We start from the raw sequence: 57,671 nt of genomic DNA on the forward strand, positions 1-57,671 counted from the left end.
CACTGATTATTACTACCGTGATCAATTTCATCGAGTTAAAGCGTAAACTTTGTATCTCCACCGAACAACAATAATTACTTAATAATATAGCATGCCTTCGAAAAAAAAGGAAGGAATAAACAGAAATAATCGTTAACTTTTGTTAAAAAACTTGAAATGACTTCAGATGTACTTAAATTTTAAAGGGTTCGGCGTCGACCTAACGAATAAAAGTGGCAAGGTCTGTTTGTAATCAATGGACAGGCTGATGAGGGTGTCGGACGTGCTTAATTGCTGCCATGACATAACCGTGAATGGAAGCATGCCGGCGTGGCTCCGTCCAAACGGCTTTAAAAATATGTGTCAACGTCCGTTGAATCCGTGTTTCATCCGTTGTCACGCGTCTAAGTAGAAGGTAAAGAGAAGTTTCATACCGATCGTAAAGTAACTCGAGGGCATGACTATTTTTTAATTCGATTTGTTCGAATAGTTCTTGGTCTGTCTTCATGCTCTCCTCCTTAATGTCATGTCGTTAAATGATTGTCATTGAATTGTCATCTGTTCTGCTTAGGTTGTTTTCCCCAAGACATAATAATCAAACGTTTAAACTGTTTAACTTCAAGATATTTATAGGGCGTGTTACTTAAAAAGGAGCTGTTTAAGGATGAGTCGTGTTTTTATTAGACCTTATATAGAAGAAGATGCATTAGAATTGCTGGAACTGAACGTACGAAACCGGGGGCACTTTGAATTTTGGATGCCACTTAAGCCGAAAGAAGATCAATATTCACTTGGAGCCCACCAAGAACGGATTCGTCAAACATTACAAAAGATGCAAGATGATCGTTACTATGCGTTTGGTGTTTTCCTGAAGGAGAACAATGCATTAATCGGCGAAGTATCTGCTTCGTTCATTGAACGGTTTCCGGCTGAAACATGTATGATCGGCTATCAACTTGATCGAAATTACAATGGTCAAGGATTGATGGCTGAAGCGGTCAGTCAAGCAGTTGCACTGCTCTTTGACAAGTATGCATTTCATCGGTTACGAGCGGAAGTGATGCCTGAGAACATTGGATCGAGCCGTGTTCTCGAAAAAGTAGGCTTTCGAAGAGAGGGACTTGCTAGGAAAAGTCTATATATTAATGGAAACTGGGAAGACTTCACGATGTTCGCACTATTAAAAGAAGAATTTTTAGTGTGAGGAGAAAATGATTGTTGTCGATGTCGACGTAGTATAGTGCATGGTGCAAAAAACTAAAACGCCATTACTTTTTAGTCTTTTGTCGTCGCGATCATCCGCGGGTACAATCGAATAAGGTGAACCTTCTGTGTATGCAGTCATTCGCACATTATATGAAGAAACTGGATTATTCATTCGACTAACACGCCTGATTGGCTGTTTTAATGGTGAATCGCTTGAATGGACGTACTTTCATTTTGAAGAACGACTATCATTCGCTAGACTGTAGACAACGTGCTATCGGGAGATACAGCGTCTTTTTTCGTTGCTTTCCTCGGACGAGGCGCGCCATTGCTCCTTGGATCCTAGCGGACGACGAGCAGGGTCTTGCCTGCCTCTGAAAGTGCGTTAAAAACGTACTTTGCCCCGTAGGAGTCAACGAAACATGACGATTTTCAGGCAATACCGTGACAGAAATCCAGTCATGCAGACAGTTTAGAGCGCAATCCGTCTCGAATCGCTTTAGACCGTGAAAAGCAATCGGTCGCGACCCTTCAGCTTTGCTGTAGCGGCGCGATCAGTTGCCGCTTTGAAGACGAGGCGAGACAGGGAAGCGCGAACGGATTGCCTCTCGTTATAGCCTGTTCACGCTTCATAAGATTTTGTCTACACGCTCATTCGCGTTGCATGATCTAACATCGATTTTCATCCGAAATTCAAAATTAAGATATTTTGACTGGTGAAAAGACTGATTAGAGCGATTAAGACATAAAATCGAATGAAAAAACGAACGATAACTCATTTATAAGATAAAAACATTTGTTTTTAGATGACAAATTACTCTAAATCCTTTGACATGACATTCTGCATTCGATATAGTGTTCAAGTACGAACGATTATAAACGATAGTTTAAAAAATATTCGTTATTTGGAGTGTTGAAAATGGATGTAGTATTTGATTATGAAGATATTCAATTGATTCCCGCAAAGTCAATCGTTGGCAGTCGATCTGAGTGTGATACGACGGTCGAGTTTGGTGGAAGACGATTCAAACTGCCGGTCGTCCCGGCGAACATGCAAACCATCATCGATGAATCGATTGCGACGTACTTAGCCGAAAATGGTTATTTCTATATTATGCATCGCTTTGAACCAGAAAAACGGCGGACGTTCGTTGAGACGATGCAAGCAAAAAACTTAATCGCGTCGATTAGTGTCGGCGTCAAGATCGAAGAATACGTGTTCATCGAAGAACTCGCACAGGCAGGGCTCGTGCCGGAGTATATTACGATTGACATCGCGCATGGTCATTCAGACGCAGTCATTCAAATGATTCAGCACATTAAACGATTTTTACCGAACAGTTTCGTCATCGCTGGAAATGTCGGAACGCCGGAAGCTGTCCGTGAACTTGAGAATGCAGGTGCGGATGCGACGAAAGTCGGAATCGGACCCGGGAAAGTCTGCATCACGAAGATTAAAACAGGATTCGGAACAGGCGGTTGGCAACTGGCAGCACTTCGCTGGTGCGCTAAAGCTGCGAGCAAGCCGATCATCGCGGATGGAGGAATTCGGACACACGGTGATATTGCGAAATCCGTCCGTTTTGGTGCGACGATGGTCATGATCGGTTCATTGTTTGCCGGGCACGAAGAATCGCCTGGTGAAACGCATGAAGTCGATGGTGTCCGCGTCAAAGAATACTTTGGTTCGGCATCAGAGTTCCAAAAAGGTGAAAAAAAGAACGTCGAGGGGAAAAAGATGTTTGTTGAGCATAAAGGGAGCTTAGCCGATACATTGACGGAGATGGAGCAAGATTTGCAATCGTCGATCTCGTACGCCGGAGGAAATAAACTGCAAGCGATTCGGACGGTCGACTATGTCGTCGTCAAGAACTCAATCTTTAATGGGGATAAAGTATTTTAAGGCAATTAAAAGTAGAAAAAGCAGACGGTCTTGACGACGTCTGCTTTTTTTTTGCATACTTCCCATAAAAACAGGGTAATAGTTAAATGGTTATTTTTTCAGAAAATTACATTAAAAGGGGTGGCATAGCATATGAACACAGAAACGACAACGTACTTAATCGAAAAGTTTACGCGAGTCCGTGATAAGACAATTGAATTGATTGATCCACTTGAACCGGAAGATTTCGTAATCCAAGCAAGTGCTGATGTAAGTCCGGCTAAATGGCATATCGCGCATACGACATGGTTTTTCGAACGGATGATTTTACAGGAATACGATGCAGCGTATCAAGTGTTTAATCCACAGTTCAATTATCTGTTCAATTCGTATTACAACTCAATCGGTCCGTATCAACCGCGCCATCAAAGAGGTGTCTTGTCGCGGCCGACTGTAAGTGAAATCATCGCCTACCGCTCGTACGTCGATGCGGCAATCGATACGTTCTTGAGACAAGATCGCGACGCGGCGAGTCAAAAGAAAATTGAAGGTTTGATTGAGATGGGATTACAACATGAACAGCAACATCAGGAACTTATTTTGATGGATATGAAATTTAACTTGTTCGTCAATCCCTTGTTACCGGCCTATCAAAATAAAGCGGTCGTGCCGACTGCTGAAACCAATGTCAGTCCTGCTTACAAAACATTCGATGGAGGATTGATTGAAATCGGCCATGATGGGACCGGCTTTGCGTTTGACAACGAAAGTCCTGTCCATAAAGTATGGTTGAATCCATTTGAACTGGCAACTGCGCCCGTGACGAACGGGGAATACTTAGCTTTCATCGAAGCTGGGGGTTATGAGACGTCTGAATATTGGCTTTCTGACGGGTACCAAGTCATCAAGCAACTCGGCTGGAAAGCACCGCTCTACTGGATGAAGGATGAGTCGGGGGACTGGTCTGTCTTCACATTAAGTGGTGTCGAACCACTCGCACTCGACGAACCGGTTTGTCACGTCAGCTTTTATGAGGCGGATGCTTATAGTCGCTGGAAAGGAAAACGTCTCCCGACGGAAGCGGAGTGGGAGCATGCGGCAAAAACGGTCGCAAGACAAGGGAACATGATGGGACGAGGAACGTATCATCCGGCATCGGTTGTACGGGCCGAGCACGAATTGACAGGAATGTTTGGTGACGTTTGGGAATGGACGGCCAGTGCCTATTCATCATACCCGGGCAGTCGACCGCTTGAAGGAGCACTAGGTGAATACAATGCAAAGTTCATGTCTAACCAGATGGTGTTACGGGGTGGCGCGTGTGTGACGCCGGACGATCACATCCGTGAGACGTACCGTAATTTCTTCCCGCCGGATAAACGGTGGCAATTCAGTGGGTTCCGTTTGGCAGGTGACCTGTAAGATGAGTCAGCAGGTAAAAAGCTTTGATTTATATACGACGCAGCAAAATATGTTAGAAGAAGTCATAGCTGGTTTATCGAAACCGGCTAAAACGCTTCACGCCAAGTATTTTTACGATCAAACGGGGTCGGAACTGTTCGAGCAGATTACGCAACAACCGGAATATTATCCGACGCGCACTGAACTCGAGATTTTGACGACGCACCAAACGACGATTGCAGATAAGATTGGTCCTGTCCATACATTGATTGAGTATGGGAGTGGCAGTAGTCGGAAAATCAAAAGTCTGCTCAGTTCGCTGCACGGGTTGGAAGAATATGTCCCAATCGATATCTCGAAGGACTATTTACTACAGTCGGCGGCGGAGTTGTCTAAAGATTATCCAAATCTCTCGATTAAAGCGGTTTGTGGCGACTATTCGACACCGATCACACTACCGGTCGACCGCGCACTGAAAAAAGTTATCTTCTTCCCGGGATCGACGATTGGTAACTTTGATCCGGCGGAGGCGATGGAGTTCTTGCGCCATTCATCTCATTTACTCGAAGTGGGAGACGGCTTTTTAATCGGTGTCGATACGAAAAAAAATCCGGACATTCTTCATCGGGCGTATAACGATATGGCCGGCGTCACGGAAGCGTTCAACTTAAACATCCTGACCCACATCAATCGTGTCTTAGATGGAACATTTGATCAAACAAGGTTTGAGCATGTAGCATTTTATAATGAGGCGCAAGGTCGAATCGAGATGCACATCCGCAGTCGGATTGACCAGATCGTACAAATCAACGGTCAGCCGTTTACGTTCCAGGAAGGTGAAACGATTCATACAGAAAATTCTTACAAATATAGCATCGAAGAATTTCAGCAGTTGGCAGGTAAAAGTGGCTTTCGGGCCGTCACTTACTGGACGGACGCCAATCATCACTTCAGCGTCCATTACCTTGAGAAGACGAACGGCTAACGCGATCATGACGATGGAAGAAAGGCTGGCACACCGCTAACTGACGATAAAATAGAAGGGATTGCCATCTTAAAGTTGATGGGCGATCCCTTCTATTTGCGTGTAGATAAAGTTGCATTGGATTTTCCGCTTGAAACTGTTTAACCGAAAAGACGCGGCATGCAGAACTATCAGGCGAAGTCTCAGCTGACGCGACTTCCGTCCGGAATTGGATGTTCCGGACATACGAGGACGGGCATCAGTTGATCGAGCGGACCGAGTTCAAGGATACGACCTGTGAAACCGGCGCGTACGCCCTCGACGTTCAGGATCGCGATGGCTTGTTTCCCTAAAATTTCTTCATAGTCGAACCGGGTTTCGACCCAGTCGAGTAAAAAAGAGTGATCGTGTCCATCGAAGTCGACCGTCACGTTGAGAAGGTGTGTTTCATTCTCGTCACGGATGAGAGAACGAATCGTCCCGACACGAATATCTAACGCGGTAAAGGTTTCGACGGGTACAAATGGTTTAATCGGATCCATGGGTCATCTCCTATCGTCAAACAAATTAGTTGTGATAAGTCGGAACGTAATCACTTAACGGAATCTCGATCGGTTGATTTAACGCCAGTTCTGCGAGCTCGCGTCCGAGATAAGGGCCGATCGTCAATCCGGATGCACCGAGGCCGTTCGCGATGAAAACGTTCGGGTGAGCATCGAGTGAGGCGATGACCGGTAACGAATTACTCGTGTAGGGACGTAGACCAACCCGCATTTCATAGATGTTCGTTTCTTCGAGTCGTGGTGCGACAGGGAGGGCACGCGTTAAGAGCGCATGCATCCCTTTGACGGTCGGTTGTAAGTTGTAATCAAGTTGTTTTTCATGGGTCGAACCTAAAGCAAGGCGACCATCTTCCGTCGACACGAGATAGAGTCCACGTTGCCCCATGATGACGGGCCAATGTTTCGTTTTCATTTCCTCTAAATCAAGATGAAGGATTTGTCCTTTTTCCGTCCGGATATCGAGTTCGAGCTTGAGCGGACGTAACAATTCATTGATCCAGACCCCAGCCGTCAAAATCACGTGCTTCGCGTAATGCGGTTGTCCATCGATTGAAATACCTTTCACTTGTCCTGTTTCGATGAGTAATTCAGCATCCGCATCAATAACGGTCGCCCCGTAATGGATTGCCGCCCGCTCGAGTGCGCCACGCAAGGCACGACCATCGACGCGAGCCCCGCCGGAGACGAACAACGCGTCTTCGACAGTATCGATCAATGGAAATAGAGATTTGACCTGAGAAGCGTCGAGTCGTTCGATGCGTCCGATGCCTGGGGCTTCCGGGAATCGATTTTCAGCAATCGTATTCATCTTCTCGATTTTTGATGATTCATGTAGCGCGATCGTGCCCACTTTTCGGTACCCGGTCGCGGTTTCGCCAAGCGCTTCCAGTTCTTCGATTAACGTATCGTAATAGTGAGCGCCATTATTTGCTAAGCGGTACCAGGCTTTATTGCGACGTTGTGTCATCCAGGGGCAGATGATGCCGGCTGCTGCATCGGTTGCGCGTCCGCTCTCTTTTCGGTCAATCAAAAGCACGGTCGCCCCTTGTTTTGATAGGTGATAGGCTGTCGAAGCACCGAGAATACCGGCGCCGACGATGATGTGTGTGTACATGTCAATTCAACTCTTTTCTAATGACGGTCTTTCTTTAGTCTAAAGAAAAAAGGGCAAAGCGACAAATCTAAATTCAAATGTGTCATTGAAGTGTGGGGAATGATGGGAAATCGAATCTTTTTTTCGGAATATTTCGTATACTTTACATACGGACGCGTATAATTGCAAAATAGACGATTAGAAACCGTCCAATCAGGAAAGATACCCTTATAGGCATCACGTCCCGACATCAATGGCTTAGCACTCAGTCACTTTTGAAGGAGGGGAAGGCAATGAACATTAGTCAAACCATCGTACGCAAACGCTACACGGACCACACTTTGTTTTATTCCGCCATCCTGATCTGGAAGTTGCTCTTCTTCTTACCCTTATTGATGTTCATGAATAGTGGCTCCGACAATGTATTCCAACTTTATTTCGTACCGTACTTGACCGTGATCATTTTGTTCCGGGTCATGACATATTACGCGACGTATAAAGCTTCCTTCATGGAGATGACGGAGATGGGGCTGTCTGTTTTCCTCATCATCGCCGATCTTTATATCATCGCGCTCTTCCAAATCCCGCTTCCATTCGGAATGATCATCATGTTATTGTCGATTCTCCACTTTAGCGCCGCATTTAGCCGTTTTCGTTGGTTTCGGCGCCGTATGTGGTTGAACCGCCATCTTGAAATACTCAATTACTTGACGGATCATGGTGAAACGCCGATCAAGATTGCTGTCGTCTCGGAAGATGAGATGCTCGTGACAACGAAAAGTGGGAAAGAATTCACATATCGCCAAGTCTATTGGAGTGGCTTTTATTTTGAACGCGGGTGAACGATTAAGGACTGTGTTGCTAATTGGCGCAAGTCCTTTTTTTGATGATGGCTATTTAAGGTCGGTTTTGCCATACTAAAGTGAGAAAATAGCAAGGAAGGTGTTCATTGGTGATTCGTGCCCTCATTGTCACACAGGACAATCATGTTTTCGTCGATACGAATCTCGATCGCTTAACGCGGTCGGACATTAAGTGGTATTTCGTTGATTTCGACCAACCGACAGAACAGGAGAAACAGTTACTCGTCTCCTCGTTTACGTTTCATCCGCTCGCGATAGAAGATTGTTTTCAATACTTACAGCGACCGAAACTCGAATATTATGACGGCTACAGTTTTTTTGTATTGCATGCGGTTGAAGAACCTTCGTTAAAAGGGAAAGAAATCAATCTATTTGCGAGTGAACAATACGTCATTTCGTATCATGAGCAGGCGTCACGGGAAGTGGACTTCGTGTTTCGGGCATTTCAAAAATTGACAGGGCATGAAGAACATCTAACGGTCGAAGTTGTCCATAAAATCATGGATAAAATCGTCGACGGGTATTTCCCGATCGTTCATAACCTGGAAGACCGCATTTTTTCACTCGAAGGTCGATATGAACAAGCAGGCAATGACAAACAAATCATGGAAGATATCTTTGACATCCGCTCAGACTTGCTTGAACTCGCACGGACGGTCTTACCGATGCGGGATTTACTGTATCGGGTCATCGAATCGAAACGACTGGCGATTCATCCGAACAAACAAGCATTTTTCCGTGACATCTACGACCATTTGCTGAAGTTAAACGACATGATTGAATACAATCGGGCGATGACGTCGGAATTCCGGGAAAACTTCATATCTTTGAACTCCTACCGCATGAATAACATCATGAAAACGTTGACGATCTTTACGACGATTTTCATGCCGTTGACGTTCATCGCCGGCATCTACGGGATGAACTTTCAATATATGCCCGAGCTGACGGTCCGCTATGGTTACTTCATTACGCTTGGCGTGATGGTGCTCGTCGCAATCGGGATGACGGTTTATTTTATCCGAAATCACTGGTTTGAAGAGTAGGCGTGAGAAATCGTTGTTCCTTTCCCGCCGCTCATACAAAAAAACGCCGATGTTTCCGTTTTACACACGGGGGACAGCGGCGTTTTCCATTGTATAGTCTTCTCATTCATGACAGATACCTGAACAAATCTTAAAGCGTCAGCCCACTGTTTTAGTGAACCGACTGCTCAAATACGTCATGCAGTTCCGCTTGGGCACCCTTGAATGAGTCCAGTGGATGCGCATCCGTCAAAGTCGAACGTTCCGTCTCAATTTGGCTCAATAATGTCTCTGTCCATTCGGCATAGAGTGTCGCGAAGACCTCGTCGAGATGTTGCTCCGTTAGATGACGAAGGCGCGACTCTTCGCCTTCGAGATAACTAACGGCATCCGGTTTCGTCAACGCGACCAGCGCGTCTTTTAAGTGCTCCTTCTCGTTCCGTTCGAAGAAAGCCTTTGCGTTCCGGAAGTAGCTTTTGACGGAACGGTATTTCGTGTCATCTTGGAACGGACCGCTGAACGTCATTGGAGGTAGCGTTGGCGGATCGAGTGGTGATAGTTGGAACGACGGGTTCAGTTTCGCAGCATACATCGCCTCTTCGTCAAGACGCTTTGCGATGGCACGTTGGACCCAGCTATCGATCCGGAAATGGGTGACACGTAATTCTTGTTCAAAATCATACCGCAAAAATCCGAGTAATTCGATGAGTGCTTGTTGCAAAGCGACTGCTTTCGTCGCGTTCGCAAACCGGACCGGATGATAGGCTTCCTTGAAAAAGTCTGGGAAGCGGTAATAGATGCGTTGATTGACGTGATGTAACAATTCATGAATCTCAGCAAATAGCTCATGGTGAACGAGTTCGACCCGACCGTTCGAGAAGTGTGCCGTGATCTCTTGTTCGAGCGCATCGAGTTCCGTCAATCGGGCATCTTTTCTGGCGATGTTCCGTTCTGTCTGATCAATCAATTGATTAAGGCGGTAAATTGTCTTGTCCGTCTCTTCCGTCAAGGATTGAAGCGCGAGCCCTTTCAAATCATGGTTCAAGAAGCGATGGAAGGCTTGTTCGAACGAATCGATGCCGGATTGTTCATCAATCCCTTGTTGTTTCTCGGCAAGGGCGTTGAGGCTCGAGACGCCGAACAGGCGTGGTGCACGGATGCCGAACCGTTTTAGTTCCGTGCCGACATAGTGTAGGACATCTTGCTGTTCCGCTGTCGAAGTTGCGAGATCAATCGCATTGACGACGAAAAACATTTTGTCGAGCTCGAATGCATCCTTAACCCGGCCGAGTTGAATCAAAAATTCACGATCGGCTCGGGCGAAGGCGTGATTGTAGTAGGTGACGAACAGAATCGCATCCGCATTTTTAATGTATTCAAATGCGACGTCCGTATGCCGGGCATTGATGGAATCGGCACCCGGTGTATCGACGAGCGTGATTCCGAGACGTGTCAACGGGCTGTCGAAATACAGGTCGATTACATCGACGAAACAACTGAGGTGTTCCTGTGCGACATACTCCTCGAATGCCGATTGATCGACTGTCTGTTCTGTACCGATGAAAGGTTCGACCGTCGGATATCCTTTTAGGAACGCGCGTAAGAAAGAGGCATCGTTCAAGTCGCTTGTCGTCCGTTCGCGCAACCATGTGACGACGGCAGTGACTGACGGCATCGTTGCGTCAAACGTTTGCAGGGCTTCGTTCAAGTCGTTGAGAAGGTCAGTCTCCGATTTAAACCGGATCGTTGCGGTCCCGTGGACATGCGTCGCCGTGACCGGTTTAATCCGATTGATGGATGCCGTCGTCGGGTTCGGTGAGACCGGTAGGACACGATGACCGAGCAAAGCATTACAAAACGAAGATTTGCCGGCGCTGAAAGCACCGAATAAGGCAATCGTAAAGTCGCTTGTCGTCACGCGCGCAAGCTTTTGTTGCAAATACTTCGTAGCGTCCTCGAACCCGCGAACACCGGAGAGAATGGTCTGGATTTGCTGCATCTCTTCTAATGTATAACGGGATGGGACAGCTTGAAGCGTTTCTTCATGCGTAGTCTCCATCTCTTGTGTCACGACTGGATTGATCCCTGTAAACGTCTCAATGTCGAGCGTCGCCTGCGTAAGCTGCGTACGCCACTGTTCTAGTTGCTCACGTGCCGCTGTCATATCGTCAGTGGTCGGTTCGTTCGCTCGTGCGAGGTAGCTTATTAACACCTGTTCCGCATTCTTGAACGTTGTCATCACGTCACATTTTTGTTCGAGCGTTTCAAATTCAGCTTGAAGCGTCGCTTTCGCAGGAATGTTTTCATGCGTCAACTCCTGGCGGACCGCTTCTCGCCAATGGTTCGTTTCCTTGACGTACCAAGCACTGACCGATGCAACGACCCGATTCGTGAATTGCAAGACCGATTCCCCGGTAATCGTGATGCCGTCTTGAAGTGCTTCCTCAATGACGGCTAACGGTGGATCAAGTGGGAGTTGATCGATTCGTAACGAGTGCTCGTCAGACAGCAAATCAATTTCCGCTAGCGATTGTTTCATAAGTTTTCGAAGGTGAAGCGCAATTTCAGAAGCAGTGACAGACTGGAGAGCGCGCAGGACATCGTCAGCGATGACTTGTTGCGCCGCCTGTGTTTTTTTAGCGCTCCGGAACAATCCGACCTTGAATGCAGGTTGCCGAGATTCGAGGAACGTTTTCATCTTTTCGCGCAATTCAAACGGCATCAGCGTCGCATTGCGAAGTAAACTTTCCCGGTGTGCCGAAAAACGGCTGCTCCATTGTTCAGGAGCAAACAGGGTCAATTGATGTTTGACTTGTGCATGCCGGTCAAACACACGCTCCGCTTCTGCGCGTTCGGTCGCCGAGACCGTATCCCGCATGGCGTCAGATGCTTCTTCAATCATGTCTTCTAAATAGTTGATGTGTTCCTGGTGTAAGACCTCGAGCGTCGTTTGAGCGGATTCGATCAATTTCGGCTGGGCGTCACGAATACTTTGGTCGACCAATCGCTTGACGGCAGAAAAGTCGTTCCCCGCGAATTCCGGCTCACGCAGGCTCGTGAAGAAAATGCCTTTCGGCTGAACACCATGCTCAGTAAACGATTTTTCGACGGATCGTTTAAAGGCATCGAATGACAGCTCGGATGTTTGGTGTTTGTCGATTTGATTGACGATTAAATAGAGTTCAGGAACAGAAGCGAGCAAGTCTTTTGTGACGCTGAAGTTCAGTTCAGATTGGACATGATTATAGTCCATGACATAAAAGATTAAGTCGGCGACATGTAACGCCGATTCAGTCGAAATCCGGTGGGCGTCATCAACGGAGTCGACGCCTGGCGTATCCATCAGGACGAGACCAGGTGGTAAAGTGGATGTCGCATGGGTGATGTCGATTTGTTGGACGGTGCCGTCACGGCCGAAATGGCGTAAGTGTTGCAAATCATCTTCCGAGGCTAGACGGACTGCTTTTCGATCATGGAAGGAAACAATCGCTTCGTCGGTCTCGCCTTGACGAAGCGTGACGATATTTGCACTCGTCGGAATGGGACTCGTCGGGAGAATGGATTCGCCCGTCAAGGCATTGATCATACTGGATTTACCGGCAGAAAAATGACCGGCGAAGGCAATCGTATAGTCGCGTCGTAATAACTTCTTTGAAAATGTATCTAATTTATCGAGTCGGAGCTGATCGCGTGAAGGTTGAATCAGTGTCGCGAGAAGCGCCGTCGCTTCCAGGTGGTTCGTCAATCGTTCTTCAAATGAGCGCATGCAAATTGTAACCCCTTTCTTACAGTCAATTGTAAGTGTATCATGTTTATTTTGCTTTCGTCATCTTACGGTTGCACACGAAAAAAGAGGCGCTCACGAATCGTGAGAAGCCTCTAAAAACAGTGCTGATTCAGTTCGGTTCCGGAACGATCATGTCTGATTCGTCGGGCTGTTCTTCTGTCGTCTGCATCAAGCGTAGCAGGTGCAGTTTAAAGAGATACATGACGATGAGATGGACATTCGCCTGGGTCGTTTTATAGAGCAACCATGGTAATGCGGGAACATATTCATGAATCGCGATGATACACTCTTGCGAACCCGGGATTTGCCGGAACTCGATGCGTCCATTGCTATCTTCTTTAACTTGAGCAAACAAGCCGCCCGTAATTCGGTACGTTGCCTGTTGATCGTCTTCGAATGGTTCTTTCGTCAGTTCAAGCAACGGGGCGTCAAGCAACGGAACATGAATCCGAACGACTGTTTCTTCCGCTGTCTTCGATGTAAGAAAAGGTTTCGCGAACGTCGATAACCAATCGACATAATTGTCGGCAGCCCAGTTCGCGTTCCGGTCGTCTGGAAGACGGACACGTTGGACGGACCGGACATCAAGCGTTTGTGATTTCTGGTGCGATGAAGAGCTTCCTGATTTTTTTGATTTCGACTCTTCTTCTTCTTCTTCCATCGCCATCCGTACGGATTGCTCGAATGAAATTTTTCCGTCACTGATGCCCTCGACCATCTTGTCGGGATCCGCCACCATCTCATGGACCATACTTTCGACGAGCGGATAAACGGTTTCTTTCGGTTCTCCAGAGATGAGTGTCACCCAAAGCCGCGACAATTTGACGGTCATCAACGGTAAGTCGAAGGTCGGTTGTTTTTTGTCCATTACTTCCGCCGTCTTCAAAATCATTTCCTTGTACGTCATCGCTTCCGGACCGCCGATATCGATGGCACGATCCTTGAGGTCCTCGCGGTCGACGCTAGATCCGAGCGCATGAATGACGTCCGGTAGCGCGACGGGATGTGTTTTGTTACGCGTCCAGCGCGGGAGAAGCATGACGGGAAGTCGTTTGACGAGTTTTGACAGAATCGGGAACGAAGACCCTTTCGGACCGACGATGAGCGCAGCGCGGATCGTCGTGACCGGTGTACCGTATGCACCGAGGACGCGCTCGACCTCAAGGCGACTTTTAAGATGACGTGATAAATTTTCCGTCTCGTCCGGAATGATGCCACTTAAGTAAACAATCTGCTGGATGCCGTTTGCTTTTGCAGCGCGTGCGTAATTGTCGGCTAAAATCAAGTCCATGTCTTCAAATGAGCCTTGCGTCAACTTTGCTGACGGCATCATCGAGTGGACGAGGTAGATTGCGATGTCTGCTCCTTTTAATCCGGCTGTCGTATCCGCTAACGAAAAAAGGTCACACGAACGCCATTCGACATTCGCTTCATCTTCCTTATCGTCACCATTGCGTGACAAGGCAATGACGTCGTACTTTTTCTTCAACTCATTTAGTAGGTTATGTCCGATATAGCCTGTCGCACCGGCAAGTGCCAGGCGTTTACGTGGTTGCGTCATGTCAATTCCTCCTCATTAGCTGCTTACTACAAAGATTTACCCAAACGACCTGCGATTTAATCAAACGAATGTTATAGTTAAAAACAAATGCTTCATCTTTTTAAAACAGGGAAAACAAATAAAGAAGATTTGCGCACTGTTTTGGAGGGATGGACAGTATCATTTTTTAGGGGAGGGAGACGGATATGAATGCTGTCTGTTTTTTGGACGAACGTCATCATACACGTTACCAAATGATATTGAAGCGATTGAATGCACGAAACCGTAAAAAGTATTCTTTTCAATCAATCTTATTTTTAGCGACGGGTAATCTAGCGCTTATGCAATTGTTCAGTGACTATTTTTTTCCGGAGACGGGTGAATTTTTTTACCAAGAATTATTAGCGGAACCTGTCGAAGATTTAACCGTCGATGTCGAACGTCAATTACTCGTTCAGTTGTATAACGGCAGGACGACATTGACGATCATGGAGATCATCGATCAGTTAGATGAAACGGAGTTAGAGCTCGTCCTCGGAGCCATCCAAATCCGGTCATTCGGAAATCAAAACATGCAAGTACACTAAAGAAGGTAGCCGTTGTCAGATGGACTTCGGTTATCTTTTTTTGTCATTTCAAGGACCGTTAACTTACATTTGTGAACTGAAGTTATTAATGTAAAACAGCATCTAAATAAAAGCTAAGCTTATGCCTTAAGATTTGGTTGTCTAGCGGCAGGACTGGAAATAAGATGTAAGTAACAGGGAAGGTGTGGCGACTGCTGACAGGTCGCGCGTCGAATGATGAGGAAGGGGAGTGAACATATGCAACTCAAAGAATCGATTTATTTCCATTCACCGATTTTCATTCAGAATATCCTAACGACGCTTTACGGACGGGTCTTGTACCAGGAACGTTACGGGTCCGCCTACCGTAATCGGTTAGAAGAATTGAAGCGGAAAGAACGGCAATCGATTGATCCCGAGCAGGAGCAATTATCCCGCCTGAATCAGTTTTTACTGTTTTGTCAGGCCTATAGCCCGTACTACAAAGAGTTGTTCGATAAGAAGCGGATTGAGCTTCCGCTTGCGCAGTTGTCAGAGTTAAAACAAATTCCCTTGCTCGATAAGGAGACGCTACGGACAAGGAATGCCGACGTCCATGCGCGGATTCATGCGCCGATTCTTGGAAAGACGGGCGGGACGACCGGGAAATCGATCCAAGTCCATTATACGAGAGAGGACATGCAAATCCGCATGGCGCACCTCGACTATTTCAAATGGACGCATGGAATTGAACAGGGAATGCGCCGGGCGAGTTTTACGGGACAGACATTAGCGGCAGAACAACAAAAGTCACCCGTCTATTGGCGGATGAATAAGGCGATCAATCAAATGCTTTTTTCAATTAAGAATATTAACCCGTTGACAATTCCCGCTTACATCGAACAATTGAACCGATTTAATCCAGTGTCGATTGATGGTTTACCGTCGGGAATGATTGAAGTTGCACGATACGCCAAAAAACATGCTGTCGACTGTACATTCCGTCCGAAGGCGATTTTTCCGACGGCTGAAATGTTGACACGGGACGAACGTGCTTTAATCGAGGAAGTATTTCATGCACCGATCTTTGATCAGTACGCCTCCTCGGAAGGGGCACCGATTGTCGCCGAATGCCGCTACGGTAAAAAACATCTCCATTATGAGATGGGTATCATCGAAGTCGAAGCAGACGGTCAAATTCTCGTGACGAGTTTTGATACACATGGTACGCCCCTTGTCCGTTACCGGATTGGTGACCGGATGACGCTTAGTCACGAGACGTGTCCATGTGGGCATGGTGGTCCGATCATCGCATCGATTGACGGACGCGGACGAAGTTATATCCAGTTGAAAAATGGGCATCGAATCTTTGAAGGGGAACTCGCTGGAATCGTGCGGCGGTTCCCGAATTGTATCGAACGAGTCCAGTACATCCAAGAAGAAGCGGATGAAGTTGTGATGTTGTACGTACCGGACGAACGTTGGTTTAAACAAGAGCATGAAAAGGAGTTATACTTCGTGTTAGAGCGTTTGTTCGGTGGACAAATGGATGTCCTTTTAAAAGCGGTTCCGGAAATTCCGAAAGAAATCAGTGGGAAGACGTTGTTGATTAAACAATTGATTCCAGACAACGAACGAGCCAATTGATTGGACTAGCCGAAATCAGAGCTAGTCTTTTTTTTTGTATAAAACTTCAAGAGGAAACTGTTGAATGGGAGTTTTTATCATGTTCCTGTCAGAAATGCCGGGTAAAAACAACCTATCAAGAAATCGTGCAGAAGGGCTCGACGCATCGTGGTGAATCGTTATCAGAAAGGACGTGTAAGGATGGGAATCAAGGAACAGGTTTATATGCACGCACCAATCTTCTTACAAAACGGATTGACGACACTTCATGGGTATCACTTGCAACGGGAGCGGTACGGTGCGTTTTATCAAGAGCGCTTTCAGGAACTGATTGCAAAAGAGCACCAAACAATTGATGTGGCGGCAGATCAGCTAAGACGGCTGAATGCTTTTTTGGCGTTTTGTGTGATGCACAGTGACTATTACCAAGAGCTTTTTAAGCGGCACGGCGTCACCTTACCCTTGACGGATCTCAATCAATTAAAACAAATTCCTGTGTTACGAAAAGATACGTTACGGCACCAAATCGAACGAATTCGCACCGATGTCGCAGCCCCGATTCTTGGAAAAACGGGTGGGACGACGGGACAATCGATTCAAGTCCACTATACGAAAGCAGACATGCAGCGGCGGATGGCACATTTAGATTATTTTAAATATACGCACGGCGTCAAAAAAGGGATGCGGCGGATTAGTTTCACGGCGCAAGTGTTGGTTGCTGAACACCAACAAACACCGGTCTATTGGCGGATGAACCGGGCGTTGAATCAATTACTGTTTACGGTCAAAAAGATTAATCCGGCGACGATGACGGCGTATTTGGCAGCAATCAATACGTTTCAACCGGACTCGATCGATGGTCTGCCATCGGCGATGATTGAACTGGCACGGCACGCGAAACGCAGCGGCATGGAGATGACGTGTCGTCCGCTGGCGATTTTCCCGACGGCTGAGATGATGACGGAAGCGGAGCGTCAATTACTGGAGGGCGTGTTCCATGCGCCCGTCTTCGATCAGTATGCCTCGTCGGAAGGGGCACCAATCATCTCCGAGTGTCGGCTCGGTCAAAAACATTTGCATCATGAGATGGGCATCGTCGAACTCGACACCGATGGCGAGGTCCTCGTCACGAGTTTTGATACACACGGGACCCCGCTCGTCCGTTACCGGGTCGGCGACCGGATGACGATCAGCGGCAAGACGTGTTCCTGTGGTCACAAGGGACCGGTCATCGATTCGATTGACGGCCGCGGGAAAAGTTATCTTGTCCGACCGGACGGACAAAAAGTGTTCGAGGGACAGCTCGCGAGTGTCGTCAAAGTGTTGCCGAACAGTGTCGAACGGATTCAGTATGTCCAAAAAAATAACCGGGAAATCATCTTGTTATACATTGCGGATGCCGCACGTTTTTCAACAAACGATGAAAAACAACTCGGTCATTATTTGAAGCGGCTACTCGGAAGTGACATGCTGATTTCGCTGCAGGCGGTCAGTGAGATTCCGCGTGAACGTAGCGGGAAGACGTTACTGATTAAGCAGATGCTGACTGGGTGAATGCATTTGAGCTACCTCCACCTCTAAGCGAAGTATAGGTGGAGGTGTTTCAAATGTCTTGAGACAACCGAATCATGTCTGTGCACCGGATACCGTTTTCTACAATCTCCTCTTCGTAGTGCCTCAAGAAGAAATTCAAGTCGACTCCGACGATCCGAAATCCACATTTTTGATAAAGCGCCAACTGACCGATGCTTGAGTTTCCTGTTCCGATTTCGATGGTTGTATAGTCCATCGCTTGTGCAGTTTGGATGGCATGTCTTAAAAGACGTTTTCCTATGCCGTTACCTTGATGTCTCGCCTCTACTGCAAGATTTACAATTTCAATCGTTTGCGGTCTTGTCGGGAGAAGCACATACACGCCAATCCGTTGATTCCTAGATTCAGCTATGAAACATCGACCGCTCTTCAAGTATTCATCAACTATTTTCTGAGAAGGGTCTGCTGATAACAAAAGTTCCATCGGAGGGTTCTCATGAACGGACAGTTGACGGATGTTCATATTCATAGACGGATACTCCTCGCGGACTAATTTTGACGTGCTTCCTTTTTTTAATTCCTTTAAATTCACTGAGCTGACATGAATCGGTTCGGTTTTTCTGCCGGATTGAATCTTTCGGCAAGTGTATAGATTCTGCATCGCAGTTCGTCTTCTCCTTCTACTTGGAGGGAAGTCAGGTCGAGTCGCCTCTTGCAATCAGCGAGAGGGCTATTTTAACGAAACGGACTAGGATTAGCCTGCTGTTTACAGTAAAATGGAAATAGCAGTAGAAAGGAGAGGTGTCGATGGTACAACGCGCGACCGTATTACTCGTCGGGACCGTTCATTTGGACCGTCCTGATAACGGAGACTTGTTTCGTCCGCGCATCTTTGATGTGTTTTCAGACGAACGGCAGCGGGAGATTCAACAGGTCGCCGAGGTCCTGCAAACATTTCGTCCGACAGAAGTCGCGCTAGAGACTTTGCCTGAGCAGGCGGGTGCACTGAATGCCGACTATTCCGCTTACCTCAAGCAAAGCTTTACGCTGACGGCGAATGAACGCCATCAACTCGGGTTTCGAGTAGCGCGCTTGGCAGGTCTGGCCGGTCTGCAGGCGGTGGACTGGAATCAGACGGTGGAAGGTGTCCCGAATCTTGCGGAACTCGAACAGCTCGACCCGGTCGCGTTTGACCGCTTGATGTGTGCCGAACAACAAAAATCCGAGGCACTCGAAGCGGGATTACTTGGGCAGACCTACCTCTCGTTCCTTGAACAACTAAATGACAAACAGGCGGTCGAAGCAAGTCACCGGACGTACCGGCAACTCGCCCGGCTAGATCCGGCGACGCACGTCGGGGCGAGGTGGGTCATCCAGTACTGGTACTACCGCAATCTGTTAATCGCGAACCGGATTCTTGATTTGGCGGAGCCGGGGGAACGGATTCTCGTCCTCTATGGTGCCGCTCATTTACCGTTAATACAACAATTTTTAGACGACAGTGGGGGCGTCGATGTGATGACGTTCCCTGAACTAATTGCGAAGGGGAGTAACGCCGATGTTGTTTCATTATCATCTTTGGACGCCGAACGTTGAGGCGACGGAGCAGTTTTATGAAAAATTAGGGTTTGCGGTCACGCAACGGATTGGAAAAACCGACGGCGCGTTTACCGCGTTTGATCCGCCATTGACATGGGATGACTTTCGGGACGACGGGATTCGCTTTCGAATCATCGAGATGAAACGCGGCGCCATCAACGTCACGTTCGGTCACGGGAAAGCCGTTCGCTTCGACCATCTCGGTTTTCTCGTGACACCCGAACAACGGACACTGCTTCTCGAACGTGCACAACAGATGGGCTGGACCATCCAAGCGAATGACCGGCGGACGTTCATCCAGACCCCGTACGCCTGTCGGATTGAACTGCAGACGCATCACGATGCGATTTTATCGAACGGTCCTCATCTGAAACGGCTTGAACTGGCGACGAAACAAGTCGGCTTTGAACAGGAGTTGAAGCGGTTGTTCGGCCATGCAATCGATGAAGTGACGACGGTGCCTGGTGATCATACCGTCTTACAGCAAGTCGTCTTTACGGGGGAAAACATCGAAGCCGTCGATCCGAACGGCGTGTCTGTCAGACAAACACGGTCACCAGTCGTAGCTGACAAACACTTTTAACGGTTTTGCACCTGCCTGTAAAGCCTCGAAACATGGAATCAAGTCCGACCAATCGACCGACTGCTCAAACAGCTTGAACAAGGCAGGCGTCTTTCGGGCGGCCGGCAAAAACCAGTCCGCATGGGCGCGGTAATCGAGCCCGTCACTCGATCCGACGATCCGTAACTCTTTTGCATAGAAGCTTGGGCAGAGCGACAAGACGTCGTAATTGCCGTCAGAGAGAATGCAGAGCTGACCATGGGGGACGAGTGCCTCCTGAAGATGCGCAAACGCGGTTTGCCGTCCCGAACATTCGAGGGCAGCGGCATAGGTATTCAGCTCGAGGTCGTTTCCGGACGTAACCGTGCGGGTTGCCCCGAGCTGTTTTGCGAGTGCATGTCGCCTTTCGTCCGGGTCGACGGCGTCAATGCGCGAGAGACCGAAGTAGTGACGTAGGTAAAAGACGGTCAATAACCCGATCGTCCCGAGCCCGGTCACGGCGACGGCATCCGACGGACGGGGATTAAGTTTATGGACGCCTTTTGCGGCGTCACACGATAAAATCGTCAACAAGGCGAGTTGCGGCGGCAGGTCGCGCGGGACGGGAATGACTTTTGCTGCGCGGACGGTGGCGATGTCGTGATGACCGTAAAAAGCGACGACGCGGTCACCGACACGGATGTCTGAGACATCCTCTCCGATTGCCAGCACTTCCCCGTAACTCTCGTATCCCGTTTCCTTCGGATAGGTCGGGGCGAGGTCTGACCGGTCAGTCGCCATGACTTGCGGCAATTCCGCGCCGATGCTGATTGCTCCATGTAATGTCTGGATGAGTAGTTCATCTGCTTGCAAGGGCGCTAGGGGTTGCTCGACCCACTGGAGCGTCTGGGGGGCCGTCAATTGCAGTCTGTGTGGCATGCGTTCAGTTCCTCCGTTTTCTTAACATGAATATCCTGATAATGGAATTATAACATGAAGGTAAATCAGTATATGACAATTTTGTAAGGTTGAAAGAAACATCGATTGCCCGATTTTCAAAGTGTTTTCTGCTATGCTGAAAAGGTAGAGCGGAGCTCACGAGTATCTAAAAAGGAAGTGGCGAACATCGAGCAGATTGAGATGTCGATCCATCGTGGATTAGTGGAATTAAAAATGTTAGATAAACGGATTAAAAAAGGTCAGCTTGGTCACTTTATCGGATTGCATACGGGAGACAAACCGCCTGTCGGTTTTCCGAACGTCGAACAGTTCGCGACGGAAGCGGCGGCAAATCTCCAGTCGATTCGCGCATTGATTGAGCGTCGAAATCAAATCAAAGCAGCGATTACCGCATCGAATGCCGTGACGCGTGTCCGAATCGCCGGGACCGAGATGACGGTCGCGGAAGCGATTGATCGTCGCGATACGGGTCTTGACTACGATCGCCAATTGTTACAAACGCTCAAAACACAACTGCATGAAGTGGAGCAGACGATTGAACAGGAACGTATCGAGATCGAGCGGCGTGCAGAAAATCATATCGAAGCGACATACGGTGCGCGTGAAAAAGGGGACGCGGAAGAAATTGAAAAAACGCGTCGTCTGTTCATCCAACGATTAGAACCGAAATTGATTGATCCCTCCGGTCTTCGGCAAGTCATTCAACAGTTAGACGAGTCAATCGACGCATTTGATGCCGAAGTCGATTTCAGTCTATCTGAAAGTAATACACTTACGAAAATATTAATCTAAACCTACCGTCCTGTTTGTCTGATGATTTCATAACCGAACACGCGTCGTCCGTGCGATAACGGACATCTTCTAATCGGTTGACCGATTAGCATCCAAGATGGTCCTTGCGACCGTCCGGTCAAAGCTGAATGTTCAACGATCAAAGGACAACGCTGACGCTTCAACACTCAGACAGATTACTGTTCAAACATCAACGGTCACCGTTCGATTAAATCCATGAGAAAACGGGAAAAGAGAGGGGATGTTCGTTGCCTCTGAAGTCACCGCATGGCTGGGCAGACAGGACGTTTCATCGTTTTGCATGACGCCCCTTCTTTCTTCAGAAAAAGAAGGGGCATTTTTTTAAATTCAAATCGAGAAAGGATGATTTAAATGGAATCCCTCACAAAACGAAGAATCGGAGCGGCTGTCGTTAACTTGATGGTGAACGCTGTCATTGTAAATGTCCTTGAAGAAACAGTTCTCAAACGGGTCAAACGTCCCGTCATCCGTGGCATCGTCACCCAGTCCGTCGTCGATGTCGTCACGGAAACGGTTCAATTACGCTTGACGGATGGCCGAACGGTCGGCAGTCGTGTTATGGGACTTCGTGTCGTCAGTCAAGACGACCAACCGTTGAAAACGACACAAATCCTTAAACGGATTGCTTACCGTGAAGTATTCACAGCAGGGAAATTCTTTAAGGACCGTCAGCGTTATCTGAAGGATGCCTCCGTTTTACCGGAAGATGAGTTTGCGAAAACACGTGTCATTCGTGAAGGACGGTAAAATCGCTTGTTTCATTGATCCATGTACGCTATAACCCGTATCGCGCTTAGTCTGTTGAAGCGATGCGGGATTTGTTCGTGTCTTGAGCAGACTGTAGAGATCACAAGAACGCAGAGGAGGTGAATGGCCAATGAATCCTTTCATGACGATCGAAGACATTAAGGACGCGAATCTGGCCGCGGTTCTCGGATTAAAAGTCGCAGCCGCGCAGCGCGTATATATCGAAACGAACGCGCAGTCGCTTCAGGAAGCGATGAACGATCACGACCACGGTTGGCGTTGTTATGCCTTATGCGAAAACAGGCAGCCGGTCGGGTTCATGATGATTGGTGCTGAAAACTGGACGGACAAGTACATCTGGCTTGACCGGTTCATGATCGGTCAGCAGTATCAAGGACGAGGCTTAGGAACGCAGTTTTTAAAACGAGCAATCGGTTTCATCGAAGACCATTTCGAAGTCGATGAAATCGTGTTGAGCTTACACACAGAAAATACGCATGCCAAGTATTTTTACGGGCAAGCGGGCTTTACTGATATCAAACGGATCGATGAAACGAACGGCGAAGAAATCTGGGTCTATCGTCTGACGTGATGTCCGCGATTCGTTCATCTGTATGGTGTAAGCCTTGTGCATCTGTCGAACCTTCTCGCTGTCCGCGCGGCAACCGTCCCTGCTACACTAGAAAAAACGACCAAAAAGGTGAGGTGGAGTGGTGTGGCAGTCATTGAATTTAAGGATGTCCAGTACAAATCGATACTCAAAGGGATCTCCGGGACGTTTCGGGAAGGAAAAATCACGACGCTCGTCGGACCGAGCGGCGCCGGGAAAACGACGTGTCTGAAACAAATCAACGGATTACTTTCACCGGACGCCGGGACGCTTTATTTTAAGGGAACCGATTTAAAAGACATCGATATGATGGAGCTTCGAAAAAAGATTGGCATGGCCTTTCAAAGTGCCCCGATGATTGCGGGGACTGTGTACGACAATTTGAATCTTCCGAAAGCGATCTTCAATCAGACATTGGAACAGGAAGAGGCAAAACGACTGTTGGAGCGGGTCGACTTGAAAGAGGTCCCGTTGACACAAAACGTCAAGGAACTGTCGGGTGGCGAAAAAAGCCGCATCGCGATCGCGCGGACACTCGTCAACCGACCGGATGTCCTGTTGCTCGACGAGATCACGGCCAGTCTCGATTACCGGATGGTCAAGGAAATCGAGGCGCTCGTCCGAAAAGTTCAACGGGAATTCAACGTGACGGTGATCTGGATTACGCATGATCTCGAACAGGCGCGCCGTGTCAGTGATGACATGTGGTTCTTAAAAGACGGGCAATTGATTGAACAGGGAACGATTGAATTGATTGAGGGCTCGGATAATCCCGCCATCGAAGCGTTCGTCAAGGGGGTCGACCAATGAGTTACGTGCAACTCGCTTCCGCCTTAGTCTTTATCTTGATTCCGTTAGTGCTGACATATACGTTAAAGCTTGGACTTGGCAACGATATTTTGATAGCGACGGTCCGGTCGATCGTCCAGTTGTTGATTGTCGGTTATCTCTTGACGTTCGTTTTCGAAAGTGACAGTAAAATTTACATCGGGTTGATGATTCTGTTGATGATTGTCGCGGCAACGCTCAACATCATCAAAAAGGGTGACGGAATTCCCGGGATTACGGGCATTATTTTACTGACGTTAGTCAGTGTCGAAGTCTTGACGATGGGCATCATGCTCGGTCTTCGAATCATTCCGTTCGAAGCGCAGGAAGTCATTCCGATCAGCGGGATGGTGATTGGCAACTGTATGATTTTGTCGCTTTTGTTCCTGAATAAGTTCAAGGATGAGGTCGAACGGGGCGATGAAGTCATTGAGCTGATTTTAGCGCTCGGAGGTACTCCGAAAACAGCGATTGACCGAAGTTTGAAAAGCGCCATCAAGACGAGTATGATTCCGACGATCGAGGCGCAGAAAACGATGGGACTCGTCCAGCTTCCCGGCATGATGAGCGGTTTGATCATCGGTGGGGCCGATCCGATGGAAGCTGTCATGTACCAGTTATTAATCCTGTTCCTGATTTTGACGAATGCTGCCGTGTCTTCCGTCATGGTCGGCTACCTGTCCTACCGGAAACTGTTTAATCAAAAAGCCCAATTCCTTGGGTTGACCAATCGAAACGACTGAGCTACCCTAGAAAAATACGTCATGACGCTAACAGATTTCGGAAGTATCCGAAGTCTGTTTTTGTTTACTAACATAAAGAAGCATCAAACTGAAGATGAAACAGCGACGTGCTACTAAAAGGGATGTGAAGAAGAAGTGATGACGATTGAACAAGTAATGGCGATGTTACCGGTTGAGGAAGAAGAAATACGATTGACAGATGTCGATGGATTGCCACGTTATGCATGTGTTCATCCGGTTGATCTGTTTGAGGAATCACAAGCGATTTTTCGGAGTATCATTGAAGTCGAACACCATCAAGCGGATCGATTAAAATCATGGTACATTATCGGATACGAAGACATGGATGGGGACCTGTTATGTGTGGATCTCGTAACGAGCGAAGTGATGGTCGTCGGTCATGAAACACTGGAACGCGAAGAAGTCGTCGCTCCGTCCTTGACTCAATTTTTGCAGGGATGACGTCTGATTCGTATGCAACATAAGAAAACGAAAAAGGTCACCGGACGTCATCGTCCAGTGACCTTTTCGTTCGCCGACTAACGGATTATGCCATTATTGACGGATAAAGCCACCTTCCGAATGCAGAACTTGCCCGGTGATCCAGGCACCTTCGTCACTGACGAGAAACGAAATCAGGCGGGCGACGTCGTTTGGTGCCCCGATGCGGCCAAAGGGAAATTTCGGTAGCAGGGCGGAGCGGATCTCATCCGTCATCCAAGTCGAGTCGGTCGGACCGGGGTTGACGGCGTTGACCGTCACGCCGAACGGGGCAACTTCCTGGGCGAACGTCTGAGTAAAAGCAGAAATCGCACCTTTCGTCGCGACATAAGCAAGTTCACCCGGCATCGGTCCGCGTTCCTGGCCGGATGTCATGTTGATGATCCGTCCTGAGGATAACGGTGACGCTTGCAGGTGGCGGGCGAACTCGACCGATAACAGTAACGTCGAGCGGATATTGACCGCATAATGAGTGTCGAGCGCTGCGGCGTCGAGCGACAAATAGTCGGTCTGCGTCGAGTGAGCGGCGTTGTTGATTAAAATCGACGGTTGGCCGAGCGTCCCAACGACGGTTTGATGGACAGTTGCCGCCGCCGCCGGATTGGCTAAGTCAATCCGGAATCCTCTTGCCCGGACACCGAATGTTGCTAACTCCGCTTCAAATGATGGGATCCAGTCGGCTTCCGCTTGCCAGGCGGTGAAAAAAATCTCGATGCCTCGTGCGGCAAGCGTCCGACAGATCGCTGCCCCGATATCCCGTTCGTGACTGGCACCGGTCACGAGTGCGATTTGTCGTTGTTCAGTCATGCTGCATCTCCTCCTTGAATTCCATCCATTAACATATTTTAACTCATTTAGATAATCCTTACTATCGTAATCGTGCTAGTGTACACTAAAACCAGGATTAACGAGCGGGTATTAAAAGGAGGCAAGAATGACGATGGGTGAAATGTTGTTATTGTATGGATTATTGACGATTGGAATGGTCATCCGCTTCCTCTTAACCGGCATGTTCAGTTGGCTGGAATTTGGTCTGATTTCGCTGCTTCTGCTCGCAGCACTTGGTGGCGCGCTTCTCGATTACTGGCAAATCAGACGCGACATGCGGTACGTGGGACGCACGAAGACGATAGCGACACGTTGCGTCGAACGGACGACACGGCGACCGAAATACGTGCTGGAAGGTGCACAGCAGATTGGATCCTATCGACGGAGCTATCCAAAAGGATGGCAATTTTTGTTTGTTCAGCTCTCGGCAAAGCTGCGGGGGTGGTTCTTGAATCTGAACTTCAGTTTTTCCGACCGTACGTTTTCTTACGTCGAACAACGGAGTTCTCTTCTAGCGCGGAATCAAAAGTGGCTCGTCTACGAAAACGGTGAAGTCGTAGGCACGGTCCGGACCGACGCGTCACTGAAACGGATGAGTACGTTTAAAGAAGTCATGCTCCTGTCCTATCAAGACGTCGAGTACGAAGTCACGTCCTCGACGTTATCCTCGAAGATTAAAGTCTGGCGAGGGACTGAGGTGATTGCGACGAGTAAAGCGAACTTGCGGTCCGACGTAACGTTTAAAGTCAAGGAGCAGCAAAATCAGTCCCTGATCTTGTCGGTGCTCGTATTGTTCCATTATCATTTTCAATCGTAAGTCGAAAGAAATGAGTGTTCATGAAGCGCGTAATCATTCATTGGTGTATGATTTAGAAACACTTCAGTGAAAGACGGGAGGCATCGAGATGGATAAAACAGATGGCTGGATCATCGTCAGCGTATTGGTCGGATTGTATTTCGGGTTATTCGCTAAACCGAAACGCGTGACTGGAAAAAAAGCAAAGTGACAAAAAACCATGGAGGTCGTCCTCCATGGTTTTTTGTCAGGTGCACATCAGGGCTCACGTTGCTACGTTCTTTTTATATAGCAGAGGTCCATTATCGTGCTTTTTTTGAAACACTGCCGTCCACAGTCCAGTACGACCGAAAGTCGTCGCGGACGCCGGCATCATCGGCATCGGTCTGATTTCAATCACGTCGAAGTCAGCAAAAATCAACCGTAACTTCTCTTCCGTGAATCCTAATCCACCGTTTAAGCTGCGTGTCCGGTACACTTCCCAGTCGGAGATGTCGGATCCGCCGAGCTCACCGCCTTCGATAAAACAAGTCAGGGCGAAATGTCCGCCATGCTTTAAGGAATCGGTGACGAGCGTAAGATAATCGCGTCGGCGGTGCGGAGCGATATGGTGGAAGCAACCGGAATCGTAAACGATGTCATACGCCTCTTTAGCAAGGGGGAAATCAAAGATGTTCCGTTCGATGAAGTCGACGTCGAGCTGCTCCTCCTGCGCCCGTTCGCGCGCCCAGGCAAGCGACTGACGTGATAAATCGACAGCGGTCACGGTACATCCCTGTCTTGCAAAATACAGCGCGTTACGCCCCGGGCCGCAACCGAGCTCCAAAACGTGACCCGGTGCGATGATACCGCGTTCAAAATAACGGACGAGATTTTCGTCCGGCTTGTTGACGAAAAAAGGAATCCGTTTGTCACGGTCGGCGTAAAAATCATTCCAAAATGCGGTCGGTTCACGCAGTAAATCGTCAAGCATGTCAAGTAAATCATCGTGCGTTTGAATCATTTCTTTCATCTGTCGACCTACTTTCAAACAGGGTATGAATTGCTTTTCATCTATCCTGATTATACCAAAAAATGTATGACGAAAACGGATGAATTCTCCTGTTTCAGTAGTCGAGTTATGAAGTGAATCAGGAAAAACGTTACCGTATCTCATCGTTCATAAGATACGTTACCGCTTCATCTATCTGCGTCACCCGGTATTACGGTGTGACTCGAACATTCGGCGTTTATAAATATCGGCGACTGTGTTCAGAAAAGCCTCCGGCAGCTTTTTCGGAAAATACGATTTGCAATAAAAGTAATCATACCCGCGCTTTAAGTCGTCCCACTGTGAGCACGGTTCTGTCTGACGGAACCGTGCGACGTCGATGATCCGTGTCCCGTCTTTCGTCAGCATGATGTTGCGCAAGTGGATGTCGGACGGGTTTAAGCCGACGGAGCGTGCGTCCGCTAAAGCTTGATCGACAGAGCGGATGACGTCCCGGGGAATCAACGTCCCGTTGACGAGACAGTCGAACAACGTCTGTCCCTCGATGTATTCGATGACGAGGTAATCCGCCCCGTAGGCGTATTGTTTGGCGTACGTCGAAAACGACGACAATTGCTCATAAATCGCTCCTTCAAGGACGGCAAGATGACGATGGCTAGGGAAAAATTTTTTGATGACGCGGTCCGTTCCTTGAATCCGAAAGACGAAGGCACTTCGTCCCGTACCAATCCAGTCTAACTCAGGTGGTTGACCGGTAATCAGTTGCGTTTGTCCGTTTGACTCGATGGTGATGGCTGTCGCCAGTTCTTGATCTGTTTTCACGTGTGGTCCATCCTTTCTCCGTTACATTGATTATATAATTTATACGTTCAAATGACCACAAAGGTTTCAGGAGATGTTCCTGTATGAATGTTTTGAACATTTTGTGATATGCTAAAAAACGTAGACCATTACATATTTTAAGGGGGATTTTAGAATGAATACGTTACAACAGTGGCGCGACCATTTTGACGCACTTGGTGCCTATGAGGAAGCAGTCGCTTTACTCTACTGGGACATGCGGACATACATGCCGGAACAATCAGCGCCGAACCGCTCGAAATCACTCGGTTTCTTATCGACAGAAAGTTTCCGTCGCCGGACAGGGGAACAGTACCAGTCCTTGTTAGGCGCGATGGGGCAAGAATCGTTGACGGGACTCGATGCGATCTCGTACGAGAAAGCGAAACAGGCATTTGATCGGGACTCAAAAATTCCGGAAGCGGAATATCAAGCCTTTGTGACATTGATTTCGGAAGCGGAAAGTGTTTGGGAAAAAGCGAAGGATGCGAATGACTGGGCGATGTTCGAACCATTCTTAGAAAAAATCGTCGCGACAGAACGTAAATTCGTCGAGTACTGGGGATACGAAAATCACCCATACGACGCATTGCTCCATGACTATGAGCCAGGAATGACGGTCGCTCAGCTCGATCCATTGTTCGCGGAGCTCCGTCAAGCAATCATCACGTTGCTCACCGATCTTGATGGGAAAACATTCCCGAAACTCGATTGGTCAGCAGACCGGGAGACACAAATTAAGCTCAATCACGAGTGGTTGAACGATATCGGTTATGATTTTACAGCCGGTCGCTTGGACGAGACGGTCCACCCGTTCCAAACGACAATCAATCGCAAAGATGCCCGTGTCACGACGAAATATGATGAAGCGGATTACCGGAACTCTGTTTTCGGGACGATGCACGAAGCCGGTCACGCGACGTACGAACAGGGCATCGATCCGGAACTCGACTCCCTTGGTCTCGGTGAAGGGGCATCGATGGGGATTCATGAATCACAATCATTGTTTTTTGAGAACTTCATCGGACGCAACCGTGGTTTCCTCGAAGCACGTTATACAGGGTTGCAAGCTGCGATTCCTTCATTGACGGACGTTCCATTCGAAACATTTTATGCTGCCGTTAACGAAGTCAAACCATCGTTGATCCGGATTGAGGCGGATGAACTGACATACGCGATGCATATCATTATCCGCTACGAACTTGAAAAACGTCTCATCACGGGTGAACTCGAAGTCAAGGCACTGCCAAAGGAATGGAACCGCCTTTATAAAGAATACCTTGGAGTCGATGTCCCATCGAACGCACAAGGTGTCTTACAAGACGTTCACTGGTCAGGTGGTTCGTTCGGTTACTTCCCGAGCTATGCGCTCGGACTCGTCTACAGTGCCCAGTTGAACGAAGCGATGCGTCGGGATGTTAAAGACATCGACGAACTGATTGCAAGCGGTTCGTTTACACCGATCAAAAATTGGTTAAAGGAAAATATCCACCAACACGGAAAAGCGAAGACGCCGGCCGAATTGATTGAAGCAGCGACCGGGCAATCGATTACGGTCCAACCGTTGATTGATTACTTGACGAAGAAATATACACGCGTCGTCGAAACGCTGTGATGCAATGGTTTGCCCACCGCGGCGCAAGTGACGCGTTTCCGGAAAATACGCTCGAGGCGTTCGAAGCAGCCTTACCGGACGTCGATGGCATCGAATTCGATGTCCATTTCTCAAAAGACGGCGTCGGAATCGTCATTCATGACGAAACGGTCGACCGGACGACGGACGGAACAGGGCGTGTCGTTGATCTTACGCTTGCAGAACTCAAACAATTGAATGCGGGAGCGCGCTTTAAAGGTACGGGACCGCAGCGTGCGATGATTCCGACACTTGACGAAGTCTTAGAGCTCGTGGCGCCAACGCAAATCGTCCTCAACATCGAACTGAAGACGGATACGATCCGTTATGAAGGTCTCGAGGCCTACGTCGTCGAACGGTGCCGTGCCCATCAGCTTGCACCAGATCGATTAATCTTCAGTTCCTTCAATCATTACTCGATTGATACGATTCGTCAGCTTGATCCGTCGCTCGAGACAGCACTGCTCTATCCGTATCCCTTGTTTCACCCGGAGCAACAAGCGAAGCAGCTCGGGGCGAAGGGCATTCATCCGGATTATCGTCGCGTGACGGCAGAAGACGTCGCACTGGCTCACGCAGCAGGAATCTCCGTCCGCGTCTATACTCCGAAATCGGCAGAGGATGTCAGACGGATGGAGGCAATCGGCATTGATGCCGTCATCGTCAATGATCCAAAAGGATTCAAAGCGCGCCTGTCGATCGACTAAGGAGGAAGCGTCATGCGGAAGGGGTATGTGTTGACTATCATAGCTTCACTGATTGCGCTTGGCATCGGTCTCGAGATTGGTTTTCAAAAAATACCACAACCGCAACCGAAACAAGTTGCACAGTCAGCGACACGACCGGATGACTTCCAAGCAGGACTTCAAGACGCAAAAACCGAATTAGAGACCGTACAACGTTTTTCTTTAAAAAGTACGATTGAACATGACCTGAAAAGCGAGACGTGGATTTATGCGACACCGACACCGGAACGTATTGCCGTCGACTGGTACTACGTCGCAAGCTATCCGGAAAAACGTGTCCAGATGACCCGAAATGATGTCGCGCGCATCATTGAATACGATCGGTATCTCGTCGTCATCCGTTCGATTTACGGGGTCGTCGACGATAGCGAACTCGAACAATTCGCGCTGCGTGTTTCGGGGTATTTCATGACTAGGCAACAACAAAAGGAGGATGACGATGTCAGGTAAAATCATTCTATTGATTGGTGGATCGGGCAGCGGGAAGTCGTCCTTAATCAAACGATTACGACACGAGTATGAACATGTCCGGTTCATTCCCTCCGTGACGACACGACCGAAACGCCCGACCGAACAAGATGGGGAAAGTTATCATTTCGTCGACGTAAAAACGTTCCAGCAATTGATTCAAGAGACGGGGTTCATCGAGTACGCCCATGTCCACCGGGCGTGGTACGGAACACCCCGACAAGCGTATGAGGACGTCCTGACGACGAACGGCATCGTCATCAAAGACATCGATCCGAAAGGTGCGGCAGCATTCAAGGAATTGTTCGAAGACCGTGTCATCACGATTTTCGTGTCCGTTCCACCTGATCTGATGAAAGAACGTCTGTTGATGCGCGGGGATACACCTGAGTTCGAAGCACGGCTCATCGATTACTCGGAAGCTTGGAAAGACCGGGACCACTATGATTATATGATTGAAAACATTGATTTTGAACAGGCCTACGTGGAGTTACTTGGGATCATCTCGGAGTATATCCCAGGACAGCCATCATCGTAAAAAAAAGCAGGGAAGACACATTCTTCCCTGCTTTTGTTTTGAGGTAAAGATAAAAATGTCAACACCAAAATTAATAGACGAGCGATGGATTGGATTAACCATCTACATCGATCGTCTTTTTTGTGTCATTATTTTACAGTTGGTGGAAATTAGTGATTCCCGTGAAAAGCGAAGGGGAGCACGTAAGATGAATCGAGAAGCGCTTGAATCAGTTGACGCGATGCGCTAGCCGGAACAGATGCTGTTGAAGAAACCCGTCGAACGGAAACCGTCCCTCGGTCACGTGTTTAATCAAGTCCGTCAAGGCAGCTTCCGCTTGTTCAATCAGTCGGGCAGGATAGGCGAACGTCCGTTGATTGACGAGGAACTCGTCTCGGTCGACGACCTGCCAGGTACCTGCTTGATTGCGGACATAATCGAGGTCGAGGTCGAAAGGAAAGGGTATCCCCGTCGAGCCGTGGGGGCAGGCAGACGTTGCAGTGATAGGAGGCACCGTGTGCATCGAAGTCGATATTGACCGTAAACGGCGCATTCAGGGGATAAAACTCAAGCGACTGTGTCGCGTAGGTAAAGGTCTGTCCCCGTGTGTGATGGACCAGTCTTCTGCCTGCTTGTCCATGGACGAGCACGTAGTCGTCTGTTTTTATCAGCATGTTGCCAGTCCACTCGTAATGGGGGCGGTCGGGATACTTATAGGCAATGATCGTCAGGACTGACGGTTGTGCCTCTGCTGGTCGTTTCATGAACAAGCTCCTTTCGCGCTAAAAGAGGAAGAGAAGGAATCATTGAACGGTTAAGCGGGCAGTCGGTTACGTCTTTGAGACGTCATGTAAATGGTCGCGGTAATAACGGAGGGCTTGTCTGTAAGTATGGACGTCGGAGTCCGGCGTCATCGTCGTGATGACGTCAAGTAACTGTTGCATCGCTTCCTCATGCTGCTTGAGATTAAACAGCGTCAAGGCTAAAAACGTCTTCAGTCCCGTGCTGTCGGGGAAACGTACTAAGCCTTCCGTAAAGGTGTCATGCGCAGCAGCGTATTGTCCGAGCGCCCGGTATGTACTGCCGAGCCCGATGAAGGCGTCCGTCAAAAACCGTGTGTCGAGGCCGTTTGCGATCGCAAACTCATAATGCGGAACGGCAGCCTGCTCCTCGCCGAGGTTATCGAAGCACCAGGCCATCTGGAAATGGTAGTAAGGGTTCGTACGATCGGTCTCTAACAGCTCGCGCATCATCTGTTTTGCTTGCTCGTACTGTTTCGACTGACGGAGCGTCGTCACCTGCTCTAAAGTAGCATGCGTCATCTCATCATCCTCCAATTCGGTTGCTAGTACAAAAACCCCTCCAGCTCGGTCAGCTAGAGGGGGAAATGTTAATCCTGTTGCTCGAGTTTCGTCAAGAGTGTCCGGAACGTATCAAGTTCTGCATCTGAAAACGCGGAGAAAACGTCCGACAGGTACTCCATCTTCATTGCTTCAAGTTTCCCGTACAGTTCAATTCCGTCCGGTGTTGCCCGGAGCTCGACGACACGGCGGTCGAGTTCACTGCGTTCGCGTGAAATCAAGCCTTTTTTTGTCAATTCGTCAGCAAGTGCAGTAATCATACTTGCAGAGAACTGGAATTCATTCGACAGGGCGGATGCGATTTGTGGACTTTGCCCGCAAAGCGACTTCAAAATGAAGAATTCATTCCGTGTCAAATAGGTCGTGAACATGCTGCGAACATCTTTTTTGATGGCGCGGTAGTTCATGCGGAGTCCTTTTTCTGTATCGACGATCAATTGATCGCGTTGTGCTACTTCGATTGTCGTTGCCATGTTTAGCTTCACTCTTTCCATACGATAGTTTCGTTACCCGCCATTTAGTATAGTGAAAAATTTTAGTTTAATCAATATTTTTCTCTTGAATCATCTCATCATGCGACGGCTGAACTTTTGTAATGATTTCCGTGACGTTCCGAAGTTCCGGATAGAATCGACGGAAAAAGTAATCGATCCGGTGTGTGTCGTTCCCGGCAATCGTCACGGCCATGCAGATGTAGGCGATACCGATGCCTTGGCGCGGCAAAAAAGGATTCGGCATGACTTGAGCGCATTTTAAGGCGAGTGTGCTATGACTCGAGACGGCATCGATCAGTTCACCGTAATTGCGGATGTCGACGTAATGGAACATCCGGATCAACTCATTAATCAGTTGCTGGTCGGAATCGAGCATCATTTGTGACGTGACGAGTCGCTTGTCGAGCTCACTGATGACAGGGGAGTGGTCAATGAAATAGTTTAAGTTATCGGACGTGATCCGGACTTTATACGGGTCCGATAAAATCTGTTGGACGGTCTCATCCTCGAATTGTTTGAGTTGCTTTTTGATGTTGACGAATTCTTGATCGGCAATCTCAAGCAGTCCGGCGACGCGGCTGAAACTGCGCCGGACTTCTGCCGGGACGCTGTTCGGATTTTTATACCCTAAGTCATGTTCAATCTCTGCCCAGGCGTGTTGCAAAATCGAACGGATTTGAATTTCTGCCGTATGTGACTTGAAGCGACCGTATTCACTTAAGGCCAGGCGTTGTTCACTCAGGGCGGCAACAAAGTGGACAGACAAGTAGCCGAACTCCGTCGTATCGAGCAACGTCGATTTATCGACGGATTGATCGCGGTCGATCGAAAATTCATTTTCAATGATACGGGCAGCTTCCCGGACGTCGTCGTGGAAATAGGTGACGATCCGGATTCCCGTCAAATCGTGGACGTCCTTGAGCGATCGGTATTTGTTCGGTTGCCGTAAGACTTTTTGGTAGAGGCTTTCCGAATCTTTCGTCCGTGAGACGATCGAATGGTATTTGATTCCGGCCGCGTCGAGCAGCTCGGATAATAGAATTTTTAGTTTATCTGCGAATGCGTCATAATCTTCCTTATCATTGACGTATTCGAGCATCATCGTATTCAAGTCTTGTGCGTGCAAGCGAATCACCTTCCTCATCGTGGTATTATCTAGCTGTATTGTATCATTCGTATTCCGTAGACGCACGAAATGACCTTGTTTCAAGCGGGACCAATCGTGGGAAAAGAACTGTAGAACATGCTTAGGAGGGGTGCACAAGATGGAAATACTAGACGCGCGTGCGTTACCAGCGGATCACTCGGACATACTTCATGTCACACCATCTTCGATTTACTTCAGACGAAAAGTCAACGCCGAACAGTACCATATCAGCCGGTTCGACCTCGAAGATCAAGAACAAGTTGATTTGTCGCAAGACGTTTTGACGGATCACGGACCGACCCGTCCGTTCGTCAAACACCAGAAAGTCTATTGCTTGAACGAACACGACCGGGCGAACGGGGGAGCGACGGAGTTATTGACGATTGATCTCTTATCCGGGAAGACGGAACAGGTCGCGACGTTCAACGTCCCGGGTGATTTGTCACTGTACTGGGTCCTCAATGAACGCTACATGGTACTGCTCCACGTCGACCGTGTGACGTCTGCCTTTTTATATGACACGAAGACGAAGCAGCAACACTTGATCCATGATCAACGGCTGTACGGGATGACGGAAAATTACCGGGAACTGTACTTTTTCCTCGTCACACTCCAAGACGTCGATTATATCGTCTGCAACACGCGCCTCGACGAATTTTCCTTTTATGATGCCCTCGAAAGCGGCTTGATTTCTCCGGAAGATCCAATTGATCACTCGGAAGGGTTATTAATCGCTTCACTTGAGACGATCGTTTCGGAAATCGAACTAGGGACAGAAGTCCTGTCCTTCAAGACACTCTTACGCCTTGACGGGGAAGGGGATACGGTGCAGTACCTCGGGGAACAAGCCGGATTTTTGATTTTCAGTGCCTATACGGACCGTTTGAACGAAGAAGTGTTTTATCAAATCCGTGACGAAACGGACGTGACGGAACTTGGACGGATCCGCTGGAGTGATTATGAAGCATTTGATTTTACGTATGATGACGTCGAATCGACGATCTTTATCGTCAACGACCGGTCGGAGCAACACCATGAAGTGATTAATTTACGAACGGGAGCCCGTTTTTTAGACCGGGATCCGTTCGAACGCGTCTTGCGTGATCGCTTTTATGTACATGAAACGATCGGAGAAGATGCCGAGCCGATGGTGACGATTTTTGACGCCGAGCGGTATGTCCGGCACCGGTTCGATGATGCCTATTACATGATTGTCTCCGGCGAGTTGGTCATTTTATCCGTCAACCAACTGTAAAGCGAACAGCGAACAAACGAAGAAAACACACTGTTAATAGAAGTGTGTTTTCTAAAATAACGGACTATTTATTTCATTTACCGTAATTACTTATTAAATTTTTGATACAAAAAACGAACGATACCTCAAAATACGTCGCATTGACAATAAAAAAATACCCCTTTCTAGTAGATATCACTAGAAAAGGGCAGACAATGTTATGCTTATGCTGCGTCAGTCGTACGTGTGAAAACATCGACTTGGATGTTTCCAGCTGTCGCGCGTGAGTAAGGGCAAACTGTGTGTGCGATTTTTGCAAGTTCGGCAGCTTGTTCTTCCGATACACCACGGACGAGAACATCAAGTTCAACAGATAAAGCAAATCCGTCTGCTGCTTCGTTCAACGTAACGTGCGCCGTTACTTCGCTTCCATCATGTTTGATACCTTGTTTACGTGCAACAAGATTTAATGCAGAATCAAAGCAAGCAGAGTATCCAGCAGCAAACAATTGCTCCGGATTTGTCGCTGATTTTTTAGATCCTGGGACTGGCATTGCGAGAGCGACGTCTAAAACGCCATCTTCTGAAACGACGCGTCCGTCGCGTCCTCCGACTGCTGTAGCTGATGATGTGAACATTGGTTTCATAATCAATAACTCCCTTTCGTTGATTCCTTATTATTAAGTAGCTTACAATTAAATTGTATACAATTTAAAAAAGAAAGCAAGTACTTTGCTCCCGAGGAGGACTATCATGTCAAACCCATTATCGTTAGATGAACAACTTTGTTTTCCCTTTTATTCAATTTCGCGGGAAATCACGAGACGTTATCGTCCGTTGCTCGAACCACTTGGACTGACGTATCCGCAATATTTAGTCATGCTCGTTTTATGGGAAGAAGATCAACAATCCTTGAAAGCCGTCGGCGAACGGTTGCATTTGGATTCGGGGACGCTAACCCCGTTATTGAAAAAGCTCGAAGCGTCAGAGTTAATTCGACGCGTCCGCAATAAGAAAGATGAACGACATATCCAAATCACGTTGACAGACAAAGGGCATATGTTGCGCGAGCAAGCGGAACAAGTTCCGCTCGCCTTAAAAGAGACACTCGGCGTGTCGGAGGAGGATTTAGAACGTGTCAAACAAACGTTAAATCAATTGGTTATACAAATGAACGGAACTGAATGATTCAGTTCCGTTCATGTTCGTTATTTACGGCGGAAACCTTCTTCTTCAAGATAGTTTGCCGCTTCTTTGTATGAATTGAAGGCACCATCGAGCAAGTCGCCTGCATAGACGAGCCATGTATCGAGGTCTTCATTCAAAAGTGTGAGTTCGAACTGGTTATCGTTGACCCACGTTTCTTCGAGCGTTTCGACCGTCTCGACCGTCGATAACGATTTGATTGCATCTTCAAGCAAAAGAATCAAGGCAGGAGCAGAAAACTCACGGATGTTGACGAGTCCTTTGTTATCGACTTCGTAGCCCGGTAATCCGGCAGCATAGACGAATCCGTTCCCGTTCGGATGAAGGTGATAGACGACGATTTTTTTCTCAAACTGACTTTCAGGAAAGTGGAAATTGACACGGTTCAGTGAAACATCTTTTCGGACGAGTTGTGGAAACGACTCAATGATGTTTAATTTTTCTTCAAATGTTAGCATGGTACCTCCTAGAATTACATTTCTACTCTTCTATATATGCGATGATTTCGGGTCAAATGTCAATGTTCGATTTAAGCCGAGTGAAACTTATTGACGATGGACTCCGTAGTTTTAAGAGAAAGGAAGTGGGAACAGATGCAATCTTCATCCTTAGAAAGTGGCTGGCAACGGTTATCACTCGACTCCGTCAAAGTCGAGCGGCAATATGTGGCGATACGGTTTAGCTTGTATGCGCTTTTGATTGCCGTCATGACAACCGTCCAAATTGTGTGGCTCGACTTATCTCCGTGGTGGATGTGGATCGTGACAGGACTCGTGGCCGCGTTATTCATCTTAAAGTTTTATTACATACCGCGTTTGCGTTACGACTATTTCCGTTATCAGGTCGATGAAGAATTTTTAGGCGTCAAGTCAGGCGTCATCTTCCGTAAAATCGAAATCATACCACTCGTCAAAGTTCAGTTCATCGATACATCGACCGGTCCCTTGTTACGTCGCGCCGGCTTGATGAACATCAAAGTCAATACGGCATCCGGATTTGCGGAAATCCAGCGTCTCGAAGAACGACGCACACTCGAATTAAGACGCCATATCGAACGCTTCGCGAAACTCGAGGAGCAAGAGGAGGAATCCTTATGACACGTCGCGTCCACCCGTTATTCATCTTGATGTCGACGCTGACGCATCTCCGGTCGACGGTCATCCCGCTCGCTTTTTTATTGTTCAATGATTTAAAGAACGATGGATTCGGTTGGTATACAATCATCGGCTTTAGTGTTTTTTGTCTCGTTCTTCTCATTTCTGGAATCACTTCTTGGTATTTTTATACGTTTACGATTGATGACCAAGCGATTCGTGTCAACAAAGGCGTCTTCCGTAAAAGTGAACGGACGACACAACGGCGGCGGATTGAATCCGTCGGCATCAACCAAAACCTGCTCGAGCGTCTGCTCGGTTTAGCGACGCTGTCCGTCGAAACGTCTTCTGAAGGCGGTGAACCGGAAGTCGAATTAAAAGGTGTCCGGCTCGCGTTCGCTACTTCCTTGAAGTCGACGATTAAAGAAGAGGACGAACAGATAGAACAAACAGAGACGACGGACTCGTTTCGTGTCAGCTTGTCCGACCTGTTTTTTGCCGGCGCCTTGTCCGGTCGTCTCGGACTGGCGCTAGTCGGTTTCTTTGCAGGGTATCAACTGATTGATCAATATATCGAAAAGTATGTCGATCGTGTCTTTAATGAATTGGCGCATTTATCACTCGTCCTCCTGATTGGAATCGGATTGCTTGTCTTACTCCTCGCCTACATCGGATCGATTGTCGTCTACGTCGTTCGTTACGGTTCGTTCGAAGCGACACTTAAAGATGAACGGCTGACCATCCGTTACGGATTACTGAACCGGACGGAAGTCATCTTTCACCAGGATAAGGTCCAAGCCTTATTCATCGAGGAAAACTGGATCAAACGACGGTTCAAGCGTGCCCACCTGTTACTCAACGTCATATCGGCGAACGGGAAGGAAGAGCAGATGTTGTTCCACCCCTTCATCCGGGAATCGGAAATCGACGCCTTCCTCGACCGGTTTCTGCCGCGCTTCAAACGTGTCAAACCGATGCAACATGCGACCGACCGCGGATTCTTCTATGTCATCCGTTGGCGGCTCGTCCGGTATATTGTCTTGTTTTCAGCAGTCAATGCCGGACTCGTCTATTTTTTGACGAGCCCGCTTAAATGGATCGGCATGCTGTTGTACCTGGTTTTACCGCTCTATTACGTTGTTGCCCGGACGGGGTACCGCAATACGTGTTACGGGTTCGAACAGGAGTTGTTCGTCTTACGTCGCCAACTCGTCAACCGGGAAACGATTTATGCACCGCGTTTAAAAATCGAGGCTTTGTCGGGACACGTCTCCCGTTTTCTCGAACAAAAGGACTTGCTGAAGTTTGAAATCAATCTGCGTGGTAAAGGACATTTGAACGCGGGTTATTTTACACATAAGCAATTTGAGGACGTCCGGACCTGGTACCAACGCTCTTTTCTGAAAACAGACCGTGCAGAAGCAGGGGACATACGGTATGATAACGAATAACGCGTTATATAGGAAAAGAGAGGAGTTCATGTTGTGCGAAAAGGACTAGCAATCGTACTCGCGATACTACTCGTATTCATCGGATTAATCAGTTTTGATGGATACCGCATTCAAAAAACATTAGTCGGCGAGTCGGAAGCGTCACCGATTCTTGCGGGTAAACCGGCTGATGAATCAAGTGACGCCGTGACCGAGGCAACTGAATGGTCTGCTGCCCAACCGTTCGAACAGAAGACGTTCGAAACGGATGGACGCGTTCATCACGCAGACTATCTACCTGCAACAGAGTCAACAAACAAATCGGTCATTCTCGTCCCGGACGAGGAACAAGCGACGCCGGACGGAGTTGCACCACTCGTGCAGCTGTATCATGAACAATTCGGCTACAATGTCTTAGTCGTCGAACGACGGGGGCGGCCTGAAAACGGTGGGAAAAAGAATTACGGCTGGCTCGATCGGCTTGATTTGATTGAATGGACGAAACGACTTCTCGAAGAAACAGGGGACGAGAGTCACATCGCCTATCACGGGCTTGGAGTCGGCGGGTCGACCGCATTACTCGCAGCTGGAGAAGAAATGTTACCGACACAAGTCAAAGTCGTCATCTCTGAAGGTGCCTACGCCCGATTTGATGACTGGCTCAATCATTTAGCGGATCGACAGATCAGTTATCCCGCAGGACCGTCACTCGCGATGGCGAGCACGTTCAATAAATTCGAACAGGACTTCTTTTACGGTGACGTGTCAGTGACACGACAAACGAGCAAAATCATGATTCCGACACTGTTCATCCATGGGACGGACGATCAACTCATGCCATCGCGGATGGTTTATGAACTGTATCAAGCAAAACCTGGATTGAAGCAGTTATATCCGGTCCGAGGAGCGGGTCATGGTCAAACGTATCTCGAAGATCAAGTCAACTATCAAAAACGCTTAAAATTATTCATCCAGCCATTCATGACAACGAATTAAGCCGCATCCCTCACGTCACTACAGCCGTAGTCGAAGTGGGGGACTTTTTTTTTGATTAATGAAAGGGAAAATGTTCCAAATGACAGCAGGTGTGGTATTCTCGATAGAACAGACAGAATAGGGGGAGTCAGGCATGTTTAGCTGGGTCGGAAGTGAAGAAGCGTATGTCGATCAAATCGACATACGGCAGGTGGGTCCGGTCGTTCTCGGACGGTTCGGTGGCTGCTCGACGGCGGGTCAAACAAAAAACGAAGATGGTTGTCTCGTCATGACGGGGACGGACTGGGAGTTGACCGTCTTACTCGATGCCCATAATTCGGCAGAAAGTGCCGAACTCGTGGCGGAGCAATTTTTGATGTATCAAGAGCGGTTGCATCAGCAACTCGAACAAGCAGCCGAGTCAGTCCTTCCGACGTTCGAACACATCATCCTCGAACTATTGACGGAAGACACATTTCGCGCACGATGCGAGACGTGTCGGGGGGAGACGGCTTGTTTAGTCGTCGTCCGGAAAGGAAACTATGTTTTTTGGTTGTCGGTTGGAGATTGCATCGCGCATCTGTTCCATCCGGAGCTTGCCGGGTTAGGTCAACACAGTCTCAATCAACGGCAATTCTTTGAATGGATCGGACAAGTCAATACGTTTGCGTTACCTGTCCCGTGTTATACCCGCGGCATCCGTGAACTGCGTCAGGGACACAACCGGATCTTTTTGACGACGGACGGACTCGTCGAATGTCCCGGTGAACCGTTCAGCGATGCGACGGACATCGGTCGCGCGTTTCGCGATACGGAGGCGCAGGATGCCGTTTTGACCTTGTTGACGACGATCAAGCACTATGCTGTCCGGGACAGTACGACGATCTTGACGTGGTCGATCGATGTTACAGGTGACGTGACACAACCGAGTAATGCTTAGGCATGAACAATTACGTTCGAAAGGGATGAATACAAATGGGTTTTTACATCATGTTGCTGTCATTCATACTAGGAATCTACTTGACAATTTTCAGCATTTCGCGCAGGAAACGGAAGCGTTCCTACATATTGTTTCTCGTCCCGGGGATCCTCCTGGTCATCTTTGCCGTGTATCTCGCAAGACCGCATTAAAAAAAGGGAGATGGATTTCCGGGGCGAACACCGGAGAACCGTCTTCCTTGTTTTTTGTTAATCGAGAGACGTGCTCCCGTTTGAGTCAACACCGCTTAGGGGGTTTGCTCATCAAGCGGTTCGATTTGTTCCGTTTCGACAGGTGGATCCAGTTCATCTGCTTCGTTCGTCAAAGGAAACGCGATCCCGGCACTGGTCAATAGCGTGATGAGTGCGGCATTCGTTAGTGTTTGGCGCATCGTTGCTCACTCCTTCTTTTGTTATCCTACGAAATTGAAAAAAGAAAAGTTACACTTTTTGATTATTCTGAACATTTAAGTGGGATTCGTCAAGTAATCGTCATCTTCACCTAAGTATTTTTCCCGATAAACCGTTATACTTAAACATGGAAAAGAGGGATGTCGCTTGAAATTAACGAAAGCTAACACACGCATTTTTGAATCATTGTTACCCCGTTTGAACGTTAACGCGGAAGAACCGGAGCGAACGGACATCGAACGTCAACTGCAGGCTGATTTGTATGAAGCGCAGCGGCAACAACGACCGTTCGAAGAAGTCCATGGGCAAACACCGGAAGCGCGACTCGACACGATGATCGCAGCGATTCCGGAACAGCGTCGTGCTGAGACACAAAAACGCTGGACACGGAACTATGTCTCAAGCATCTTGATGTATATTTTCATCGAGGGAATCGATGGCGTCTTTCAGTTCGCACTCGCCGACTATTTGTTGTTCTCGATCATCGCCTTGTTCTTGATTGACGCGATGTCGATCTTAATCACGTCACCGAAAATACGTGACGTCAAAGGACGTATCTGGGGACAGTTCATCATCAGTTTCGTTTTATTTGCAACGTATAAAGCGGTCTTGATTACATTCGTCCCGAATCCCGATGTCATCTTCCAAGTCAGCGGGACACCCTCTTATATCATCGGAGTCGGTGGTCTGATTGCGTTATACCTCTACTGGTCGAAGAACCCGCTACGAAAACGCGCCTAAACGAATCGAGAGAGGAGTGGACGGATCATGGAATTTACGCACTGGAAAAGACGCTTACAGGATCACTTCGAACGAATGGGCTTTAACTTACGGATTGAACGCCTTGCCATGCAAGACATCATTAAGCTCGAGGCGACTCACGGAGCCTTTTTGTTCTTCCCCGTGACGATCAACTTATATGAACGGATGGGCTGGAAAATGATTGCGATTGAATCGCACCATCCGGATACGGTCGAGGATGCGTTCGCCGAAGCACAAATCGAATCGTTGTTCCAACTGACGATGGTGACATTCGAAGAAGAAGAGCGTGAGTTTTTACTCGGCTTCTATAGCAATACCGGTCGTTATTTGACAGACCGTCAATCTCCGACGGGGCAGTTGCTCGCGGCAATCGAACGGGAGTGGTATGACGGAGAAACGATCCGGATTGAAACGTTCGAGGAATTTCCCGGACTGTTCGTGGCACCACCGTTCGCACACCAAGCGTACGCATTCGCCGCAGCGGAAGACAAATGGCACATATTCGTCGGGCGGACGGGACGCCCGGCGAACGATTACCGGTTCGATGGAGCAGTTCTGATGCCGCACCGGATTGCCGATAATGAACTGTTCACGATGACGCCGCTTGCGGTTGCGATTGATGATACGGCAGGATTGCGCGACCAATTGCATGAGGAACGGTCAGAAATCAAACGATTCCACACACAAGCGATGGAGACGATTCGTGAGTACGATCCGTCGTTCGGCTTCGCTTGGCGCGGGACGGTCACATTCTTTCATGGCATTCCCGTCGACCCTTTTGCACAGCGGTTATGGCTGGAAGACGGACAAAAACGGTTCCGGATCATGCAAAAAGCATCCCAACGGATTTTAGCACTCGGCGACACGTGTACCGAAGCGATTCATGCGCTTGACGAGGCCGTCAGCGCCGGTGAACCGGACGGGACACCCGTCAGTGCTGTCGGACAACTCATCCTCGGGATTTGGCAACAGTTTGAGTCCGATGAACGGACCTACTTGACAGAGGTCGTCTGTACCGGGATTTCACGGACACAGGCGGAGAACCGGATCCGGCATGGCTTAGCGCGCCAAGAGGCAGTCAATTGGATTGAACGTGCACAAAACGGACGTGACCACTTCCAGTTCGCAGGACTATCCATTACATTACCGCACCGCCCACCGGGAACGATCGAGATTAGACGAGAAGAGGAACAACGATGAACGTCAGCTACACTCGCGAATCTGTCTGATACGACTTCACGCATCAGACAGTTGACGGACCACTTCGATGTCCGGTACATTCGTCAGCAGGAACAAACGCTGGTAGAAAACAAGTAAATTCTATTGAATGAGGATCGAACCCCCGATGTCTTCGCCCTGCGAAAAAACGTCGGGGGTTTTTTCGCATAAGTTAACGGTTCAATCGATTCTGGCGCCTCTCAAGGCGAAAAAGTTCGTAAAAAATAACGGAGATAACAGGAGAAACATATGGAATCATACCGATTTGATCAGATTTGTGTATTGTTTGATTTAGGCGAACGGACAGAAGACCCACGCCCCCTTTCCGGCGGTTTCATCCATGACATGTATGGACTGAGGACGACAAAAGGACATTATGCTGTAAAATGCTTGAATCCGCAGATTATGAGACGACCTGACGCGTTTGCGAACTTCAAAAACGCGGAAGATTTTGCATTGCTTGCAGGTCGGCACCTTTCCGCTCTTCCGGCAAAACGGATACGGGGGGAAGCGGTGCAACAGATAGCTGACGAGTACTTTCTTATTTTTGACTGGGTCGACGGCAACCTGCTTTCCTTGAAGGAGATCCAGCCATCCCATTGTAATACCATCGGGACCTATCTCGCAGGCTTACACCAACTTGATGCTGGCATGGTCCCCGCAGTGGTTGGAACGATTAGCCACGACTGGACAACTCATCTCAAAAGAGGCCAAGCAATCGACGCCGAGTGGAGTGTTGCCCTAAGCGAAATCACCGAGGCGTTAAAAGTGTGGAACGAGCGAGCAGTGCGAGCAGAAGCGTTCCTATCCAACGCTTGCGTCATGAGTCACCGCGACTTGGATCCTAAAAATGTCTTATGGACGAAAAACGACCTGGTCGTCATTGACTGGGAATCGGCGGGTCCGATTCATCCTGTCCTTGATGTCCTTGAGACGGCGCTTTACTGGTCAGAGGATGAGACGGGGCATCTGAACAAGCAGAAGTTTCAAGCATTTTTTAGTGGTTACACAACGAAAAATAACCTAGGGGATGCGAAATGGTCGGCTGTAATCGCCTGTAGCTATTCGAGCAAACTTGATTGGCTCGCTTATAATATCAGCCGGACATTCAGTGCGGATAAAACGGAGCGACGAATCGGTACAGAACAGGTGAAACAGACGATCCTCGACTTAAAACGCCACACGGACCGGATGGAGACGCTGAAAGGCTGGCTGACTTAAACGTCGCAACAACATCCATCTGGGATAGGACTCTTACGTCTGAACAAAGTACCGGACATCCCGTCCAACATCCATCACAGGACCGATGATCCCGCTTTTTTCACGGAATCATCGGTCCTGTTTAACTTTAAAGACCAAGCGAGGCAATCAGCTTTCGAATCCGTTCTTCCGATTGTTTCGGCGTCAGAATCAGGAGTTGATCGCCACCAATCAATCGTGTCTGACCGCGGGGGGTAATGATGGCATCGTCACGAATGACGGCGACGACGAGCAGATCCTGCGGCATCTCAATCTCTTGCAATGTTTTCCCGTCAATCCGACAGAACGACGGGACACTGACCTCGACGATTTCAGCATTCGGATTTGCGACCGTCATGAATTGAATCAACGGCTCAATCCCGATCGTTGGTTTCACTTCGAGCTTCATGACACGGACAATCCACGGTAAGGCCGTTCCCTGCAGTAAAGCCGATGTCATGACAGTGAAGAAGACGATGTTGAACAAGAGATAGGAGTTCGCAAGTCCGCTCGAAAGCGGATAGGTCGCAAGGATGATTGGTACGGCGCCGCGTAGTCCGGCAGCCGTGATGACACTTTGCTCCCGGTAATTGTAGTGAAAGGGAAGAAGTGAGATGAAAACAGCGAGTGGTCGTGCGACGAGAATCAGCGTCACGACGATGATGCCTGAAATGAGCAGCATCTGCGGATCGAGCAGTTGGCGCGGGAAGACGAGCAGTCCGAGCATGATGAACATCCCGACTTCTGCCAGATGCGACAAGCTGCCGCTGAAACGAATCAAGATGTCGCGGTAAATCATGTCGTGGTTACTGATCCAAATGCCTGTCACGTAGACGGCGAGGAAGCCACTCGCATGGATACTCGTCGCGATCCCGTAAGACAGTAAGGCGCCGCTGATCAAGAGTGTCGGATACAGGGCCGATGCTTGAAGCTGAATCCGGTTCATCAATTGTGTCAAGAACCAGCCGATACAGAGACCGACGAGTAAACCGATTCCCATTTCGTAGAATAAAGACAGGACGCCACTGATAATCGAGAAACTTTCCGGATCGAGCGCAAGTTCTGTAAAGAGAATCGTCAAAAAGACAGCCATCGGATCATTTGTTCCGGACTCCGCTTCCAGTGTATGTTTGACCTTCTCATCGACAGGACGTCCGCTCAGTAAGGAAAAGACAGCCGCTGCATCGGTCGAGCCGACGAGGGCGCCGACGAGTAACGCCATCGGCCAGCTGAAATCAAGAATGAAGTGGGCGACGAGTGCAATCAAGCCAGTCGTGATGACGACGCCGACCGTCGCAAGCGAAAGGGCAGCAGGGAGGACTTGCCTGAAATCGCCCCATTTCGTGTTGAGACCGCCATCGAACAAAATGATGACGAGGGCGATTGTTCCGAATAGACGCGCTTGTTCAAAGTCAGAAAAAGCAATCCATCCTGCGACATCCGTTCCTGCAAGAATGCCGACGAACACGAATAAAATCAAGGTCGGGACGTTGAGACGAAAGGAGAACTTGGTCGTGATGATTGCGAGTAGTAACAAAATACCGGCAAGTAGTAAGACGGTTCCTTCATGCACATGCATACCTCCTCGAATCGGGGCAGGGTTCTCTTCTGTTACGTTTAGTATACGCTATTCACCTCTTTTGCAGGCGGAGAAGTCTTTTTTTGAAATGATGTGTATAAATCGACGGAAAAAGGAAAACACTCAATATATATGCATGTAAACGAAGAAAGCGTAATTAGAGGAGGAAAATGGAAATGAACATATGTATCGTGACAGGCGCAAACTCGGGGATGGGAATGGTGACAATCCAAGCGTTGCTTGAACGGGGGGACCGCGTCATTGCGACCGTCCGCTCAGAGAAGAAAGCAACACTGCTCGTCCAAATGTTACGTGAACATGGGGTGTCGCATACGAATCTTGAAATCGAAATCGTTCAACTTGACCAACTGGAATCCGTCCGCCGGTTTGCAGACCACTTGTTTGAGCAGATTGGTCGCATCGATCGCCTGATTTTAAATGCCGGGGTCATGGTCCCGCCGTATCATTTGACGAAAGACGGCTTCGAATCCCAGTTCCAAGTCAACTACCTGAGTCACTTCTATTTGATTGAACGCTTGCTGCCGCTCCTTCAACACGGAAACGATCCACGGGTCATCTCGATTTCATCGCTCGCCGGGGAAGGTGGACTCGTCCGAACAGATATCGAACTGGAATCGATTGCCCATGTTAAAAAAGAACAATACAACCCGATGCGGTCGTACCGCGAATCGAAATTGCTACAGATGGTCCACATGCGTGAACTCGCGGACAAGTATGGGGACGATGTGACATTCGTCAGCGTCCATCCCGGCATCGTCAATACCGACTTGTTCTATCGTGGCAAGTACGGCAAAGCGATGAAGGTGCTTTTAAAGCCGATCGCTCAAATCGGTTACTGGACCGGGAAACTGTATACGCCGGAGTACGGGGCGAAAACCGCACTGTACCTCGCGACGACGAATGACCGGCTCGACAATGGCGGCTATTACGCCGATTCCGCACCACGTCTCAGTAACCCGGTCGTCGAGGATACGCGCTACCGTGAAGATGCGCGCCGTCTATCGAAAAAATGGGTCGGACTCGACTGAAGACAAAAAAAGGCCTACCGGCTCGTGGGAAGCCGGTAGATCCACGTTGTGAAGACTGGGGGTCTGATCACACTTTTAGAATACGATATTTAAAAATAAAATTGTAGAATATGAAAAAAATCACAAAATGATGCGTTTTTATGATTTTTTTTTAGCGATGCGAGCAAAACGGTTTTCTTCTGGTGCAGTTTTCGTTAGGATAAAGAAGAATTTTTGCTTACAGGAGGTACAACATGATACGACTAGCTACATCACAAGACGTTCGAAACATCGCAACACTACTCGAGCACAAGGCGCTCGCACTCCAAGCGACGGGCAGCACACAGTGGTCTGCTTACCTTGAACAAGACATCGAAACACTCGTCCAAGAGGATCTTGATGCCGGAAGACTGTTTGTTTTTGAAGAAAACGACCAGTTGCTCGGTTCCGTTGCCCTGCTTCCTTCGATGGAATGGGATCGCTCGTTATGGGCAGATACAGAAGGTCTTTATATCCACCGGATTGTCGTCAGTGATTTGGCGAAAGGACGCCGCGTCGGAAAACAACTTCTTGATTATGTAATCGAGTTGACGGATTACGAAGGGGAAACACTTCGCCTCGACTGCGTGGCGTCAAATGCATTTTTAAACGACTATTATACGTCGGTCGGTTTTACGTACCAAGGAACATATGACGGATTTTCGACATATGAGTACGAACGAATCGAAGCGACGGCATAATCGGTCATTTGTTCAAGACAAGTCGTAGCCGCTTTGTTAAGGTAAAAGAAAAGTAATTGCGAGGAGTGATAGGATGCGACTTCAGATTGGCTTCATCGGCTTCGGTAAGAGCACGACCCGTTATCATCTGCCTTATGTCATGATTGATCCCCATTTCGAGGTGACGTGGATTTATAATCGGACGGCAAAACCGGAGTTAGAGGAAAAATATATGGACAAGCTTCCCGCAGTCCAGTTCACGACGGACCTCGACAAGATGTTGTCGGACGAGAAGCTTCAAGTCGTCGTCATCAACACACCGCCTGCGACGCATTTTGCCTATGCCTTGAAGGCGTTGCAACAGCAGAAGCACGTCCTCGTCGAAAAACCTTTTACCGTCACAGAACAAGAAGCGGTGCAACTGTTTGAGGAAGCACGTAAGCAAGGCGTCAAGCTACTCGCCTATCAAAATCGGCGTTTCGATAGCGACTTTCAAGCCGTCGCCCAAGTCATTGCGTCCGGAAAGCTCGGTCGCATCGTCGAAGTCGTCTCGCATTTCGACTTGTATCGCCCGGATGCGAAGCCGGCGAATACGGCGAATGAGAACGGTGCGCTCTATAGTCTCGGCGTCCATACGATTGATCAAATCATTGCCTTGTTCGGAAGACCGAACCAAGTCGCTTATGACATCCGAACCGTCCGGGGTACTGCGATTCCGGACGATACGTTTGCGCTTGATTTTTATTATGACGATTTCAAGGCGAGTGTCCGAACGAGTCATGTCGCACTGGCACCCGCTCCGCGCTGGATGATTCATGGGACGAACGGGACGTTCATCAAACAGCATGTCGATCGGCAAGAGCTTGACTTAAAAGCAGACTACTTCCCAGGGGAAGAAGGATTCGGGGAAGATTCGGAAGATGATTTCGGTCGGTTACTCTATCATGACAACCACAATCATCTTCAAAATGTCCGGATTCCGAGTCCGATCGGTGACTACGGTAAATTATATCGGGCATTTTACCGGAGTATCGTTGAAGATGCGCCTCTTCCAGTGACGGAAGAAGAAACGACGTTCGTCGCCCATGTGCTCGAACAGGCGTTCACTCAACCGTCACCGTTTATCGTCAATATTAAAAATTGAATTTCATTTAAAAAGCTACAGGGTCGCGACCGATTACTTTTCGTGCTTTAAAAGCGATTCAAGACGGATTGCGCTTTAAAACGTCTCCATGCCCGGCTTTTTGGTCACGGTATCAGCTAAAAAGCGTCATGTTTCGTTGACTCCTACGGGAAAAAGTGCGTTTTTAACGCACGTTCAGAGGCAGGCAAGACCCTGCGCGTTGGCCGCTAGGATCCAAGGAGCAACGGCTTGCGCCTCGCCCGAGGAACGCAACGAACAAAGACGCTTGATCTCCCGATAGAACTTTGTCTACAGTCTAAATCTTCTTGTTGTGCATATACAACAGGAGGATTTTTTTTGTTACAAAGAATGAAGATATTTCTATTTTTTCAGAATTTTATTTTGAAATCATGATTATTATTTCAATAACTTGGGAAAAATGGTGTATATCATCGTATTGTCATTCTGTTAAGGGGGTCTATCATGAAGAAGTTTTTCTCAAGTGTCATCGTCGCTGGTGTTCTGTTTGGCGTATTCAGTCCGTCGCTCGTCGCACATGCCGCCACGAAGCTGACCATCACGACCGCAGTCTTACGTGTCCGTGAAAAGCCGACGACCTCAAGCAAGATTCTCGGGAATGTCGTCAAAGGAAACGTCTATACGTTAAAAGGAACATCGGGAAGTTGGTACAAAATCACCTATAAATCACGGACGGGGTACATACACAAAGATTATGTGAAGACATCGACGACGTCCTCGAAATACACATCGACCGGCACGAAGTATACGACGGTCGGGACGTTAAACGTCAGAACGGGCCCGAGCACAAAATACAAATCCGTCACCCAGCTCGGTAAAGGGGTCAAAGTCGCAACGTATGGCACGTCAGGGAGCTTTACACGTATTTTGTATAGCGGGAGCTACCGCTATGTCTCGACACAGTACTTAACGAAAACGAAGCCAACGAGCAGTACGACTAAAAAATTAAATGTCCCGTACTACAATCAATACACGTTAGGCTACCCGTCAGGTTGCGAGTTCGTCTCGTTGAAGATGGCGCTCGCCTACAAGAAAAAGTCTGTTTCGGCTGCGTCGCTCTATAAACAACTACCGAAAAGCATCAGCAATGCGACCTACAAAAATGGGAAATACTACTGGGCCGATCCAGAAAAAATGTTTACGGGTGATCCGGCCGGGACGCTCTCTTACTACAAAAACTGGGGCGTCTATCCAAAAGGCATTCTCCCGCTCGCTAAAAAATACCGGAGTGGCGCCGTCGATATCTCCAAACAAGGTGTCAGTAAGATTGAACGTGAAATCCGGAGCGGGAATCCCGTCATCGTCTGGGCGACCGTTGATTTCAAAAATCCATATGGCTACTTCTCTTGGATCAAGCCGGACGGCAAAACGTTCACCGGGTACCGGAACTATCACGTCATGCTCGTGACGGGTGTTTCAAACAGTTCGTTCTACGTGTCTGATCCGTACCGTGGGAAATACGCCGTCAGTCGCGCACAGTTCACATCTGTTTATAACACGACGGGACAATATGCGTTATCCGTTCGTTAACCGGTCACCTGAACAAACGACTTTCACCTTTTCCAAAAGGGCGGAAGTCGTTTTTTTTCGTTGAATCGTCACCTGACGTTTCCTTATTTTTGAAAAAATAAGAAAAAGGCAGAAGAAACAGGTACACTAGTACCATCTAAAATAAAGAAAGGGTGGAATGATGGAAGAACAACGAATCACCCAACTGGAACAGGAACTCGAGGCGTTGAAGTTACGTGTCGCGCAACTCGAACAGCTGCATCCTGTTCCGCATCCAACGTCGACTCCGGAGCAAAGTACGGTCGCGACACCGAAAAAAAGACCCGCCTTCGTCAAAAAAGACGACACGTTTTCACCAAAAATCAAACAAATCCGGACGCGCGATGAGTGGGAACACATGATTGCGACCGTCTGGTTACCGCGCATCGCCGCAATTTTTGCCGCGATTGGGGCAATTTTCTTATTTTCTTACGCCTCGATCTCCGGCTGGGTCAATCCAGCGGTCCGAGTCGGCAGCGGAGTGCTCACCGGATTACTCTTAATCGGTGTAGGTGAGTATCAGTATGAGAAAAAGCGACGAGAACTCGGCGTCGGGCTCGTCGCGACGGGGACCATCGTTTCTTTAGCCGCCTTGTTCGCTGGCATGGCGTTGTATCAATTCTATTCGCCGGGTCTTGCCTTCTCGCTCGAACTCGTCATTTTATTCATTACGTTCGGATTAATGTTATGGATGGCGTCACGTGTCCTCCTGATTCTCGTCTCAATCACCGGATTTTTACTCCCGTTTCTGCAACTGGCGGACGAAGCGAACGTTTCGTTGTTTTTACTGTATGAAGTGATATTGTTCGCCGCCTTGTTCTATGCCGCGGTTCGCTTAAAAACGATTCTCGGTTTCGTCGTCAGCTGGGGATTCCTGACGATCGCTCTTGTTACAGCGATGAGCATGGTCGGCTTTTCACCACCGTCCACGTCTGACGAAATCTCACTGCTTGCTGCGTCGCTCGTCAGCTACATCGGGACCGCCTTCACCGGGCAACGTCTCCGGATGAAATGGAACTATCCGAGTTACGGGGCCGGTCTTATTGTGATTGCGAGTCTAGCCGTCATCGATTGGCAGTGGGGGACACTGATTGCCCTCGCGCTGGCAGGGCTTGCCTATAGCATCGCTAACTACTCAAAAGATGCCTGGCACAATGCAGTCGGTCATGCGACGGTGTTCTATGCGATCACGCAAATTCCCTATGACATACTTCGACTGAGCGAGCAGTTCGAAACCCTGTTGTTCGCCTGCATCCTGATCGGCCTTTGGTTCGTCAAACGCCAGCACATGCCGTACCAACGGATGATCGCTCTCGCTTTGTATGTCTACTTCATCTTCGACCAGATTACGCAGTCGGGTATGTACGCGGCAATGAACGACTCGTTTCGTCTTTCGGTCGTCGCCTTAGTACTTGCGACGAGTGGTTTAATTTATTTACTCGTGCAACAACACCGCGCGATGGTCGAGGACGGGACGTTCCAGATCAGTCTAGTTGTCGCAGCCGTCGGCGTCCTGACGACGTATACGTTACTCGTCATGGAACTGCCGTTTTATGACGGACTCGACGAAACGAATCGCAGTACGACATTATCGGTTGCCTACATTTTACTTGCCTTGCTTCTCGTCACGATTGGTCGGATCCGTAATTTGTCCGTCTGGCGATTATCCGGTCTGCTGCTACTTAGCGTCAGTGCGATTAAGCTGTTAGTGTTTGATTTATCGTTCTTGACGCTCGTCCAAAAAGCGTTTGTCTTTATCGGGTTTGCGATCGTGGCGTTCATCATTTCACGGACGTATTTTAAAAAGCGAAAAAACAACTAAATGAGCAAAAACCCGTCCTGATGACGCTCGTCAGGACGGGTTTTTCATGTTAGCTCTAAATTTATATTGATAACGATTATCATTATCGTCTATACTAACAACTGAACTTACTTAACGATTTGGGGGAAATGAATCATGTCACATAAAAAAATCCTTACGGCGAGTGCCTTGTCGCTCGCGACCTTGTTAGCTGCTTGCGGGGAACAAGAAACAACGACAAAAGCGACACCGAAAACAGCGGACGGCCAATTCGATCAGGTCGTCGCCGATTACCGCGATTATGCGATCAATGAACTCGATGCCTTCACGAATAAAACAGAAGCCTTTACGACGGCCGTCAAGGAAGGGGACCTTGAAAAGGCGAAAGCGCTCTATGCACCGGCGCGGATGCACTATGAACGGGCGGAACCGATCGCGGAAGTTTTCGGTGACCTCGATCCGAAAATCGATGCCCGTGCAGGTGACGTCAAGGAATCCGAGTGGGGCGGTTATCACCGGATCGAACAAGGCTTGTTCGAAAAGGGAACAACAAAAGGGTATGAGCAATACGCGGAGCAATTGATGCAGGACGTCCACCTCTTGCGTGCAAAAGTCGAAACAGTCGACGTGACACCTGAGCTTCTCGTGACGGGGGCGACGGATTTATTGAATGAAGTCTCGACTTCGAAAGTGACAGGCGAAGAAGACCGCTATTCACATACCGATCTTTATGATTTTGCAGCGAACGTCCAAGGGGCGGAAAAAATTTATCAGTTATTGAACCCGAGCCTGATGAAACAAGACGACGCATTGTCAAAAGAGATCGCAGCGCGCTTTGAGGACGTCAATGCCTTATTAGAAGCGAAGAAAACGGAAAAGGGGTACGTCCTCTATACGGACTTATCAAAAACCGACGTTAAACAGTTGAGTCAAGCCATTAACGAACTGGCAGAACCGCTGTCGAAGATGGGCATCGTACTGGAGGGATAATCATGACACGACCAACATTAGAGGCTGGCATGACACGACGTGATGTCTTAAAAGTCGCCGGCCTGACCGGTCTCGGTGCAGCTTTTTATGCAAGTGGTGTCGAACGCTTCTTACCGCGCGCCTTGACGGCTAAGGCGTCCGATCAAGTCCCGTTTTACGGCACCTATCAAGCGGGCATCATGACACCGGCCCAAAATCATGTCCAACTCGTCGCTTTTGACGTCAAGACGAATCGCCGCGACGAGCTGATTGATTTATTGAAGCGCTGGACGCGGGCTTGCGCGCGCTTATCAGCAGGACTATCGCTCGGCGAAACAGATAGCGCCTACATCCCACCGGACGACACCGGTGAAGCAGAGGGGTTATCTGCAAGTCACTTGACGTTCACGTTCGGTTGCGGAATTAGTTTATTTGAAGGGGATCGTTTCGGCATCGGCCATAAACGCCCGGCACTCTTACGAGATTTACCGACATTTGATTTGGACCAGCTCGATGAGAAATGGTCCGGCGGTGACTTGATTGTCCAAATTTGTGCGGACGACCAGCAAGTCGTCTTCCACGCGTTACGCAACTTGACCCGAATCGGACGGGGGGTCGTCAAGATTCGCTGGACGCAAGCCGGTTTCCAGCGGTCGAAAGTGGCAGATGCGACAGGCGGGACACCGCGGAACTTGTTCGGATTCAAAGATGGGACAGGCAATCCTGACGTGACGAAAGCGGCGACGCGGGAGAATACGCTGTTTTATCAATGGCGTGATGGTTCACCTTGGCTGACGAACGGGACGTTTCTCGTCGTTCGCCGGATTCAGATGCACCTTGAAGTCTGGGACCGGACGATTTTGAAGGAGCAGGAGCGGACATTCGGGCGTGAACGGGCGTCCGGGGCACCACTCGGTTCAAAAGATGAGTTCGCGTCCGTTACACCGACGAAACGGATCGCACGGGGGGAAGCAGAACTACCGGCAGACTCGCATACAGCGGTCGCGCATGGTGAAGGAAAGGTGCAACTGCTCCGACGCTCCTACTCCTACCAGGATGGCGTTGATGAGACGACAGGCGCATTAGACGCCGGTCTGTTGTTCCTCTCGTATCAGCGATCGCCGGAGCAGTTCATCACGATCCAAGAACGGCTCGCAACTTCTGACCGGATGAATGAATACATTACTCATCGTGGAAGCGCGCTGTTCGCGTGTTTCGGCGGCATTCAAAAAGGAGGTTACATCGGTGATGCGCTCTTTGCTTAAAGCTGCCTTACTCGTGTTCCTTATATGTAGCACGCTCATCCCCCATGCGGGTGCAGAGGCGAAAACCGATGCCCTTTACGTGTCGATTGGTCAAGCCATCTCAGCCGTGAAGGCGGAAAATCGCGATGCACTTTCAAAACGAATCGCGACGTTAGCTAAACAATCAAAGGAACTGGCTGACTCAGATGAAAAAGCCGTCATCTTAAAGCGTTTATCGACGCTGAAACAACATCAGGATGCGTCGTTCGCGACGATCAGTGCGGACTTGACGGCACTGTCGACGGCCGTCCGGACGCTCGAAGAAACAATGCGTCCCGCGCAGGATGCGACGGCCCGGACCCGTCTGCTTGATTTACATGAAGTGACCAAGCAAATGCGGCAAGCGGATGCGGGTGAGCGAAAGACACTCGAACAGACTTTGTTAAAGGAATGGACGGCCCGTGAGAGCGTCGTCCGGGAAGAAAGCATCGGTCACTACGGAAAAGTCGAGATGGCGTTATCTGCGATTCGCATCGCACAAGCACGCCAGACATTCGACCAGACGGAATGGAACGAGGCCCTCAACCAGTTTGATACAAGCATCGACTCATTCGTCGAAGGGGACATCGTCAAGACGGCATCAGTCGAATTGACCGATTTGATCCGTTTACTCGATCAGGCGTCGGATGCGCTCGTTGCAAAAGACCTTGACGGGGCGCGGTCGACTTTGACGACGTTCATTGCCCAGTGGCCGAGCGGAGAAGGGGCGGTCCGGACACGAGACAGTGCTTTATATACGCAAGTCGAGACGGACGTCCCTTTATTGCTCGCCCGCTTAAACGGGGAGACGCGGAACGCGACAATCACTTCGTTACAGGAATTAAGCGCATCGCTCGGACAACTGACCGACCAGACGAGCTATACGTTCGTCGACGCGATGCTCGTCATGGTCCGGGAAGGACTTGAAGCGTTGCTGATTATCAGTGCGCTCGTCGCCTTAACACGTAAAGCGAATTTACGGGGGGAACGGCACATCTGGTTCGGAGCCGTCCTCGGGCTTTTAGCGAGTGGTCTGCTTGCGCTAATCATTCAATTTTTCTTCTCGACCGCGCTCGCAAGTGTCGGACGAGAGCAAATTGAAGGATGGACCGGCTTGTTCGCCGTTCTCGTGATGTTACTGGTCGGAAATTGGTTACATTCGAAAACGGCCATTACTTCCCGTCAGACGCAACTCGTGTCCGACCTATCGCGGACTTCACTCTTCATCGTCAGTTTCTTGACGATTTTCCGGGAAGGTGCGGAGACATTACTCTTTTACGTCGGGATGGCACCGGCGATGACGCCACTCGCCTTAGGTGGAGGCATTTTGGCAGCTGTTCTCTTGATCGGACTCGTGTCAATTGCAGTCATCTATTTCGGTGTCCGTTTGCCGATTCGCCGTCTATTCTTAGGCGCGACCATCTTAATCTATATGATGGCCTTTAAGATACTCGGTGTAAGTCTACATGCGCTCCAACTGACAGGTGTATTGCCTGTCCATCCACTTGCGCTGCCGCCCGTCGCCTGGATCGGATTTTATCCGACGATTGAAACCGTGGTGCCGCAAGTGCTGGTAGGTCTCATCATCATCCTGACCGTACTTCGTAAACAACGACGCGGCACGTCACTAAAGAAAGTTTCATAAGCAGTTTTTGAAATCCATGTTTTATTCATTATGTTTCGGGAATAACTTTATATTGAGACAGCCAACTGAGGCTTAGTATGAAGGAGATGAACGAACATGATTGAAACACGTATTGTCCGTGACATGACTGGCGTCGATGCAGAAATAACGAGTTTAAAGTCAGGCGGGTATTCAAATAAACAAATTTATATTTTTGCAAAAGACGAGGAACTGGCAGAAC

Annotated in this window: 58 protein-coding genes (1 of these 58 running past the window's edge); 40 read left to right on the forward strand and 18 right to left on the reverse strand. The window is 48.7% G+C overall.

Features of this window, described 5'->3' with window-relative positions:
• Positions 1–232: 232 nt before the first annotated feature.
• Positions 233–487, reverse strand: coding sequence for an RNA polymerase sigma factor (locus KNQ05_RS04745; RefSeq protein WP_088837231.1), 255 nt, complete (start codon positions 485–487; stop codon positions 233–235).
• Positions 488–643: 156 nt separating this feature from the next.
• Between KNQ05_RS04745 and KNQ05_RS04750 the strand changes: the two genes are divergently transcribed.
• The 4 genes from KNQ05_RS04750 to egtD all read left to right on the forward strand — a co-directional run bounded on the left by KNQ05_RS04750 (position 644) and on the right by egtD (position 5,453).
• Complete coding sequence (locus KNQ05_RS04750; RefSeq protein ID WP_214765056.1) at positions 644–1,183, forward strand: GNAT family N-acetyltransferase; 540 nt, start codon at positions 644–646, stop codon at positions 1,181–1,183.
• Between the two features lie 921 nt (positions 1,184–2,104).
• Positions 2,105–3,088, forward strand: a complete 984-nt coding sequence (gene guaC, locus KNQ05_RS04755; protein WP_088837229.1) for a GMP reductase — start codon at positions 2,105–2,107, stop codon at positions 3,086–3,088.
• Positions 3,089–3,220: 132 nt separating this feature from the next.
• On the forward strand, positions 3,221–4,489 hold the full coding sequence (gene egtB, locus KNQ05_RS04760; protein ID WP_214765052.1) for an ergothioneine biosynthesis protein EgtB: 1,269 nt from the start codon (positions 3,221–3,223) through the stop codon (positions 4,487–4,489).
• A 1-nt stretch (position 4,490) separates the two neighbouring features.
• Complete coding sequence (gene egtD / locus KNQ05_RS04765) at positions 4,491–5,453, forward strand: L-histidine N(alpha)-methyltransferase (protein ID WP_088837227.1); 963 nt, start codon at positions 4,491–4,493, stop codon at positions 5,451–5,453.
• A 182-nt stretch (positions 5,454–5,635) separates the two neighbouring features.
• Here the strand turns inward: egtD and KNQ05_RS04770 are convergent, their stop codons facing one another.
• Both KNQ05_RS04770 and KNQ05_RS04775 read right to left on the reverse strand, forming a co-directional pair.
• Positions 5,636–5,974, reverse strand: coding sequence for a hypothetical protein (locus KNQ05_RS04770; protein ID WP_088837226.1), 339 nt, complete (start codon positions 5,972–5,974; stop codon positions 5,636–5,638).
• Between the two features lie 25 nt (positions 5,975–5,999).
• Positions 6,000–7,109 (reverse strand): NAD(P)/FAD-dependent oxidoreductase, encoded by a 1,110-nt coding sequence (locus tag KNQ05_RS04775; protein ID WP_214804485.1) that lies wholly within the window; start codon positions 7,107–7,109, stop codon positions 6,000–6,002.
• Positions 7,110–7,381: 272 nt separating this feature from the next.
• On the opposite strand from KNQ05_RS04775, the gene KNQ05_RS04780 reads away from it, so the two are divergent.
• Positions 7,382–7,930 carry a hypothetical protein gene (locus KNQ05_RS04780; protein WP_214804487.1) on the forward strand — a complete coding sequence of 183 codons (549 nt, stop codon included), beginning with the start codon at positions 7,382–7,384 and terminating at the stop codon, positions 7,928–7,930.
• A 110-nt stretch (positions 7,931–8,040) separates the two neighbouring features.
• Complete coding sequence (gene corA, locus KNQ05_RS04785) at positions 8,041–8,997, forward strand: magnesium/cobalt transporter CorA (RefSeq protein WP_088838498.1); 957 nt, start codon at positions 8,041–8,043, stop codon at positions 8,995–8,997.
• Positions 8,998–9,148: 151 nt separating this feature from the next.
• Here the strand turns inward: corA and KNQ05_RS04790 are convergent, their stop codons facing one another.
• Together KNQ05_RS04790 and KNQ05_RS04795 are read right to left on the reverse strand one after the other, a co-directional pair.
• Positions 9,149–12,742 (reverse strand): dynamin family protein, encoded by a 3,594-nt coding sequence (locus tag KNQ05_RS04790; RefSeq protein WP_214804489.1) that lies wholly within the window; start codon positions 12,740–12,742, stop codon positions 9,149–9,151.
• 130 nt (positions 12,743–12,872) lie between these two features.
• Positions 12,873–14,324: an NAD(P)H-binding protein gene (locus KNQ05_RS04795; RefSeq protein ID WP_088837222.1), complete on the reverse strand. Its 1,452-nt coding sequence runs from the start codon at positions 14,322–14,324 to the stop codon at positions 12,873–12,875.
• A 185-nt stretch (positions 14,325–14,509) separates the two neighbouring features.
• Between KNQ05_RS04795 and KNQ05_RS04800 the strand changes: the two genes are divergently transcribed.
• From KNQ05_RS04800 to KNQ05_RS04810, 3 genes are all read left to right on the forward strand, one after another.
• Complete coding sequence (locus KNQ05_RS04800) at positions 14,510–14,890, forward strand: hypothetical protein (protein WP_029330360.1); 381 nt, start codon at positions 14,510–14,512, stop codon at positions 14,888–14,890.
• Positions 14,891–15,127: 237 nt separating this feature from the next.
• On the forward strand, positions 15,128–16,495 hold the full coding sequence (locus KNQ05_RS04805) for a phenylacetate--CoA ligase family protein (protein ID WP_214765039.1): 1,368 nt from the start codon (positions 15,128–15,130) through the stop codon (positions 16,493–16,495).
• Between the two features lie 180 nt (positions 16,496–16,675).
• Complete coding sequence (locus KNQ05_RS04810; RefSeq protein ID WP_214804491.1) at positions 16,676–18,028, forward strand: phenylacetate--CoA ligase family protein; 1,353 nt, start codon at positions 16,676–16,678, stop codon at positions 18,026–18,028.
• A 49-nt stretch (positions 18,029–18,077) separates the two neighbouring features.
• On the opposite strand, the gene KNQ05_RS04815 is transcribed toward KNQ05_RS04810, so the two are convergent.
• Positions 18,078–18,530, reverse strand: coding sequence for a GNAT family N-acetyltransferase (locus KNQ05_RS04815; RefSeq protein ID WP_214805056.1), 453 nt, complete (start codon positions 18,528–18,530; stop codon positions 18,078–18,080).
• Between the two features lie 284 nt (positions 18,531–18,814).
• Between KNQ05_RS04815 and KNQ05_RS04820 the strand changes: the two genes are divergently transcribed.
• Together KNQ05_RS04820 and KNQ05_RS04825 are read left to right on the forward strand one after the other, a co-directional pair.
• The gene (locus KNQ05_RS04820) at positions 18,815–19,603 is read left to right on the forward strand and encodes a DUF5694 domain-containing protein (RefSeq protein WP_214804493.1); all 789 of its coding nucleotides are present in this window, start codon (positions 18,815–18,817) and stop codon (positions 19,601–19,603) included.
• Complete coding sequence (locus tag KNQ05_RS04825; protein WP_214766178.1) at positions 19,566–20,189, forward strand: VOC family protein; 624 nt, start codon at positions 19,566–19,568, stop codon at positions 20,187–20,189. The genes KNQ05_RS04820 and KNQ05_RS04825 overlap by 38 nt, the downstream gene beginning before the upstream one ends.
• Here KNQ05_RS04825 and KNQ05_RS04830 read toward each other — a convergent pair.
• The gene (locus KNQ05_RS04830; protein WP_214804495.1) at positions 20,160–21,086 is read right to left on the reverse strand and encodes a zinc-binding dehydrogenase; all 927 of its coding nucleotides are present in this window, start codon (positions 21,084–21,086) and stop codon (positions 20,160–20,162) included. The genes KNQ05_RS04825 and KNQ05_RS04830 overlap by 30 nt on opposite strands.
• 177 nt (positions 21,087–21,263) lie before the next feature.
• Here KNQ05_RS04830 and KNQ05_RS04835 point away from each other — a divergent pair, with 177 nt between their 5' ends.
• The 6 genes from KNQ05_RS04835 (at position 21,264) to KNQ05_RS04860 (ending at position 25,310) form a co-directional block, all read left to right on the forward strand.
• Positions 21,264–21,899: a hypothetical protein gene (locus KNQ05_RS04835; protein ID WP_353048362.1), complete on the forward strand. Its 636-nt coding sequence runs from the start codon at positions 21,264–21,266 to the stop codon at positions 21,897–21,899.
• Positions 21,900–22,271: 372 nt separating this feature from the next.
• Positions 22,272–22,667, forward strand: a complete 396-nt coding sequence (locus KNQ05_RS04840; RefSeq protein ID WP_214804497.1) for an RDD family protein — start codon at positions 22,272–22,274, stop codon at positions 22,665–22,667.
• 130 nt (positions 22,668–22,797) lie between these two features.
• Positions 22,798–23,259, forward strand: a complete 462-nt coding sequence (locus tag KNQ05_RS04845) for a GNAT family N-acetyltransferase (RefSeq protein ID WP_214804499.1) — start codon at positions 22,798–22,800, stop codon at positions 23,257–23,259.
• 123 nt (positions 23,260–23,382) lie between these two features.
• Positions 23,383–24,087, forward strand: a complete 705-nt coding sequence (locus tag KNQ05_RS04850) for an ABC transporter ATP-binding protein (protein WP_214804501.1) — start codon at positions 23,383–23,385, stop codon at positions 24,085–24,087.
• A complete protein-coding gene (locus KNQ05_RS04855) occupies positions 24,084–24,848 on the forward strand; it encodes an ABC transporter permease (RefSeq protein WP_214771115.1) in 765 nt (254 codons plus the stop codon). The genes KNQ05_RS04850 and KNQ05_RS04855 overlap by 4 nt, the downstream gene beginning before the upstream one ends.
• A 135-nt stretch (positions 24,849–24,983) precedes the next feature.
• Positions 24,984–25,310 (forward strand): SMI1/KNR4 family protein, encoded by a 327-nt coding sequence (locus KNQ05_RS04860; protein ID WP_157898485.1) that lies wholly within the window; start codon positions 24,984–24,986, stop codon positions 25,308–25,310.
• A 93-nt stretch (positions 25,311–25,403) separates the two neighbouring features.
• Here KNQ05_RS04860 and KNQ05_RS04865 read toward each other — a convergent pair whose 3' ends face one another.
• A complete protein-coding gene (locus KNQ05_RS04865; protein ID WP_214771112.1) occupies positions 25,404–26,156 on the reverse strand; it encodes an SDR family oxidoreductase in 753 nt (250 codons plus the stop codon).
• 127 nt (positions 26,157–26,283) lie between these two features.
• Between KNQ05_RS04865 and KNQ05_RS04870 the strand changes: the two genes are divergently transcribed.
• Positions 26,284–26,994, forward strand: a complete 711-nt coding sequence (locus KNQ05_RS04870; RefSeq protein WP_214771108.1) for a tubby C-terminal domain-like protein — start codon at positions 26,284–26,286, stop codon at positions 26,992–26,994.
• A 244-nt stretch (positions 26,995–27,238) separates the two neighbouring features.
• On the opposite strand, the gene KNQ05_RS04875 is transcribed toward KNQ05_RS04870, so the two are convergent.
• The gene (locus tag KNQ05_RS04875; RefSeq protein WP_214766168.1) at positions 27,239–27,985 is read right to left on the reverse strand and encodes a class I SAM-dependent methyltransferase; all 747 of its coding nucleotides are present in this window, start codon (positions 27,983–27,985) and stop codon (positions 27,239–27,241) included.
• Positions 27,986–28,165: 180 nt separating this feature from the next.
• Positions 28,166–28,786: a lipopolysaccharide core heptose(II) kinase RfaY gene (locus KNQ05_RS04880; protein ID WP_088837206.1), complete on the reverse strand. Its 621-nt coding sequence runs from the start codon at positions 28,784–28,786 to the stop codon at positions 28,166–28,168.
• Between the two features lie 154 nt (positions 28,787–28,940).
• Here KNQ05_RS04880 and KNQ05_RS04885 point away from each other — a divergent pair, with 154 nt between their 5' ends.
• From KNQ05_RS04885 to KNQ05_RS04900, 4 genes are read left to right on the forward strand one after another with little or no spacing between them, the layout of a single operon-like run.
• Entirely contained in the window at positions 28,941–30,419 is a 1,479-nt protein-coding gene (locus KNQ05_RS04885) for a carboxypeptidase M32 (protein ID WP_088837205.1), read from the forward strand.
• Positions 30,419–31,144 (forward strand): glycerophosphodiester phosphodiesterase, encoded by a 726-nt coding sequence (locus KNQ05_RS04890; protein ID WP_251132444.1) that lies wholly within the window; start codon positions 30,419–30,421, stop codon positions 31,142–31,144. The genes KNQ05_RS04885 and KNQ05_RS04890 overlap by 1 nt, the downstream gene beginning before the upstream one ends.
• A 12-nt stretch (positions 31,145–31,156) precedes the next feature.
• Positions 31,157–31,633 (forward strand): hypothetical protein, encoded by a 477-nt coding sequence (locus KNQ05_RS04895; protein WP_214804505.1) that lies wholly within the window; start codon positions 31,157–31,159, stop codon positions 31,631–31,633.
• Entirely contained in the window at positions 31,623–32,189 is a 567-nt protein-coding gene (locus KNQ05_RS04900) for a guanylate kinase (protein ID WP_214804507.1), read from the forward strand. The genes KNQ05_RS04895 and KNQ05_RS04900 overlap by 11 nt, the downstream gene beginning before the upstream one ends.
• Positions 32,190–32,397: 208 nt before the next feature.
• On the opposite strand, the gene KNQ05_RS04905 is transcribed toward KNQ05_RS04900, so the two are convergent.
• The 4 genes from KNQ05_RS04905 to KNQ05_RS04920 form a co-directional block, all read right to left on the reverse strand.
• Positions 32,398–32,682: a DUF402 domain-containing protein gene (locus tag KNQ05_RS04905; protein ID WP_088837201.1), complete on the reverse strand. Its 285-nt coding sequence runs from the start codon at positions 32,680–32,682 to the stop codon at positions 32,398–32,400.
• A 316-nt stretch (positions 32,683–32,998) separates the two neighbouring features.
• On the reverse strand, positions 32,999–33,490 hold the full coding sequence (locus KNQ05_RS04910; RefSeq protein WP_088837199.1) for a tetratricopeptide repeat protein: 492 nt from the start codon (positions 33,488–33,490) through the stop codon (positions 32,999–33,001).
• Between the two features lie 68 nt (positions 33,491–33,558).
• Entirely contained in the window at positions 33,559–34,002 is a 444-nt protein-coding gene (locus KNQ05_RS04915) for a MarR family winged helix-turn-helix transcriptional regulator (protein WP_088837198.1), read from the reverse strand.
• A 67-nt stretch (positions 34,003–34,069) separates the two neighbouring features.
• Positions 34,070–35,158, reverse strand: coding sequence for a GTP pyrophosphokinase (locus tag KNQ05_RS04920; protein WP_235195154.1), 1,089 nt, complete (start codon positions 35,156–35,158; stop codon positions 34,070–34,072).
• A 130-nt stretch (positions 35,159–35,288) separates the two neighbouring features.
• Here KNQ05_RS04920 and KNQ05_RS04925 point away from each other — a divergent pair, with 130 nt between their 5' ends.
• Positions 35,289–36,425, forward strand: a complete 1,137-nt coding sequence (locus tag KNQ05_RS04925; protein WP_214804509.1) for a Six-bladed beta-propeller, TolB-like protein — start codon at positions 35,289–35,291, stop codon at positions 36,423–36,425.
• Positions 36,426–36,628: 203 nt separating this feature from the next.
• On the opposite strand, the gene KNQ05_RS04930 is transcribed toward KNQ05_RS04925, so the two are convergent.
• Positions 36,629–37,051 carry an organic hydroperoxide resistance protein gene (locus KNQ05_RS04930; protein ID WP_029330285.1) on the reverse strand — a complete coding sequence of 141 codons (423 nt, stop codon included), beginning with the start codon at positions 37,049–37,051 and terminating at the stop codon, positions 36,629–36,631.
• A 103-nt stretch (positions 37,052–37,154) separates the two neighbouring features.
• Here KNQ05_RS04930 and KNQ05_RS04935 point away from each other — a divergent pair, with 103 nt between their 5' ends.
• A complete protein-coding gene (locus tag KNQ05_RS04935) occupies positions 37,155–37,592 on the forward strand; it encodes a MarR family winged helix-turn-helix transcriptional regulator (protein WP_353048690.1) in 438 nt (145 codons plus the stop codon).
• Positions 37,593–37,612: 20 nt separating this feature from the next.
• On the opposite strand, the gene KNQ05_RS04940 is transcribed toward KNQ05_RS04935, so the two are convergent.
• Positions 37,613–38,068 (reverse strand): hypothetical protein, encoded by a 456-nt coding sequence (locus tag KNQ05_RS04940; protein ID WP_029330281.1) that lies wholly within the window; start codon positions 38,066–38,068, stop codon positions 37,613–37,615.
• 135 nt (positions 38,069–38,203) lie between these two features.
• Between KNQ05_RS04940 and KNQ05_RS04945 the strand changes: the two genes are divergently transcribed.
• From KNQ05_RS04945 to KNQ05_RS04960, 4 genes are all read left to right on the forward strand, one after another.
• The gene (locus KNQ05_RS04945) at positions 38,204–38,707 is read left to right on the forward strand and encodes a PH domain-containing protein (RefSeq protein ID WP_214804513.1); all 504 of its coding nucleotides are present in this window, start codon (positions 38,204–38,206) and stop codon (positions 38,705–38,707) included.
• The gene (locus tag KNQ05_RS04950) at positions 38,704–40,155 is read left to right on the forward strand and encodes a PH domain-containing protein (RefSeq protein WP_214804515.1); all 1,452 of its coding nucleotides are present in this window, start codon (positions 38,704–38,706) and stop codon (positions 40,153–40,155) included. Before KNQ05_RS04945 ends, KNQ05_RS04950 begins: the two co-directional genes overlap by 4 nt.
• A 33-nt stretch (positions 40,156–40,188) precedes the next feature.
• Positions 40,189–41,130 (forward strand): alpha/beta hydrolase, encoded by a 942-nt coding sequence (locus KNQ05_RS04955; RefSeq protein WP_214804517.1) that lies wholly within the window; start codon positions 40,189–40,191, stop codon positions 41,128–41,130.
• Between the two features lie 133 nt (positions 41,131–41,263).
• The gene (locus KNQ05_RS04960; RefSeq protein ID WP_214804519.1) at positions 41,264–42,049 is read left to right on the forward strand and encodes a PP2C family serine/threonine-protein phosphatase; all 786 of its coding nucleotides are present in this window, start codon (positions 41,264–41,266) and stop codon (positions 42,047–42,049) included.
• A gap of 286 nt (positions 42,050–42,335) precedes the next feature.
• Here KNQ05_RS04960 and KNQ05_RS04965 read toward each other — a convergent pair whose 3' ends face one another.
• Complete coding sequence (locus KNQ05_RS04965) at positions 42,336–42,479, reverse strand: hypothetical protein (protein ID WP_214766150.1); 144 nt, start codon at positions 42,477–42,479, stop codon at positions 42,336–42,338.
• Between the two features lie 166 nt (positions 42,480–42,645).
• Between KNQ05_RS04965 and KNQ05_RS04970 the strand changes: the two genes are divergently transcribed.
• From KNQ05_RS04970 to KNQ05_RS04980, 3 genes are all read left to right on the forward strand, one after another.
• Positions 42,646–43,239 (forward strand): hypothetical protein, encoded by a 594-nt coding sequence (locus KNQ05_RS04970; RefSeq protein WP_214804522.1) that lies wholly within the window; start codon positions 42,646–42,648, stop codon positions 43,237–43,239.
• A gap of 27 nt (positions 43,240–43,266) precedes the next feature.
• The gene (locus tag KNQ05_RS04975) at positions 43,267–44,460 is read left to right on the forward strand and encodes a hypothetical protein (protein WP_214804524.1); all 1,194 of its coding nucleotides are present in this window, start codon (positions 43,267–43,269) and stop codon (positions 44,458–44,460) included.
• Between the two features lie 267 nt (positions 44,461–44,727).
• Positions 44,728–45,699: a phosphotransferase gene (locus KNQ05_RS04980; protein ID WP_088837189.1), complete on the forward strand. Its 972-nt coding sequence runs from the start codon at positions 44,728–44,730 to the stop codon at positions 45,697–45,699.
• A gap of 127 nt (positions 45,700–45,826) precedes the next feature.
• Here KNQ05_RS04980 and KNQ05_RS04985 read toward each other — a convergent pair whose 3' ends face one another.
• The gene (locus KNQ05_RS04985) at positions 45,827–47,290 is read right to left on the reverse strand and encodes a potassium/proton antiporter (RefSeq protein ID WP_088837188.1); all 1,464 of its coding nucleotides are present in this window, start codon (positions 47,288–47,290) and stop codon (positions 45,827–45,829) included.
• A gap of 182 nt (positions 47,291–47,472) precedes the next feature.
• On the opposite strand from KNQ05_RS04985, the gene KNQ05_RS04990 reads away from it, so the two are divergent.
• The 9 genes from KNQ05_RS04990 to KNQ05_RS05030 all read left to right on the forward strand — a co-directional run.
• Positions 47,473–48,345 carry an SDR family NAD(P)-dependent oxidoreductase gene (locus KNQ05_RS04990; protein ID WP_088837187.1) on the forward strand — a complete coding sequence of 291 codons (873 nt, stop codon included), beginning with the start codon at positions 47,473–47,475 and terminating at the stop codon, positions 48,343–48,345.
• A 233-nt stretch (positions 48,346–48,578) separates the two neighbouring features.
• A complete protein-coding gene (locus KNQ05_RS04995) occupies positions 48,579–49,064 on the forward strand; it encodes a GNAT family N-acetyltransferase (protein ID WP_029330260.1) in 486 nt (161 codons plus the stop codon).
• A 73-nt stretch (positions 49,065–49,137) separates the two neighbouring features.
• Positions 49,138–50,187, forward strand: a complete 1,050-nt coding sequence (locus KNQ05_RS05000) for an oxidoreductase (protein ID WP_088837186.1) — start codon at positions 49,138–49,140, stop codon at positions 50,185–50,187.
• 462 nt (positions 50,188–50,649) lie between these two features.
• Positions 50,650–51,735 carry an SH3 domain-containing protein gene (locus KNQ05_RS05005; RefSeq protein WP_214804526.1) on the forward strand — a complete coding sequence of 362 codons (1,086 nt, stop codon included), beginning with the start codon at positions 50,650–50,652 and terminating at the stop codon, positions 51,733–51,735.
• Positions 51,736–51,895: 160 nt separating this feature from the next.
• Positions 51,896–53,575, forward strand: a complete 1,680-nt coding sequence (locus KNQ05_RS05010) for a DUF2339 domain-containing protein (protein ID WP_214804528.1) — start codon at positions 51,896–51,898, stop codon at positions 53,573–53,575.
• A 135-nt stretch (positions 53,576–53,710) separates the two neighbouring features.
• Positions 53,711–54,544, forward strand: coding sequence for an iron uptake system protein EfeO (gene efeO, locus KNQ05_RS05015; protein ID WP_214804529.1), 834 nt, complete (start codon positions 53,711–53,713; stop codon positions 54,542–54,544).
• A 2-nt stretch (positions 54,545–54,546) separates the two neighbouring features.
• Positions 54,547–55,788 carry an iron uptake transporter deferrochelatase/peroxidase subunit gene (efeB, locus tag KNQ05_RS05020; protein ID WP_214804531.1) on the forward strand — a complete coding sequence of 414 codons (1,242 nt, stop codon included), beginning with the start codon at positions 54,547–54,549 and terminating at the stop codon, positions 55,786–55,788.
• Entirely contained in the window at positions 55,772–57,451 is a 1,680-nt protein-coding gene (locus KNQ05_RS05025; RefSeq protein WP_214805058.1) for an FTR1 family iron permease, read from the forward strand. The genes efeB and KNQ05_RS05025 overlap by 17 nt, the downstream gene beginning before the upstream one ends.
• 96 nt (positions 57,452–57,547) lie before the next feature.
• Positions 57,548–57,671, forward strand: the 5' portion of a protein-coding gene (locus tag KNQ05_RS05030) for a YflT domain-containing protein (protein ID WP_088837180.1). Its footprint extends 338 nt past the window's final position; only the first 124 of its 462 coding nucleotides appear in the window; the start codon lies at positions 57,548–57,550; its stop codon lies beyond the right edge, outside the window.

Source organism: Exiguobacterium sp. s125 (assembly GCF_018618605.1).
In the GTDB taxonomy this organism is placed as follows: domain Bacteria; phylum Bacillota; class Bacilli; order Exiguobacteriales; family Exiguobacteriaceae; genus Exiguobacterium_A; species Exiguobacterium_A oxidotolerans.

Excerpts from the sequence above, each read along its gene's own strand:
- KNQ05_RS04875 (WP_214766168.1), bottom strand. The coding sequence starts at position 27,985 with ATGAAAGAAATGATTCAAACGCACGATGATTTACTTGACATGCTTGAC.
- KNQ05_RS04910 (WP_088837199.1), bottom strand. The coding sequence starts at position 33,490 with ATGACGCATGCTACTTTAGAGCAGGTGACGACGCTCCGTCAGTCGAAA.
- KNQ05_RS05000 (WP_088837186.1), top strand. The coding sequence starts at position 49,138 with ATGCGACTTCAGATTGGCTTCATCGGCTTCGGTAAGAGCACGACCCGT.
- KNQ05_RS04775 (WP_214804485.1), bottom strand. The coding sequence starts at position 7,109 with ATGTACACACACATCATCGTCGGCGCCGGTATTCTCGGTGCTTCGACA.
- KNQ05_RS04930 (WP_029330285.1), bottom strand. The coding sequence starts at position 37,051 with ATGAAACCAATGTTCACATCATCAGCTACAGCAGTCGGAGGACGCGAC.
- KNQ05_RS04795 (WP_088837222.1), bottom strand. The coding sequence starts at position 14,324 with ATGACGCAACCACGTAAACGCCTGGCACTTGCCGGTGCGACAGGCTAT.
- KNQ05_RS04745 (WP_088837231.1), bottom strand. The coding sequence starts at position 487 with ATGAAGACAGACCAAGAACTATTCGAACAAATCGAATTAAAAAATAGT.
- KNQ05_RS04855 (WP_214771115.1), top strand. The coding sequence starts at position 24,084 with ATGAGTTACGTGCAACTCGCTTCCGCCTTAGTCTTTATCTTGATTCCG.
- KNQ05_RS04960 (WP_214804519.1), top strand. The coding sequence starts at position 41,264 with ATGTTTAGCTGGGTCGGAAGTGAAGAAGCGTATGTCGATCAAATCGAC.
- KNQ05_RS04770 (WP_088837226.1), bottom strand. The coding sequence starts at position 5,974 with ATGGATCCGATTAAACCATTTGTACCCGTCGAAACCTTTACCGCGTTA.
- KNQ05_RS05005 (WP_214804526.1), top strand. The coding sequence starts at position 50,650 with ATGAAGAAGTTTTTCTCAAGTGTCATCGTCGCTGGTGTTCTGTTTGGC.
- KNQ05_RS04900 (WP_214804507.1), top strand. The coding sequence starts at position 31,623 with ATGTCAGGTAAAATCATTCTATTGATTGGTGGATCGGGCAGCGGGAAG.
- KNQ05_RS04895 (WP_214804505.1), top strand. The coding sequence starts at position 31,157 with ATGCGGAAGGGGTATGTGTTGACTATCATAGCTTCACTGATTGCGCTT.
- KNQ05_RS04945 (WP_214804513.1), top strand. The coding sequence starts at position 38,204 with ATGCAATCTTCATCCTTAGAAAGTGGCTGGCAACGGTTATCACTCGAC.
- KNQ05_RS04965 (WP_214766150.1), bottom strand. The coding sequence starts at position 42,479 with ATGCGCCAAACACTAACGAATGCCGCACTCATCACGCTATTGACCAGT.
- KNQ05_RS04820 (WP_214804493.1), top strand. The coding sequence starts at position 18,815 with ATGGTACAACGCGCGACCGTATTACTCGTCGGGACCGTTCATTTGGAC.
- KNQ05_RS04975 (WP_214804524.1), top strand. The coding sequence starts at position 43,267 with ATGGAATTTACGCACTGGAAAAGACGCTTACAGGATCACTTCGAACGA.
- KNQ05_RS04750 (WP_214765056.1), top strand. The coding sequence starts at position 644 with ATGAGTCGTGTTTTTATTAGACCTTATATAGAAGAAGATGCATTAGAA.
- efeB (WP_214804531.1), top strand. The coding sequence starts at position 54,547 with ATGACACGACCAACATTAGAGGCTGGCATGACACGACGTGATGTCTTA.
- KNQ05_RS04840 (WP_214804497.1), top strand. The coding sequence starts at position 22,272 with ATGGAATCCCTCACAAAACGAAGAATCGGAGCGGCTGTCGTTAACTTG.
- KNQ05_RS04870 (WP_214771108.1), top strand. The coding sequence starts at position 26,284 with ATGACGATGGGTGAAATGTTGTTATTGTATGGATTATTGACGATTGGA.
- KNQ05_RS04825 (WP_214766178.1), top strand. The coding sequence starts at position 19,566 with ATGTTGTTTCATTATCATCTTTGGACGCCGAACGTTGAGGCGACGGAG.
- KNQ05_RS05010 (WP_214804528.1), top strand. The coding sequence starts at position 51,896 with ATGGAAGAACAACGAATCACCCAACTGGAACAGGAACTCGAGGCGTTG.
- KNQ05_RS04845 (WP_214804499.1), top strand. The coding sequence starts at position 22,798 with ATGAATCCTTTCATGACGATCGAAGACATTAAGGACGCGAATCTGGCC.
- egtD (WP_088837227.1), top strand. The coding sequence starts at position 4,491 with ATGAGTCAGCAGGTAAAAAGCTTTGATTTATATACGACGCAGCAAAAT.
- KNQ05_RS04810 (WP_214804491.1), top strand. The coding sequence starts at position 16,676 with ATGGGAATCAAGGAACAGGTTTATATGCACGCACCAATCTTCTTACAA.
- KNQ05_RS04950 (WP_214804515.1), top strand. The coding sequence starts at position 38,704 with ATGACACGTCGCGTCCACCCGTTATTCATCTTGATGTCGACGCTGACG.
- KNQ05_RS04915 (WP_088837198.1), bottom strand. The coding sequence starts at position 34,002 with ATGGCAACGACAATCGAAGTAGCACAACGCGATCAATTGATCGTCGAT.
- KNQ05_RS04995 (WP_029330260.1), top strand. The coding sequence starts at position 48,579 with ATGATACGACTAGCTACATCACAAGACGTTCGAAACATCGCAACACTA.
- KNQ05_RS04865 (WP_214771112.1), bottom strand. The coding sequence starts at position 26,156 with ATGACTGAACAACGACAAATCGCACTCGTGACCGGTGCCAGTCACGAA.
- KNQ05_RS05025 (WP_214805058.1), top strand. The coding sequence starts at position 55,772 with ATGCGCTCTTTGCTTAAAGCTGCCTTACTCGTGTTCCTTATATGTAGC.
- efeO (WP_214804529.1), top strand. The coding sequence starts at position 53,711 with ATGTCACATAAAAAAATCCTTACGGCGAGTGCCTTGTCGCTCGCGACC.
- KNQ05_RS04780 (WP_214804487.1), top strand. The coding sequence starts at position 7,382 with ATGAACATTAGTCAAACCATCGTACGCAAACGCTACACGGACCACACT.
- KNQ05_RS04885 (WP_088837205.1), top strand. The coding sequence starts at position 28,941 with ATGAATACGTTACAACAGTGGCGCGACCATTTTGACGCACTTGGTGCC.
- guaC (WP_088837229.1), top strand. The coding sequence starts at position 2,105 with ATGGATGTAGTATTTGATTATGAAGATATTCAATTGATTCCCGCAAAG.
- KNQ05_RS04830 (WP_214804495.1), bottom strand. The coding sequence starts at position 21,086 with ATGCCACACAGACTGCAATTGACGGCCCCCCAGACGCTCCAGTGGGTC.
- KNQ05_RS04925 (WP_214804509.1), top strand. The coding sequence starts at position 35,289 with ATGGAAATACTAGACGCGCGTGCGTTACCAGCGGATCACTCGGACATA.
- KNQ05_RS04790 (WP_214804489.1), bottom strand. The coding sequence starts at position 12,742 with ATGCGCTCATTTGAAGAACGATTGACGAACCACCTGGAAGCGACGGCG.
- KNQ05_RS04805 (WP_214765039.1), top strand. The coding sequence starts at position 15,128 with ATGCAACTCAAAGAATCGATTTATTTCCATTCACCGATTTTCATTCAG.
- KNQ05_RS04980 (WP_088837189.1), top strand. The coding sequence starts at position 44,728 with ATGGAATCATACCGATTTGATCAGATTTGTGTATTGTTTGATTTAGGC.
- KNQ05_RS04815 (WP_214805056.1), bottom strand. The coding sequence starts at position 18,530 with ATGAACATCCGTCAACTGTCCGTTCATGAGAACCCTCCGATGGAACTT.
- KNQ05_RS04800 (WP_029330360.1), top strand. The coding sequence starts at position 14,510 with ATGAATGCTGTCTGTTTTTTGGACGAACGTCATCATACACGTTACCAA.
- KNQ05_RS04890 (WP_251132444.1), top strand. The coding sequence starts at position 30,419 with ATGCAATGGTTTGCCCACCGCGGCGCAAGTGACGCGTTTCCGGAAAAT.
- KNQ05_RS04990 (WP_088837187.1), top strand. The coding sequence starts at position 47,473 with ATGAACATATGTATCGTGACAGGCGCAAACTCGGGGATGGGAATGGTG.
- egtB (WP_214765052.1), top strand. The coding sequence starts at position 3,221 with ATGAACACAGAAACGACAACGTACTTAATCGAAAAGTTTACGCGAGTC.
- KNQ05_RS04940 (WP_029330281.1), bottom strand. The coding sequence starts at position 38,068 with ATGCTAACATTTGAAGAAAAATTAAACATCATTGAGTCGTTTCCACAA.